Here is a 57,671-nt window from a genome sequence, read left to right as displayed (position 1 = left end):
CCCTTCTGCTTCTCCCATTTTAAGCATTTAATGATCCCAATTTCCCCGGTCTGAGCTACATGTGTACCGCCGCAAGCATTATATTCAATGCCCTCGATCTCGACAATCCGAATATTTTCAATCACTTTGGGCGTTTTCACAAGCGGAATATCCTTCAATTGCTCACGGGTTACAAAATAACTTTTTATGCTGCGGTTACTGTAGATTTGCTGATTTACTTCCTGTTCGATGGCCGATAGCTGCGCAGATGTTATATCCGAGCAGTTCACATCAATCGTGGCATATTCTTGTCCTAGATGAAAGCTTTCAGTACGCGCACCCAACAACTCCAGACAAACCGCTGACAGCAAATGCTGTCCGCTATGCTGCTGCATATGATCAAATCTGCGCTCCCAATCCAATTGGCAGGCTACTTTCCGATCCTCCGGCAAACGCTCTACCTGATGCCAAATGTCCCCATCTTCGAGAACAACATCTAATACCCGGACGCCCTGAATCGTTCCTGTATCACACGGCTGGCCTCCGCCATGCGGATAAAAGGCCGTTTCCTTGAGCATAACAAAAAATGCTCCATCTCTTTCCATGCTCTGTGTAATATGAGTGTCCCACTCCGTAAGATTTGGAGCAGTGTAGTATAATTTTGTCGTCATTCCAGGTTCCTCACTTTGGGTTTTTGTTCTCGTGCGATATCCACTTATTATCAAGCACTTCATTGTAAATATCAATGTAGGGAAAAGCTTGAACTATGGCACGAACAACCTCCATATGGTAAAAATCTGCATGACGATTAACAAAATTTAGCTTGAAATTCATTTTTGAATAGATTAAGATTAGTCGGCTAACTAATTTGTCGATTGGAACATACTGTAAGAAGAAAGGAGAACCCTATGGATTTTGATTTACGGGACTTACCCACTCGCGAGGCGCTTCAAGAATTCTCCAAGCGTATCCCTGAGATTGATGTAAGAGCGACGGAAGCTATGCTATTTTTTATGCGGGTATCTTCCAGCGTCTTTAAAGTCAGTTTTGAGGGCTTTGAGAAATTCGGTATATCTCATGGTAAATTTTCAATATTAATTCTCTTGTATCGTAATATCCATACAGGGTTGCTGGCTACAGAGCTTGCGGAGAAAGTAGGGGTTAGCAAACCAACCGTTACCGGTCTGGTTGACCGTCTGGAACGCGATGGGCTTATTATTCGATCTGTTCATCCTTCCGACCGCCGTATGAGCATTGTTAAACTGACCGATCAAGGAACAGAAATGATGGAAAGACTGCTGCCTATACATTTTACAAGCACTTCCACACTGATGAGCCACCTGTCCACCGATGAAAAAGAGCTACTCCTGACTTTACTGCAAAAAATAGAAAGCGGCATCCCTCAAGCAAAAGAGATATATAAAGCAGCAAAACCAGAATAAGTTTTAATTTTGCGTTTTAGTTAGCTGACTAACTTTTAAATAATTAAATAAAAGAATAAATAAAATGTACATATCAGGATATTTATTCGAGTCTATGTTTAACCCATTTTATGAATCTAAGGAGCGTATTACCCATGAATCGCACACAAGTCACCAGCCTCATCATCCCTCTCATTTCTATTGCCTGCCTGATCGGCGGGGGGTTCCTGCTCCAGACAAACGGACAAGATCAAGTCAATGCTTCGCGATCCGTTAAAGGCACAACACTAAATGCGGATAGCATTCATGTATCTTTTGAACAAGTAGGAGGCAAAATCCTGAACATCCCGGTAACAGAAGAAACTAAGGTAAAAAAAGGAACTGTCCTTATGACTTTGGATTCTAAAGATGTGGATTTGCAAATTGAGCAACTGCGGACACAAATAGCCCAGTTCAATACGCAAATCAGCCAACAGCAACAATCCATCCATTTAGGCTATACACGGGCAGCAACTCAGGAAAAACAGGCTCAGCTGGATATTGCGCAAGCCCAAGTGACTGAGAGTAAAAGTCAGGCAGCATTGCAGCGGGCACAAGCGGCAGAGCGTCAAGCCACTGCTGCGGAACAACAAGTCAATAATGGTGCTCGAGATGAAGATGTTCAGCAGCAACGAATTGCCGTAGCCTCCGCTACCAAAAACGTTCAGACGGCGCAAACCAACTATAAGCGTAATAAAGCACTCTACGATGCAGGAAGTGCATCCAAAGCAGCGTTGGATGATGCCGAAACCTCTTTGACTTTAGCGACAAATCAGTTGAGTCAGCAAAAAGAGTCTCTTCAAAAGCTACTCCATGGCGCCACTTCTGAAGAACGTATGCAGGCCAGTGAACAGACGACACAAGCAGCCGTTTCGGTAAAACAAGCCGAGGAAGAAATTCGCGGTGCCCAATTGTCCGTCGATCGTTCCAAAACCCAACTGGAAACCATTCAGCAGAGCCGTCAACAGTTGGCGGATCAGAAGCTGGCTATTGACCTTTTAAAGCAACAAAAAGACACACAGGAAGTTCAGCTTAAAACATTGCTGCTCAAAAAAGAGCGGCTGGTTTTAAAAGCACCACAGGATGGCAAGGTTACTTCGATTAGTACCAAAGTCGGCGAAAATGTCGCGCAAGGAGCTCCTGTGATTACCCTGGAAACCAACGATTTATATTACGATCTCTATGTGAATGAAGAACAAGCGGGGAAATTCAAGGCCAATCAAGAAATTAAAACTCATATCTCTGGTCTCAATAAGGACTTGAAAGGTACGGTACGCTATGTAACTGCTGCACCACAATTTGCTAATGTGAAGATGTCCCGTGAAAAAGGAGAAGCAGATACCGCTACATTCCAGGTACGTGTATATGTAACAAGAGAAGCAGCTTTGCTACCAGGTATGACAGTTGAGGTGAATACAAATGAAATCTCTTCGTGATGAATGGTCGTATCTGGTTCACTCCAAGTATCCGATCATAGCTATCATCTTCCCGTTGATTGCCGTATTGGGGTATTCACTGTTGCTCCCAAGCAGCCAAATTAACGACGCTAACGTGGTCGTGGTGGATCAAGATAACACTGCTTACAGTCGTGAGTTCATTCAGAAAATAGATGCTTCTCCGTATATGAACGTAGCTGAGATTGTTTCGTATACGGACAACCCTGAACAGTATTTTTATCATGAGCAATATTTGGCTGTTATTTCCTTGCCGCATGGTTTAGAGGACCATCACAATCGTTCCCTTTCTAGCCGCGTGGGTCTCATTCTCGATAATACCAATGTTCAATCTATTACTTCGATTCGTACAGCTATGCAGGAAATTAGCGTTTCCGAGAATATGGAACTGTCTGTTCCAGCTATGTTGAAAACCGGGATGAACGCAGATCAGGCCCAAGGGGCCCTCAATGGTATCGCATTGGAAGTGCGTTCCCTGTTTAATCCAACCAATGATTATCAGAATACGACGATACTTGCCTTCACTTGTATGTTCTCTTTTATGATACTGAACATAAATAGCTTACCTCTGGTCGCTAGACTCCGGGTTTCCAAGAGGCTGGCTGCTGAGCTGCAAAATCCGTTCAACATCCTGCTGCGTGTGCTTCCTTATACGCTGTTTTCGACGGCTGGCTTAATCTTCTCTCTCGGGATGCTTAAAGTGTTTGGGGGAGGCCGTTTCGAGGCCAATCCGATTCTCTTTATAATTCCGGTTGTCCTGTATGTATTCGGTACCGTTTGTATCAATGTCCTGGTTGCATGGGGCGCTGCACATCCGGGAATAGCCATCGGCAGAATGGTGATGATACTCATGCCTGCTTTTGTTTTATCAGGGGCTGTTCTTTCCAGATCACTGTTTCCACCTTTAGCGATTCAAATCGGTGATTTCTTTCCCTTCGTGTGGATGTACAAATTCCTGCGCACCATGGGTCTGCGTGGTGCACCCTTGCAGGAGATGCTTCCCGAACTCGGTTCTCTGTTACTATATGTCGGTGTACTCTCCATGCTGGTTATCGCCAGAGCCCTGTGGGAAAAACAGAAGCTGGCCAAGCAAACTGCGGGCACTGCTTCTGAAAAGGGATCGCCACATCCCGTTGTTCCAGCAAGCACAACTAGCGGCGGGTTATCTATGCAAGGGGCACCGTCAGCACCTATGCACGAGCCTATAAAAGGATAGAGTCTCGTCTATAAAATAAAAAAGGGTTAAGTGCCGTCTAACGAGCCTTAACCCTTTTTCAATAATCAGGATTTTGCAAATTCCTCAACAATATGAAATTCTCATTGTTATCAGAATAAGTTTTACTTATATGCCAGACCTAATTGATAAGCGTGCTCCAGTAAACCTTCAATGTATTCTTTCGACTCGGACAAAGTATCATAGAAGAACTCCACCTTGGACTCTCTTACTCTTGCGTAACCAGCAATGGCTTTATTCAAATAATTAGTAACCAAATCGTGATATTCATACTTGATCAGATGTTCTTTAGTCCCTCCCGCCAAGCACATCCACAGAACCTGCTTTGTCGTGAACTCCTGAAGTAAACCTATGTTCCACACTTTATCCAGGTACCCTTTTAGCATGGACGGGACACTATACCACCATAGTGGAAACACAAAGACCAGAGCATCCGCAGCCACTATTCTATCCATCTCTTTCCGTGTTTCAGGAGCATATTGTTTATGGGTCGTATTCCAATCCAGCTCATCTGCAGCGCTGTACACCGGATTGTATCCATCCCGATCCAAGTCCAAAATATCTACCTCGTGCTTATTCTCTTTCAATCCCTCTACAAAACGATTCATGACCGCAAGGGTAAGTGAATCTTCTCTAGGATGCGTGACGACCAATAGAACTTTCATGTATCCGTAACCTTCTTTCTCCTCATAATTAGTGAACCCTGTCTACAGATGCTATTATGGATGTTATACATTAAAGTGTGAAGTACGCACTTCAATGTACTGTAGGTACTTTAAGGTTCCTTAGTGCCTTTTGTATTACAGATCGGAGAGGGGGAAAGTCTATGAAAGACAAAGCCAAAACCTATATGCTCGGAATCGAGGCAACTTTGGAGGTCATCAGTGGAAAGTGGAAAGGCATTATCCTACACCATTTAACCAGCGGCAGAAAACGTACATACGAACTTCGTCAACTCATTCCGAAAATCACCCAAAAAGTGCTCACCCAACAGCTTAGAGAGCTTGAAAAGGATGGAATCATCCACCGCATCATTTATAACCAGGTTCCACCCAAAGTGGAGTACGAGCTTAGTGAATATGGCTGGAATTTTAAAGATCTGCTTGATCGTTTTTGCTTATGGGGAGAAGATCATTTGGATAGGATCTATGGAGATAAAACAAAGGTACTGGGAGAATATTCTGTGAAGGAAAAAAACGCCAAACAAGCACCACCTCATTAAGAGGCATGCTTGTTTGAAATACTATACTACATGCTGCCTCTTCCTAAGCTGTGCACCTTGTTTATTCACCAGTCTCCGAAAATTTTCGAATACGAGCCCCTACTTCATCCCGTACACGCTGGAATACGCTCCATTTCTCTTCTTCTGTTCCTTGTGCTTTAGCCGGATCGTCAAATCCCCAATGTTCACGACGAACGTGCGGAGGTGTGATAGGACATTTATCAGCAGCATCTCCGCACAAGGTCACAACGAAATCCGAACCATTCAGCAAAACAGAATCAATCATATCTGAAGTTTGACCGGAAATATCCACCCCTACTTCATTCATCGCTTGCACCGCTTTAGGGTTAAGGCCGTGTGCTTCAATGCCCGCACTGTATACATTCCAACGGTCCCCCAAGTATTTTTTGGCCCAGCCTTCTGCCATTTGACTGCGGCAAGAGTTACCAGTGCACAAAAAGTAAATTGTCTTCTTTTCCATCATTACCGTCTCCTTCAATGTTCAATTATGAAATGATTAACCACAGATATAAGCCCAGTAGAGTGATAAAAAGTGTAGGAATAGTTAAGACGATGCCCGTTTTAAAATAAGTCCCCCAAGAAATTTTTACGTTTTTCGAACGGAGCACATGCAGCCACAACAACGTGGCTAATGAACCGATCGGAGTTATTTTTGGCCCGAGATCCGACCCAATGACGTTAGCATAAATCAGCGCCTCTTTGACCATACCGGTTGTATGGGTGGCATCAATGGCAAGTGCATTAATCATGACCGTAGGCATGTTATTCATGACCGACGAGATAATCGCCGCAATAAAACCCATGCCCATGGTGGCCACAAACATACCTTGATCGGCAGCCGCTTGAATCACATGGGCCAGCAGATCCGTCAAACCGGCATTACGTAGACCATATACCACAACATACATCCCGATAGAGAAAAATACGATGGCCCATGGAGCACCCTTGATGACTTCTTTCATCGGCACTGCAGGGCTTCTACGCGCCATCAATAAGAAAAAGATAGCAATAATACCGGCCACCACCGAAACGGGAATGTTAAAAAATTCGCATGCAAAGTAGCCAACGAACAAAACCGCGAGAACGATCCAAGACATACGGAACATTTTTGGATCTTTAATCGCTTCCGCAGGCGTGATTAATTGTGCCGTATCAAATGTTTTCGGAATTCTTTTGCGAAAAAAAAGATACAGTACCCCTATACTGGCTGCTAAAGAAAATAAATTAGGTACAATCATGCGACTCGCATATTCCATAAAGGTGATCCCAAAGAAATCGGCTGACACAATGTTGACCAAGTTGCTGACCACAAGCGGAAGCGACGTCGTATCTGCAATAAATCCGCTCGCGATGATAAAAGGAAACACCATTTTCTCATTCAATTTCAGTGCCCGAACCATCGCCAGTACAATTGGCGTCAGAATTAAGGCCGCACCGTCATTTGCAAAAAAGGCAGAAACCACGGCACCCAGAAGGGTCACATAAACAAACATTCGAGTTCCGCTTCCCCGTGCAGCCCGTGCCATATGAAGCGCTGCCCATTCGAAGAAGCCGATTTTATCAAGCACCAACGAAATCAGAATAATGGCTACAAAAGCCAGTGTCGCATTCCAGACAATATGAGTAACTTCCCAAACATCATGCAAATCGACGACACCCACCAGCAAGGCGAGTATGGCACCGCCGCAGGCAGACCAGCCGATAGACAGATTTTTAGGCTGCCAGATTACCAACACTAAAGTAATCAAAAATATAATGCATGCCAACAAAACCAATATTCTAAACCTCCATTACATCACCTTATAAACATATACTTATATTGAAAACATCTTTATCCCTGCAAGGAGTTAAACGGAGCAGCCTTTAGGATAAACAGCAAGCTGTGGAATCTGGTCCACAAGATGCTATAGGTTCCTCTTTATTCAGCCATTTTAAAATCTGCTTGGAGTCTGGCATACTCTCAAGAACAGCTTGAATATGCGGCTTATCCTCTACGTTTAAGGAATAGTATACCCACTGACTTCGTCGTTCTTCTTTTACAATTCCTTGCGACTTTAATTTTCTCAAATGTTGGCTGATTGCTGGCTGTGTCATATCAAAGATATCTACAAATTCGCACACACACCATTCTCTCTCTCTTAGTAGGGAAAGCATAGCCAGCCGAGTTTTATCGCCCAATAGCTTTAAATGATCGGCTATATAACCAAGTTGATCCAATGTGTGACCTCCTTCCAATTAAATATAATAATATGCTTATATACTAATATAGCTTAACTTTAATATCAAGAACGAATAATACTTATTCGTTCACCAATTGCATAATCCAGTCTTTTATATCAACGATTCGCAGTGTTTTGGGGCGTGTATTCGTTCCAGAAATTATTAATGGGACAAGGGAATCTTTTTCATGCAGCGATCCATGAGCTCCCCCTCCGATGTGGGTAGGAGAACTTTCGCCGACGAGTTCATATCCAGGTTGGACCGTGACGACAACATATCTTCCTTCATGTGAATTCATTGCCCCGTGTAACCTCGCCAAAACGTCTGGATATCTTCCATATTTAATCCGGTGGTTATCCACCGTAATATCCACAAGGTCCTCTTCGCCCGACAATGTCCACGATTGTCCATATTCATCGATGAACTTTCCACCTGGATGATAGGAAAACAGCTTACCTGTTTTCCCCTTTGTAACATGAATATGGTTTTTACCATCTTTCATAGCGATAATGTCGAGCTTGTTCTCCTTTTTTAAAGACTTCACCACATCGGATAACTCCACATTATCGTCAATCGCATAGATATAAGCCATCCGTTCATTAGCGGCAATCACGATTTGGTCATCGTTTCTTACGGGTTGATTTAATTTTGCAATCCGGTAATGGCTCAAAAGTGGCCTTATATCAACAGTTGCTGCCTGTCGATCATCATACACAGCGCTTTGTGCACTATCACCCATGACAATCCATATCGCATTTTTTACAGCCTGTTCCCACGAACCATATGCATTTAACACAGTTTGCAGCGCTTGATCCGCTTTTTCAATTCCCTCCAGTTGAGTCGGCCCTTTTTTATGCACCGAACTATCGTTCTCTGGAAAGTATGCGATGGTTACGCTTGGAAGCTTTTTTTGTTTGATTAAAAAAGCGATATCTTTTGCAGAAAACTCGTCGTTCATCCCGAATTTTCTCCACGGAGGAGTATTCCAGCTATTCTTCGGATCCAGTTGTGCAAAAGTTGCGTAGGAAAACCATTGAGGTCCCGTTATTCTCAATTGTTCTGGCACACGGTTGCTGTTTGCAATAAAGCGAGGCACTTTTAAGTCATGTTCCGTTTTGCCTCTAAAAACAATGGCGTTGATTGATGCGGATTCTTTTCCTTTATCGGCTAACTCTTCATGGATCGTTTTCGTTTTTTTGTTCAGTTGAACTTGATTTAATTGATAAATAGCATCATTAAATACTTGCAGTTGATCTATCTTTAGAGCTTCTTTGGCACCATTTCCGTAGAGAATCATGCGTTTCTTTTTGTCGCTGTACCACACAAGTCCGGGCACATGATGTTGGTCTGCATACGTCCCCGTTAATAAAGTACTGTCAATAGTCACGGACATCGTAGGAAATGAACTTACAACCTGCGGGAAGTATTGTCCTTTTTTAAAGAGATATTGCATTGCGGGTGCACGGCCTTCCTGTATTGCATCTTGCAAAGGCTTGTTCATTAAAGAATCAATCATGATCACTATGACAGGTTTAGCCATATGATTCGCTGAATTTTGGGATTTGACGCTTTGTTGATGCAGCTGTTGACTGGAGTCCGCCCTGCACCCGGCAACCAATAAGCTTAAACTCAGCACTAGTAAAATGCTCATATTGTTCTTCATTTTCATGTGCGGCCCCCATCTTTAAAATAACAGATTCATTTAATTTCTATTATTTTTACTCACATTGCCAAAATTATTCGAAACCGGATCGTGGAGAAGAACGGCAATCTGATTCATAAAAAATAAAATTATTATTTCATGAATTTTTTTGAGCTCATGGGTCAAAATTATCTTTGTGATTCGACTAAATTAGAAAGATGGTGAATTCCATTAACATTCCGTTCTCTCCTAGACTTTATCATTGGTTTGTCCGCCCGAAATGGTTTACTAAAAAATATATTCATGATCATATACATACCCATTTTACATTTGATGGCCGTACTGTACTGGATTTTGGTTCCGGTACTGGGGCGAATTGCTCCATGTTTGATCCGTTAAATTATGTTGGAATTGATCCTGATGCCAAGCGAATTGATTATGCAAAGCGATTGTATACCCACCATACATTTCAGGTTCTGGAAAGCAAGAAATTTCTATTCGATAATGAATCGTTCGATTACATCCTTATTATCGCTGTGCTGCATCATGTTTCTACGGACGAGATTTCAAGTTATATGAAGGAGTTTCAAAGAATTCTAAAGCCTAACGGGACCCTTATCGTGATGGAACCATGTTTATGCAAGAAAAAGCCGCTATCTAATTGGTTTATGAAATGGTACGACAACGGGGAGTATATTCGTAATGAAGAAGAGTATATTCAATTGTTTAGAGAACATAATTATGATTGCAGAGTTATAAAACGATTCCGAAAATGTTTTCTATATCATGAGTTATTTTTTTCAGTAAAACCTAAATCATCAAAGGGAGAGGAAAATAACGATGACTTCCACAAGCATAAACGGATACTCGATGCATTATATTGATTCCGGAAAAGGAATCGCCATCCTATTCATTCACCCTCCAGTACTCACAAGCTTAAATTTCACATACCAAATCCAAGGATTATCACCCGATTTTCGAACTATAGCTTTTGATATCAGAGGACACGGTAAAAGTCAGCCTTCCGAACAAACGGTTACTTATCCTCTCATCGCCCAGGATATTAAACATTTGATGGACCGGATGAGCTTGGATAAAGTATTTTTGTGTGGATATTCTACCGGAGGTTCGATAGTACTTGAATTTCTCTTGACTTATCCAGATCGGGCATGGGGAGGCATTGTTATCAGTGGAATGTCGGAAGTAAACGAAGGGCGACTAAGAAACAAAATTTCTTTGGGCATTGCTCTTTCCAAAATCGGCGCAGTCGGTACGCTTGCCCTTTCTATTGCTTGGTCACAGACGAAACAGCTATTTTTGTTCCGTAAGTTATTCAACGATGCGAAGCAGGGAAATCCCAGGAATGTCGAACAATATTATCGATACAGCTTGAAGTACAACTGCACCTCACGGCTTGGGGAGATCCAGCTTCCCGTCCTGCTTGTTTATGGTGAAGAAGATAAGCACTTTCATCCCTATGCCAAAATATTGCATCAACAATTACCAAATAGTGAGCTGGTTTTCCTTAAGAAAGCTGATCATCGCCTTCCTACGAAGGCCGCCGGATTATTGAATGAACTGATCAAGCAGTTTGTAAACCGCTTTTAGCCACTGAGGCCAACCTTACAGAATAACTCCATATACACCTATACATCCAACTCTAAGAACATAGTTTTATACCATGTAAATATACATTTTATACTAAAATAATATATAGTTTAGTAAGGATAGATATGTTCTTTCTGCTACTAAATCCGAAGGGGTGTAAAAAAAGAAATGCTAAAGCGTATTCAAAATCTTTTCGTTATCTCTAACTACCCGCTATTCATGATCTGTATGTTATTACAAGGTATGGCCATATCCATCAGCGCACCTTTTTTAGCTGTATATTTTACAACTACACTTGGCGTATCTGTGGGAACCTTTGGTGTGTTTACAGCTGTGACTTTAATTTGTGGCATATGGATAAGCTCTCTGATTGCCAAACGTTCCGATACCGGATTAGATCGTAAACAAATTTTGGTGATTTGTACGTTATTTAATGCCGTAGCATTTGCAGGATATCTTTTAATCCAAAATTTTTATGTACTTTTTGTTTATATGACGATCTTTACGGCCATTGGTGCTCCTGGGATGCCGCAGTTATTTGCCAGTGCACGTGAAGCAGTAGATCGCAGTAAATCTGCGGATCACGCCTTTGCTAATTCAACGCTTCGGTCTATGTTTTCTCTTGGCTTTATTACCGGGCCGCTTTTGGGTTCCTTTTTGATTGCACATACGGGCTTTAAAGGTATTTTTATGGGAACGACCTCTATTTTTGTTCTCATTGCTGTGCTTCTATTCTTTTTTATCAAGCAGTCTCCCGCCCAGCTTAAACATAAGAATCAACTTTCCCTTCATAACATTACATTACATAAAAATATTGAAATTCTGATTCCCTTTTCCGTTCTTACTCTGCTCTATACGTCTCACTGGATGAACAGTTTAAATATTTCCTTGTTCATCATTCACAATTTAAAAGGTGACACGAGTGACGTTGCTCTAGTATCCAGTATTTGCGCAATTGTAGAAATACCCTTGATGCTCATGCTAGGCGTACTAGCAGCTAAATACTCCAACCGTTTGCTTATATTTTTAGGGGCATTAACAGGAGTTGTCTATTATCTCCTTGTCCTTATGTCTACGGAGATGTGGCAGCTATTCGTGGGGCAGCTTCTTCTAGCCTTCTTTGTTGCAGTGATCTCTGCCATTGGCATTAGTTACATGCAGGATTTGTTGCCCTCTCTTCCAGGGTACGCATCAACGCTATATTCCAATGCGACAACCATCGGAAGACTGGTAGGGAGCTTGATGGGCGGATTAACCGCTCAATGGATTGGTTACCGAAACACCTATTGGGTATGTTTGGCCCTAATCATCTGCTCCCTTGGTCTTCTTGCGATTTCAAAGAAACTAGAGTTTGAAAAATCTGCTGCTTTAAAAGAAAGGAATCACAGTATATAGACTGCGCCTTATTTTTCTATGGTGGAGAAATGACTCATAATTGTATCTGCCGCATGTCTGTACCCACCAGCCTGGCGTAATGATTCGCCGATCACATGAGCCTGCTCTTTATAGGTTGGATGATTCAATACCTCTAATAAGGCAGCTCTCAAACTAGCGGGTGTAAGCTCATTTTTATCCACAATAACACCCGCTCCCAGTTCCTGCACCCGACTGGCTACGATCGGCTGATCCGATGTTAAAGGAATCATGACCTGCGGCACATTGTAATACAGGGCTTCACTTGTACTGTTCATCCCCGCATGTGTAACAAAAGCGTCCACATGCTGAAGCATTTCCAATTGCGGAATATAAGGCTTGATTATAAAATTGTCAGGGATACACGGGGCCAATGGCTCCATGTCTGTATAATTGCCCGAAGACAACACAAACTGCACAGGCAAATCGCGAAATGCTGCAAAACAAAGCTTATAAAATTCCAAATCTTTATTCAAAATGGTACCCATTGAAATGTACACCGCCTGTGGATGCAGAACACGAAGTTGTTCGAACGGGAAGGAAGGAGCATCTTTACGCGGTACAATAGAAGGACCTGTAAAAATAAAACTGTGATCCAGTTTTTCGGCTTGCGGTTGAAAATAGCGGCTTGTATAAACTATTCTTAAGCGTCCGCCATGAGGAGCAATCTCTTCTATAGCCGGAGCGGCAACCTGAAGCTCACTAGCTAGTTGATGCGTTATTTGCATCGTAGCCGTGTACAACTTTTTCACCTCCGGATCATTGTCATTCATGCCTTGCCCCGATCCCAATGGTTCTACGAAAGCAAAAGAAGCGATAGAGCATACAGCAGGGATTCCTAGCTTCTCAGCAATAATCGTGCCTCCCCAGCCCATCAAAGAATCATAGATTAAATAATCATAGGTTCTATTTTCAATAACTCTCAAAACCTCTGGAATAATCGGAAGAATCATACCTTTAACCATCATGTATACAAATTGATAATGATGTTTGTATTCTGCTGGCTTTAAATCTGAGTCTTTGGAAAAGGCATCATCAACAAAAGGGTAGGTTATCATCTGTGCTCCTGTCTGTTGAATTCTCGTACGATATTCTTCCGTACACACATAGTCAACATCCTCCCCACTGTCTACCAACCTTTTCACTAATCCTAGTGTCGGATTAACATGGCCTTCAGCAGGAGTGATCACTACTAACACACGCGCCATACCTTACACCTCCAAAATTAATAATAAATTACAATTTGAAATAAATGTACTTTTAACATAGCAAACATTTACCATATAAACAAGTATTTTCAATGTCTGAAAATTAAGTATGTATCCTCTACTCAAACTATAAAAATAAGCGAGGCTGAACGCTAGAAGCGCTTGCCCCGCTTGCCCGGCTTAACCACTGAACATCAAATTTAAAGACGCCAATCCCAATGATCTGTCCCGCTCAGAATAGCTTCAACGCTGTACTGGCTTGCTTCATCGGCAGTAAGCTGTTTGGCCCAAGGTACACGCCCGCTACTTCCTGCACCTGGTCCAAAGTTATCAAACTCTCCAAATCTTGCGGTCTGCTCATTGGATTCCTTGCCCCAATTATTCCAGCCGCCCGGCTTGATATGGTCATCCATATAGGTCTTCAAAAAAGTAACATGAGCGTAAGGGCGCCATGGCCGCCCGAGATCCACCTTGCCTGTTAAGCCATTTTCTGTTGTCAGACGACATTGAATAAATACAAAGCCCGGCTTGTTCTCTTCTGTTGAAGCTGCTGTCACATATCCAGCACGCAGGCTGTGTATGATCGAATTATCAAACACGACGGGGGCATTGCCAAATATAAAATCTACACTGCCACTGATGTAGCTGTCCTTGAAATACTGTCTGCCACGGTTCACAAGCAACGTATCCTGTAGGCCGGTAATTTTGACATTGTGATACTTACCACGATCGCCTTCGGCATATAATGCTACAGCCTGCACCTGCCCGGTTCCTTCTGTATTGGCAACCGTGACATTCTCCAACACAAAATCGGGACTTTGCACACGCATGGTATAGCTGTTGCTTGTTCCTAATTCTTTTCCATCCACCACGGTTTTGGCTGTATCATCAAAAGAAATGATCGTTTTGTCGCGATCTTCTCCGATAATGCTCAGATTTCTTTTGGAGGAATTCACCTTTATTTTTTCACGATACGTACCGTTTTTGAGATGGATAACTGTCCTTGTGTTGCGATCGTCAGGGACTGCGTCAATAGCTGTCTGGAGAGATGTAAAGTCAGCAGGGCCATAGGTCGCTACCACCACACTAGTGGGACGAGTTCCTCCTGAGTCTGTCAGGTTGCGGATGGTGACATGGCTGAATTCCGACGTATTGTAATTCCATACATCGTTTTGTGGTTTGGATGCATCAGTAGCCAACCCGAACAATAGCGGCTGATGATCCGGCACATCTATAACCGTTTCACCAACCTTCTCCCAGTTCGTCACACCATCTGCGGATACCCAGCCGGTAACCTTTTGTCCTTGTCGTACAAGACGAACCGAATATGGCGTTGCAATAAAAGTCTCCATTGACGCACGTTTTGTCTTACCCTCCGTTTGATCACGACTGATAAGAATACCCTGTTTTCCATATTTAACAAATGCTAAAGACATAAAAGCCATTTTTGATCCAGGCTTCAGCGATTCACGAATCATTACACCCGCCTCGGCATTATCATCCACCGGGGTAATTTGTTCCACACGGGCTGTAATTTCAGTGTCACCTTCCCATTTTTGATAAGCATAATGGAAAATATCTGCCTTACCGTCAACGTCTCCCGCTGACTTCAGTCGTATACTGCTGCCGCTTGCATCTTCTTTTAAGACCTGAGTATGCCCTTTTATATAACCATCGTTGCCCTCAGAGCCAATCTCTTCGCTGAGCCAACTTCCCGATGGTGCAGTCGTATTGACGTGAATGGTAACAGGATTGGAAAATGCAGCAGTCCCCTTGCGGTCGGTCACCCGTGCAATAATGTAATGGGTGCCGTCCGTCACATGGTTCCAATCGATTCGATAAGGCGCATTCTCTGCTTTTCCAGCAAGTTTACCATCAATGATAAATTCAACGTGAGCAATGCCATCTTGGTCCTTGGCCGTTGCAGTTATGGTCGCATCACGTCCGGCTTCTAAAATATCGTTATGCTTTAGTGAACGTCCGTTTGCATCCGACACCTGAACGGCGGCCTCTGGATTATTCACCTCATTTCCATTCGACAGCTTCTCAATAAGAACATTTAGATAGACCTCCAGATTCGTATAACCCTTGGCAAAATGAGCATACGCCCCTGTGCCGGCAAGCCCCTGACTGTTACGGTCATCTGCATTATTGGGGTCCAGCCCATTGGCACGTTCCCATTCATCTGACATACCATCATGGTCACTGTCAGAAAGCTCCGTCGTCGTTACGTTATAATCGTCGTAAATCCACCCTGCTTCACGCGGGGAGTTAATAAACGCACCTGTTCCATTCTTCACATCATTCATAATCCGAGCGTCCACCGCATCTCTTCTTGGCAGCGTGGCTCCTGAGCCAGCGAGCACCTCCGTATATGCGGTCTGTGCATCTGTCGCTTGATATGGACCATACGCATCCGGTGAAATTCCGTTGTCGTATTCCCCTCTAACTTCAATCGGCTCCGCCAAACGGGTGGACGGATCAATAATGGACCCAATGGATGTTCCAAGCTGCCAGTTGTCTTTCGTAACCGAGTCATTGCCGTACATATAGTTACCACCAATAAAGATGCGTGTTTTATATTTTTTACTACCCACGTCCACAAAGATTTGACCGCGAACGTCCTGATATGTGTTGGGGCCATACTTATAATAGTTATTTAGCACATTATACGATCCTTCACCGCCACCGTATGAGGAGAAAAATCCCCAGTTATAAATGACATTATTGGTCATTTCCACAGCGTCGATTTGTTTTTTATCAGTTGGAAAACGCGGATTACGGCTTGCATTGTGAGCCAACAAGTTATGATGATAGGTGGAATTTCGTCCGCCCCATATGCCGCCATAGCCGTGGCGACCTTTCTGGTGTGTGGTCATCAGCATACTTTCGGACGCAATGGACCATTGTACCGTTGTATTGACATTGTCATACAAGCTTAGTACCTCATCCACCGACCAGCTAAAGGAACAGTGATCAATCATTATGTTTTTATGGTATCTGGCTCCTAACGCATCATCCTCACTGGGGTAACGGTCGGTCAATCGGAAACGCAAGTAACGGAGAATGACGTTATCTGCATCAATCCCTGTTGTGTAATCGCTTACAGTTATACCGTCGCCAGGAGCTGTCTGACCCGCAACTGTCAGGTTGTTTCCCAAGATTTTAAGCGGCTCCTTGAGATGAATCGTTCCACCCACCCGGAATACGACCGTCCGATTATCGGAGCTGACCGCTGCGCGAAGAGATCCGGGTATGATCTGTTCCCCTTTGCCGTAGTCTGCCAGCGTGGTAACTTCATACACTTCACCTCCGCGTCCACCGGTAACATATTTACCGCCACCCTCAGCCCCCGGAAACGCTGGAATATCCGTCGCCACTTTTGCCACCTTTGCGACCTCTGTTCCTACCGCAGTCTCCGCTTGGATTAGTGGTGGGCACAAGGTCAACAGCAATGAACCCACAACCACATTACATAGCACCTTTTTCCATGTACGCTGCTTGCTCATATTCTGTTTCCTCCCTAAGATTTTCTTCCACATCAGCGCATATTTTCATAAAAACACGATCCGAGACGTTCAGAAGCGCCTTCACCTCCTTTCATCAATCTTTTCTGCTTTTATCATTGGTAGGTTGTCATATATACTGTTGGTATATGAATGCGCTTACTTAACTTAATTTGTAAAGGAAGAAGCACATGAATGAAGTGAAAGAAGATAAATATGTCATTGGCGAACAACAATTCTCCATTCATCACATCTATCGTACCGGTTTCACAGTTATGCCCCGGCCTCATGTCCACGAGAACTATGAGCTGTACCTCTTACTGCGAGGCGAACGCATCTATTTTATGAATGGCAAGGTATACACCGCTCGCAAGGGGGATCTGATATTCATCCTTCCTCATGACTTGCACTCTACCGCCAGCACACAATTGCAGGAAACGGAGCGCATATTGATTCATTTTTCTCCGACGTTTCTCCCACAGCAGGATCATGACATTCTTGACCTGCCGCCGTATCAGCAATCCGCATTGCTTCGCTTACCTGCGAGAGAGCAAGTGGAGGTTGAACGTTTATTCCTACAGATGAATACCGAATGCAGGAATAAGCAGCCTCTTCATGACCGTTGCGTACAGCATTTATTGCTGGAAATGCTTATCCTAGTGCATCGATCGGAAGCGATCGAGCGTAGTGAACCTGTTTCCTCTCATCCCATGCATCAGAAAATCACGGAAATTTCTTCTTTTATTCAGGATCATTACAATGAACCGTTAACTCTCGAACAAGTGGCCGCCTGCTTCTTCATTAGTCCAGCTTACCTAAGCCGTATCTTTCTAAAGTTGACTGGTTTCCATTTCAGCGAATACATCCGCGTAGTGCGGGTCAGGGCGGCCCAAACCAGACTTCGAACCACCAAGGACAAAATCCAGCATATTGCAGAGGATGTCGGGTTCGGTCATGCTTCCCACTTTAATAAAATATTCAAAAAAATAACGGGGCTCTCTCCTCTTCAGTACCGCAAGCAGGTTCGGTAGATATTCAGTGTAAAGAATTAGACACCGATTTTATACCTCCGCTCTTGTCTTGTTTTTCCATTTTTATATCCACTTGCTCTTTCATGGAACTAAAGACAAGCCGCGTTGGAATAAGTAAAATGCACAAAAAAACCATATTTCGCTGCAATGCATGCAACGAAGTATGGCTATTACATAATCATTCTACATCTTTAAAATTATAAATCACTCTTTTTATGACCTTTATCGCAATGCTTTAATATCCTGAATCAGCATTTCAACATTTTCTTTCTTCGTAGCCCAACTGGTACAGAATCGAACTGCACTATGTGCATCATCAACCTTTTCCCAAAAGGAGTAAGTATATTTTTCGCTCAATGCCTTTAGTATACGATCTGGTAAAATCGGAAACTGCTGATTGGTTGTAGAACGGTATTGGAAAGGAAAACCTTGCTCAGATAATCCGTTTTGAAGCAGCATGGCCATATCTATAGCGTGTTTGGAAATTTCAACGTATAAACCGTCTTCAAACAAAGTTTCGAATTGAATGCCCAACATTCTTCCCTTAGCCAGCAGTCCTCCTTTTTGTTTGATCATATATCGGAAATCTTTTTTCAATGTATCATTTAGAATGACTACGGCTTCTCCCATCAATGCTCCAATTTTTGTCCCGCCAATATAAAACACATCGCAAAGCTGTGCTATATCTGCTAAAGATGCATCGCTATCTTCGGCCATCAAGCCATAGCCTAATCGGGCTCCATCTATAAACAGTGGTAAACCACACTCTTGACAGACTCTACTTAATGCTTCCAGCTCTGATTTGCTATAAATCGTTCCATTCTCAGTAGGTTGGGAAATATAAACCATCCCGGGCTGTACACTATGCTCAGGAGCGGCATCATTCCAGTGAGCGTCATACAACTCCTTTACCTGCTCGGCCCGGATTTTCCCATCATCACTTGGCAAAGTAAGTACTTTATGCCCAATAGCTTCAATCGCTCCGGTCTCATGTACGGCAATATGTCCAGACACTGCTGCAACGACACCTTGATGCGGACGCAGAATAGAAGAAATGACGGTGGTATTGGTCTGTGTACCTCCAACCAAAAAGTGCACATCCGCATTTGGGGAGTCACATGCTTCTTTAATATATGCTCTGGCTTTTTCACAATGATCGTCCACACCATAACCAGGGGTTTGTTCATCATTAGTCTCCAAAAGTCGCTTTAATATGCGCTCATGGGCACCTTCGGTATAGTCGCATTCAAATCGTATCATTCTGTATCCTCTCCAAATTATCCAATTTCTTCTGAATTAACAACATAGAAGCATGTAATTCTTTTATCTCTTCTTCTGAAAGTCCTTGAACTAATTTTAAAATTTGTTCATCAGACCTTTCATTCAGTTGGTTGTAGAACGCCTTTCCCTTAGGAGTCAAACGAATCAGATTTGTTCTATTATCCAACGTTGAATTTTCCTTAACAAGAAAGCCCTCTTTGCAAAATTTAGCAATGATCCTACTCATATAGCTGCGATCAATTTTAAGAGATTCGACTAGAGTGTTCGCAATACATGGCTCGATCAATCCGATCTCTATAATGACACGGGCCTCGGTAAAGGAATATCCGCTATCCAGCACATGTCTATCTAAAACACCCAGTATATTCGTATAGAACCGATTAAAACGCCTCATATCCGCTATGATATTAGCATTTATATTGATCATAACTCCCCCTATTTAGTGGACTTTTGCAACAATTATAGTAATGATTTTTGTGGACTATGTCAATGAAATAATAATCAATATCGAAAAGAAAAAATCGTACAAAGGGACAAGCACCTTATGTACGACCGGGCAAATAAATAACATATTTTCAATTATTATTTCTAAAGCTGTAAAATACCACGTTCCAACGAAACGGCAACGGCTTCAGATCTGGAATCAACACCAAGCTTGTTATAAATATTCGTTAAATGTGCCTTTACGGTACGCTCGGAAATTCCCATATCAAACGCAATTTCCTTACTTTTAAAACCATGTGCAACAGACTTTAATATGTGCTTTTCCTTATCAGTCAGAACTAAGTTTCTTTCGTGTGACTCTATCTCAGCTTCTCTCTTATTCGTGGCAGTGAATACCCTTGCTGTTATTTCTGGCTGAAGCAGCGTTTCACCCCTTAGCGCAGATTCAATAGTGCGAAATAAGTTTTCTCGGCTGGTGTCTTTTAACAAATATCCTTTTGCTCCCAAAGAGAGTCCCTTAATCATTAAATCATCTTCGTTATAGGTCGTCAGGATAATGACGGGCGTTTCATTTTGTTTTTCTCTGAGGGCTTTCATGGTTTCCAAACCACTCATTTGCGGCATATATAAATCCAACAATATGACGTGTGGCTGAAGTTCTTCGATCAATTTAAGAGCCGTTGCACCTTCTCCGGCTTCACCAATAACTTCATAACTGTCATGGGTCTCCAGCACCAGCTTTAATCCTTCTCTAACTACCCAATGATCATCGACGATTAAAATCTTGTACTTCATAATAGGTCTCCTTTAGTAAGAGGCGCCTCTATTTTTATAGTTGTACCTTCTTGAAATGTACTGCTGATATTGATTTTTCCACCCAGCATCCGTACACGTTCATGTATACCTATTATTCCGTAATGCCCTGTTTGCTTGGCAATAATATCCGTATCAAATCCTTTTCCATCATCGCGAATCTCGATTTCAATCTTGCCTTCGTTATCTAAAATATTAATCCATACGGTATTAGCATGTGAATGCTTCGCTACGTTGGTTAAACACTCGCTTATAATAAACAATCCATGTTCGAACACCAGTCTGGGAACTGAAGCTTTAATTTTGATGTTGCGTATTACATGAATGCTTGTAGCCATTGTAAATCGCTGTATTTCTTCCTCCACCGCTTCTGCAAAATCAACTTCCGAGATGGTTTTCGAACGCAGATTGTCTATAGCTCGCCTTGAATCAGACAATGTTCTTCGCACCTGTGACATCGATTTTTGGACGATCTCCTGAGCTCTTTGCGTACTTCCTTTTGTCAGATGGGCATCAATGGCTTCAAGTTGCATGATTAGCCCAGCAAGCCCCTGTCATGAAGATCGCGGGCCATCCGTTGTCGTTCGTTAGCAAGTGTAAGTTCTTCGACCTTTTGATGCGCGATTTCAAGTTCTTTAAGAACGTTTTGCGTTCGGATTCGTGCTTTGACTTGTTTGAGAAAAAGAATGGCATAAGCTACTATAACAACTGCAATTAGAAAAAACAGCGGGATGAACAGCACAAATTGCTTGCCATCATTATGCCAGACCACAGCCACACAAAAAAGTACATAGGAGATTAAAAATACAAGAATGACCTTAAGCGGCTTGTAATAAATACCTATACTCTGACCCACCAAAATTGGCATTAATCCAACCAGTACAATCGAAAAACTGTCAGGTAGAAGAAATGCACTTGAAAAGATCAATCCCCCTTGCACAACAAAATAAGCCCATGAAAAATGTTTTGCAACTCTATGAGCATGCAAGTACAAGAAGATGTGCAATATGATGATTAAAGTGAATAAGACACTTTGCAGCAGATTTAGACCCCCGAACAAATGTTGAAGAATGACAGACTCACTATAAATTATAAAAATCCATATTATAGTTAATACTTTTGAAATATCTTTATTTTCAATTTCATCGTTCATAATTCCCTCCTACGATTTTGAATTCAGTTTTTCAACTTATTAGAGACAACGCCGCTATGACGACCTGGTCCAGCTAGTTTGAACAGAAATCACTTATATATTATTTTACAAAAAAACGACAAGAAAAAAACGTACACATGGGCAACATCATTTGTACGTTCGGGCATTAGATACTTTTTGCTTTTTAAGAATCGTCTTCATTTCGGTATAAAAGTTTAATGCTTACGCTCGTCTGCACGTTACCTGCTGCTTCATTGTCTTCAGCAATCACCTGCCACTGTCTGCCGATGAGCCCTTGCAAAGTATCGATTTCGATAGGATCAAGATACAGATTTTTTAGCGTGATTCCATCCTGCTCATAATCGCGATCTATGGCTCGATCAAAACGAAAATAAAGCAGCCTTTTCAATCCATTGATGTGTAAAAACTTAAATTCATACCCACTAATGATCGCTTCTTCCCACTCGTCCCCTATGTCTTCTGCCGTTTGACAACGTTCTTTGAAATCCATTGTTTTTTCTTTAACCTTGTCGAGCAAAAGAGTGAAATCCTGTTTTTTGATACATTCAATGATGACGTCTTTCGGTTCACCACTCGTACGTAAGTTCTCGATCAGAAAGGCCACTGGGATGGACAATTTCACTTTACTCATTGGAGTCTACTCCTTTACTCAGGTAGGAATTGAACCAAGCCACCACTTGTTCAAAGTTATCCACACGAAGGGACGGCTTACCGCTCTTTAGCAATGAATGATTGGACCCGGGATAACGAATGAGGCGTGTTATTTTACCCAATCGCTTCAGCGCCGTATATAATTCATCCCCTTGTCCAACAGGGCAGCGCAGGTCTTCCTCACCGTGTAAAATCAGCAACGGAGTTTCAATGTTATTTACATGCGCCAGTGGGGATTTGGACCAGAGTAGCTCAGGATCTTCCCACGGGTTAGCCCCAACGATTCCCTCCGTGTAGGAAATACCAATATCGCTCAAACCATAGAAAGAGAGCCAGTTGGAGATGCAACGCTGCGTAACGGCAGTTCGGAATCGGTTCGTATGAGAAATGATCCAGTTGGTCATCAGGCCGCCATAACTGCCCCCAGCCACCCCAAGCCTGGTTTCATCTATACAATCAAACTGATTCAGCGCAAAGTCCAAGGCGTCCAGCAGATCACGATAATCTCCTCCCCCGAAGTCCCCCCGGCAGGCTTGGGCAAAATCCTGACCATAACCGAAGCTGCCGCGCGGATTGGTCATGAGCACGGCATATCCCTGTGCCAGAAGCGTCTGCATTTCATGGCTATACGTGCCGGTATACATCGCATGGGGTCCGCCGTGAATTTGTAAAATCAAAGGAACCCGATCCCCCGGAACCATTCCGGCTGGTTTGAAAATCCACCCTTGTACCTTGAAGCCATCCGAAGCCTCAAACCAAAACATCTCTGGTGAACTCACTTGCAAGGAGGACATATGATGGTCATTATGTTGCGTAAGTCGTTTCTCTTCCCCTGTCTCCAGATTTATTAGATACAGTTCGCCAGGCCGGTCCGCATCAAGTGCAGCAAAAACCAAATAGCGGCCGTCAGCAGATAACGTGTACTGATAGATATCTCTATCATTTCCGCCAGTCACCACTTGAACATTCCCGTCCATTGTAATGCGGTATATATGAACAGCACCCTGCAGCGTCCCGAGCACATACATTTCCGGCTTCAATCGCGCAGGTGCATATAACGGAGATGGAGACGGACCAAATGATTTCATATCGCTTAAGGCGAAGTTACCGATTTGCATATCCAATTCAGGAAACAATAGTTCCGAGGCTCCCCCCGTAACAGGCACGGTGTATAGTCGATTCTGGCTACCACTTCCATAAATGCGATCGCTGGCGATCAGAGTCAATGATTTGCCGTCTGGGGCATACGAAAATTGGCTAATCGCCAAACTGGAATCCGTAACTTTCACCAGATTACCGCCGTCGCAATCGATCGTATACACATCCGAAAATGAAAGCAGGTCCGCATCCTGCATCTCGTCTTCTACACGTTTGGACAAGAAGGAAATCCGCTTGCTGTCCGTGGACCATACAGGGTAAGATGCATTCCAAGGTCCCGACGTTATTGGCGTGATCCGGCCGTTTTCAAGCTCCAATACATATAAATGACTAAATAGACCGTTCCACCAGCCCGATCCTTCAGCTTTGGGAGTGGTACGATCCACAATACGCCCTCGCTCACCAGCTTGTTTGCTATATTCATCAAGTGTCATAGCTTCCCGTTCGGTGTTTATACTTACCATACTTGTGAATACAATATACTTCCCATCCGGTGACCAGACGAATGCACCCACTCCACGCTTCACCTCCGTCTGCCGCTGTCCCTCTCCACCTTCAGCTGGAACCGTCCATAGCTGCGTGCTTCCATTCGCCGCACGTAAAAAAGCAAGCTGCGATCCGTCGGATGACCAAGCTGGAGCCGAATCCTTATGACCATTGGTCAACGGCTTATCGTCGTTACCAAGAAGGGATACGACACGGATGTGTGTATGGTAGTCATTCTTTGGGCGGTCTATGCCTTTATTGACGTAGGCAATCGTTCCATCGGGGCTTATTGCCGGATCACTGATCCACTGATATCCGTACAAATCCTCCGGTACAATTGATCGTTTATTCATGAGTAGCCTCCTTTTTGGGTTAACGCCTACTTTCAAAAGCTCATCTTTTCGTGAGTCATCTGCTTATGCAGAGGAAAATGACAGGCAGCAACATGCCCTAGAGTATGCTCTTCGAGCAATGGACTCTGCTGTCGGCATATCTCTTGTGCATAGGGGCAACGCGTGTGAAAAGTACAGCCCGAAGGCGGATTGGCGGGATTGGGGATCTCCCCCGTCAATGTGATCCGCTCTTTACGCAGCCTCGGATCTGGAACGGGAACGGCCTCAAGCAATGCTTTTGTATACGGGTGCTGCGGTCTTGCAAACAACTCATCACGTTCTGCAAGCTCCACGATTTTGCCCAAGTACATCACCGCGATGCGATCGCTAATATGCTTGACGGAGGGCAACCCATGAGCGATGAAAATGTAGGTGAGCTGAAACTGCTGCTGAAGCTCCTTTAACAAATTCAAAATCTGAGCCTGAATGGACACATCCAGCGCGGATACAGGTTCATCACAAACAATGAGCTTTGGTTTCATAGCCAATGCTCTCGCTATGCCAATCCGCTGCCGCTGCCCGCCACTGAATTCATGGGGATGCCGATCGGCTAAATGCGCGCCTAACCCTACCGTTTCCAACAGTCGAAAAACTTCAGCTTTAAGCTCCTTGCCTCTAGCAATCCCGTGTACCTGCAACGGTTCCGCGACGATATCAAAAACCTTCATTCTTGGATTTAAAGAGGAATATGGGTCTTGAAATACAAATTGTAAATCTCGTCTGACTTTGCGGACTTCTTCATCCGTTAAATCAGACAGGTTTTGCCCTTGAAAACGAATTTCGCCTGCCGTGGGTTCTAGCAGTTGTGTAATCATTTGCCCTGTTGTTGATTTGCCGCACCCCGATTCACCTACAATACCTAAGGTTTCACCAGGCATCACCTTAAAGCTCAAATCATCAACCGCCCGTACATAACCGCTCTTTTTGGAAAACCAGCCCTTGTTCATCGGAAAATATTTCTTAAGCCCATTCACTTCGAGAAGCGGTGTTTTCCGTGCTGTCTCGTTCATACTGACATCTCCTCCATCCGTAAACATCTGACATAGTGTCCTGGATTCTTGGCCTGTATTTCAGGATGAATCCTTGTGCACTGTTCCTGGGCATAAGGACAGCGGGGATGAAATGGACAACCACTTGGCATCTGCATCATATTAGGAACGGTACCGGGAATCGAATCCAGCCATTCCCTCTGTTCTGTAAGCTTAGGGAGTGATCCTAGCAGTCCGATCGTATAGGGGTGGCCGGGCTTTTCGAACAATTCAAATACGTCCGCTTCCTCGACTACTTCCCCGGCATACATTACGACTACCCGGTCAGCCATTTCCGCGACGACACCTAAATCGTGGGTAATGAGAATGATGCCTGTATTCTCTTCCTTGCTCAGCTTGTGGATTAAATTCAAAATTTGAGCCTGTATCGTTACATCCAGTGCCGTCGTCGGCTCATCAGCAATGAGCAGTTTTGGCTGGCAGGCCAAGGCCATTGCGATCATCACCCGCTGACGCATTCCTCCAGACAACTGATGTGGGAAATAACCTACCACTTTCGACGCACCAGGAATACCTACCCTTTCCAGCATCTCTATGCTTTTCTGCCGTGCTTCGGGTTTGCTCAGCTTCTGGTGCTGCCGGATGACCTCACTGATTTGGTTACCAATCGTAAATACAGGATTCAACGAACTCATTGGCTCCTGAAAAATCATGGATACCTCGTTCCCCCGATATTTGCGCATTTCTCCCTTGGACAATTGGAGTAAGTCTCGTCCTTCAAGCAGAATCTCCCCGCCCACGACTTTACCTGGTGCAGCCACTAAACCCATAATAGACAAGGAGGTTACACTTTTACCGGAACCGGACTCTCCAACAATAGCTACTGTTTCGCCTGGATTCACAGTGAAGCTGACACCGTTGACCGAAGGAACGATGCCATCCTCCGTTTTAAAGTAGGTTTTCAAATGATTCACTTCAAGCAATCTCGTGGTCATCTTTTCCGCCCCCCCGCTTTCTGCTATTCTTTCGCCTTCATATGGGGATCTAACACGTCGCGAAGCCAGTCACCGAGAAAAATGACGCCCAGGACTGTGATGGTAATCGCCAGACCGGGAAACGTTGCCACCCACCAGCTCGTGGCTATATACTGCCTCCCATCGCTCAGCATGCCACCCCAGGACACTGCCGGCGGTGTAATCCCTAATCCGAGAAAACTAAGAGAAGCTTCCATAATAATCGTCGTTGCTACATTCATACCGGAAATGACGATAAACGAAGACAGGACATTCGGTAAAATGTGCTTCAACAGAATCCTACTATTTTTAGAGCCAATCGCCTTAGCTGCTTTGACGAAGTCTCGTTCCTTGATACTCAATACCTCGCCCCGGACAACTCTCGTATAAGAAACCCAATTCGTAACGCCAATGACGAAAATGAGCGTAGTCATGCCAGGCCCTACCACGGCCAAGACGACCAGCATCAGCAGAATAGCCGGAATAGCCAAAAAGGCGTCGGCAACTCTCATTATGGTGGCATCCACCCATTTACCATAAAACCCTGCGAGGAGGCCGAGGATTGCGCCAATGGTGCCTGAGACCAGAACTGCACCAATACCGACGATAAGCGAAACTCTCGCTCCATATACGATACGACTCCACATATCTCGTCCTAGGTTATCTGTACCCAGCCAATGTTCCGGCAATCCACCATCGAGCCACATAGGCGGCTTCAGACGGTTAAGCGGGTCAATTTCCGCAGGATTGTGACTAGCCAGCATAGGGGCAAATATTGCCGTTAAACAAACGAGCAGTAAGATTACTGCACCAACTGTTCCGGTTTTACTTCGTAACAGTTGCTTCCATATGCGTCCGATACCGGACGGTTGTGTCTGCTTTTTGCCATCCAGGTTTAGGTCTGGACCAAGGGCTTGTACATCATGAATGCCTGCCACGCTTCCCCCTCCCCTCTCTAGTTGTATTTAATCCTTGGATCAAGCAGTCGATAAACGACATCGGTTAAAATATTGCTGACTACCACAATAAAGGCAATCACAAATACGGCAGCCTGAACGATAGCCATGTCGTGCGTATTCACAGCGACGACAAGTAACTGTCCCAAACCCGGCCATGCAAATACCGTCTCTGTAATCAGAGTACCGCCGATCAAGCTCGTAAATTGCAGGCTCATAATCGTAACGACCGGAATCAATCCATTGCGGAAAGCGTGTTTCCCAATAACTATAATTTCGAGAATCCCTTTACTTCGGGCTGTTCGAATATAATCCTGATTCAAAATGTCCAGCATACTGGAGCGAATGAGTCGGGTCATCTGTGCAGAAAGACCGACACCTAGTGTAAAGGCCGGAAGTATTAAATGATCCATCCCGCCCCGACCGGACACCGGAAGCATTCCTAACATGACAGAAAATAATAAAATGAGCATAATCCCCATCCAAAAGTTAGGCATGGCCTTTCCGACTACAGATAAACTGGAAATGATTAAATCGGTAAAGGTATTCCGTTTGACTGCTGAGATGACGCCCAATGGCACAGCAATGATGACCGCAAAAATCATGGCGGCTACTGCCAATTCAAAACTGGCAGGCAGCCGTTCCAATACTAACGGCAAAGCCGATTCACCATAGCGAAACGAGGTGCCAAAATCTCCTTGTAAGGCACTACCAATAAATTTAATATATTGCGTATATAAGGGCTGATCTAGCCCGAGCGCCTGCGTTAACACTGCACGATCCTCAGCTGTAGCGGTCTCCGGCAACATAAGGGCCACAGGGTCCCCGGTTACCCTCACCAGGATGAATACAATAAGGGAGACGATCAGCAGTACAGGAATAACCTGAAGCAGTGATTTAGCAATATACGTTTTCAATCTGTCACCTCCATAACCAGCAGGCTTTTTTTAAAAGGACGGGCAGGAACCTTCATTGAGGTCCCCGCCCGTTCATTTCTCTTCTTTATTTAGCAGGTGTAATATCCTCTGCATAGAACATTTCATCGCTTCTCGGTTGGAAATTCACACCGTTACCGGTGCCATAAATCCCTTCCATTTGGAACAGATATACGGCTGGACGATCTTCAGCCAAAATCTGTTGCACTTGCTGATACTCTTTTTCACGCGAGGCTGTATCCAGATTCGTCAGCGCATGCTGCAACAGCTTCTCTACCTTCGGATTGTTATAATCCGTTTCGCCTTTTGCCTCTTCTACCAGATAGCGATTGTAGTTGTTGGAAGCATCAAATAGGGAATTACCAATGCCGATCATAAACATTTCTTTGAAGGATTTGGAGCTGTAACGCTCACTGAAAGCGCTTGGCTCCAGCACGTCCAATTTAATGTTGAATCCTTCTTTATTTAACATCGCGGCTACGACCTCAGCATACTCTTTGTATATTGAGGATACTGAAAGGGTCAATGTTGGGCCTTCACCAGCATAACCGGCCTGCTTCAGCAATTCCTTGGCTTTAGCCGGATCATATAATGTTTTCTCATATAAGGAAGGATCGGCACCAAAGTTACCTGGTGTAACGGAAGTACGGGTTACAATCCCAGCACCGCCTGCGATGCTGTCTACGATTCCCTTTTTATCAATCGCGAGATCTATCGCTTCTCTCACTTTGGAGTCAGCTGTAACACTGCCCTGACTTTGACGTAAAATCAATTGCAGCACACGCTGGATCGGAGCCTTGACAATTTTTTTGGCCTCTTCGCCTTGAATACGTTCTATATCCGTGGAAGGGATACCTGATGCAATGTCAATCGAACCTGCGAGCAGTTCAGATACACGTGTGGAGGCTTCTGGAATGGCGCGAAAAACAACTTGATCCCATTTGGGCTGACCTTCGTAATACTTATCGTTTTTAACGAGTACCACCCGGTCATCCTTGATCCATTGACTGAATTTATAAGGGCCTGTACCTATTGGTTTTTTAAGGAATGCCTCTATCCCGTTTTTCTCAATATACTTGGAAGGTAAGATGCCAGCTCCCATTTTGGATAAACGATTCAGCAGCAGCGGATCAGGTCCATCGGTAATGATGTCTGCCGTATGTTCATCTACCACTTTCACTTCTTTGATATTTTTAAAGTAGGAATTTTGTTTGAGGGTGTTATCCCTAGCTACTCTTTCTATCGTGTACTTCACATCTTCCGCTGTGAATGGATCACCGTTATGGAAGGTTACCCCTTCGCGTAGATGAAAACGCCAAGTGACATCATCTACCTTTTCCCAGGAAGTAGCGAGTCCAGGTACTTTCTTCTGCTGACTATCATTTTTCAATAAGTAGTCAAATACGTTAACCAGAACGGCTTCACTCGCCGTATTGTTATTGTTATGTGGATCAAAACTTTCAATATCCGTAGCATTAGCAATTGTCAGTACTTTACTGTCGGTCGATGTTGCGCTGTCTTTACTACCGCCTGTGGATTGGGTACCGCAACCCGCCAGGATCATCGCAGCAATCAATAACGTAATCCCGCCTCTAAACCACTTATGTCTATTCATCTTGTCCACTCCACTCCATAAAGGTTGTATATTGCCACACAGCTGCATTGAGCGTCTTAATCCCGATTTTATTTCGTTTTTAAAAAATTCAGCGCGATGGCCGACATCATGGCTACCCCATGAGGCAGTACCGATTCATCCAAATCAAACTTGGGATGATGCAATGGATAGCTGGTATCTTCATCTCCTCTCCCACATCCCAGCCGGAAAAACACACCGGGTACCTGCTCACAATAAAAAGCGAAATCCTCCCCGCCTGTTGACGGTTTGATATAATCCCACTCCTTGGAGCCAAAGAGTTGCTCACTCGTTTCCGTCATCAGATCGACCATATCCGGGTCGTTCTGTACAACCGGGTAGCCATGCTGATAATTCAGCTCATATCCAGCCCCGAACGACTCACATACCCCACGGACCACCTGTTCGATCAACCCAGGCATCCGGTCACGTAGTTCCGCAGATAGGGTGCGCACGGTACCGATCATCTCTACTTCCGGTGCAATGGCCGCTCCCATATAACCGCCACTAATTTTTCCAATCGTAATGACAATGGTTTCAAGGGGATCAACCAAACGACTTGGAATGTTTTGTAGAGCAGAAATAACCTGCGCAGACACGGCAATCGCGTCTATTCCCTCATGTGGACGGGCAGCATGCCCGCCTTTGCCTAGAATCTTAATGGTTAAGCTGTCTGCCGATGCAAAAGCGACCCCTTTGCTGACCCCAAGTGTTCCTGTCTTCAGGCCCGGGAACATATGGAGTCCTGCCATGGCATCCACTTTGGGATTCTCCAATACACCGTCATCGATCATAGCCTTGGCCCCTGCCAAACCTTCTTCAGCCGGTTGAAAAACAAATTTGATATTTCCTCTTTCAGGTCGCTCCAAATGAGCAAGTACCTGTGCAGTTCCCATCAGTATGGCGGTATGAGCATCATGACCACATAAATGGGCTTTTCCTGGATTTTGTGAACAATAGGGAACCGTTTTTTGATCCTGAATCGGTAATGCATCCATATCTGCCCTTAGACCGATGGTAGGCCCAGGGCTTTTTCCCCGTAACAGACCCACAACCCCGGTTTTCCCTATCTGGGTTGTCACCTCCAACCCGAGACTACGCAAGTGCTCAGCTACAATGCCTGATGTACGAATCTCTTCATAACCCGTTTCAGGATGGCGATGAAAATCCCTTCGCCATGTGATCAATTGCTCTTGAAGTGGTCTAGATAAAGCCAAAAGCTCGTGTATGTTCATGTTTTCACCCTCCCCACTCGAATCGTATTCTTTTTCTGTATGATATCGTTAGCCTTTCGCAACCACTCTTGCATAAATGGCATCTGCAGAATGTCCGATATGGTGCTTCATCATTTCCCGCGACTTCTCAGCATCCCGTGCTCGAAGTGCACTCAGTATTTCCGTATGGACATCGTAGTTCACCGTCCGAATCTGATCATCATAGGGCATGAGATCAAGTGCCGGGTTAATCTTGGTCCGAATCTGCCTAACAGCATCTTCACAAAATGGATTACCGGATGCTTTGGCTATGGCCAGATGGAATTTAACATCCAAGGCCCGAAACCATTCTCGGGTACAGTCCGCTTCAATGCTCTGTTCCAGGTAATGCTGAAGCAGTTCCAGTTCATCCGTAGTGATCCGCGCAGCCGCTAAAAAAGCACCCTCCGGCTCCACAATCATCCGATATTCAAACACCTTCAGCATGTGTTCCCAATCTTTTGCAATTTCTTCCCGGGTACGTTTATGAGAGTTTGCTGTCACTGGAAGAACGAAGGTCCCTCCCTTGGCACCTACTCTCTTCTCAATGAGTCCCTTGGATTCCAATTGGGATAACGCCTCACGGACTGTAATTCTACTGGCATTAAATATTTCTGCCAGTTCCCGCTCTGTCGGTAGTTGCTCCTCGCTAAGCAATTCCTTTAAAATAATAGCCTCTTCCAACTGCTCTCTAATAAAATCACTCACTTTTTTAGCTGATACTTTTTCAAAGCGCAGAGGAGTTTGGATTAACATATGAACACTCCGATCATAAATCTTTAAGGTCTAAACCTTATACCTTTGTGAAAAACAAAAAAATATAAATCTGTTGTTATCATAATACCTAGTAAACCTATATGCAATACTTTTTTTGTAATATTAATGATGATTTTGAAACAAAAAAGAAGCAGCCCCTTACAGAGCTGCTAAATCTTTGGTTACTCATTATGCATCATATAAAAAGCACGCAGCAGGTTACCCTGTGTGCGCTTGGTCATTCTCTATTTTTCCTCTAACTCATCCGGTACATCGTACTTATTGATATGTGAAGTTATTGCTGCAACGGCTTCGCTGGCATTCGTTGTGGCCGGTACTTCTCTGACCACATCATCCGTCTGATCACGAAAGTTCAAACGATCTGCCTCAATCTCTTTCTGTTGGTTCGGTTTCATTTTTCATGTCGCTCCTTTCTATTCAAGGGTCTGATCTCGTTCTGTTAACGCGTACAAAGGCACTTCTCGTTCCTCTTCCGGGTTGTTCAGTGCATAAATGCGTGCCGTCTCACTCTGCTCGTTCACATGCTGAATATAAATGGGTAACCCATCACACAACACATTCGCCATTATGGAAGAGGACGCTATTTCTTGCGCTCTTTGAACGTTCACTTAGAAAAAACCTCCCTTACTAAGTAGAGTTCCCCCCTTACTATGCACGAAGTAAATATTTGTTATACACCTTTCATGCCAATATGTGTTACACGATTATGAAAGGATATCATTTGAAAAAATAAATATTATTGTTATTATGGATTGAGAGATTCAGTGAAAACTGCAATCTTAATTGTAGAGAAAAGGAGTAATGATGAATGTTAAACATTTTAATGGTTAACTTTCCGGCAGAAGGACATGTGAACCCTACGATCGGGATGACGCAAGCCTTTGCAGCACGAGGGGACCAAGTACATTACATTACAACTGAGAAATACAAGGACAGACTCGAAGCCGTTGGAGCAACGGTTCACCTGCATCCCGATCTGATCAGGACTGCTTCTATTCATACCCATACTCCGGCCGGGTTAAACGCATTTATGAATATTCATATCCAGACTTCAATGGACATATTAGCAATCACTAAGCAACTGTCTGAAAGCACTGATTTTGACTTTGTATTCTATGATAGATTCGGAGCTGGCGAGTTAGTTAGAGACTATTTGAAAATCCCTGGTATTGCTTCATCCCCATCTTTTTTGATTTCACAGAATCGGATGGCTACCAATCTCTTTCGCTCTAATGGAAAAGAGCCATTTCAATTTGATGAACAGGCCACGACTTCACTACATCTCATGAAAGAAAGATTCGGTGTTGCTCCCAAAGATATAGTTCAATTTATGACCAATACAGGGGCTCTAAACGTTGTATACACCAGCCGATATTTCCAACCAGACGCTGACAGCTTTGGTGAAGAGAATCTCTTTATTGGTCCCAGCTTCCCTGAGCGCAAAGGGGAACATTCTTTTCCTTTGGATGCACTACAAGATAAAAAAGTTCTGTATATTTCGATGGGAACGGTTTTGGATCATGTTGAGGACTTTTTCAACACCTGTATTGAAGCTTTTTCCGATTTTGAAGGCATCGTCGTGATTGCAGCTGGCGAGAAAGCTGACTTTACGAAAATCAATCCAGCCCCAGAGCACTTTATCATCTCGCCCTATGTTCCTCAATTGGAGGTATTACGTTATTCAGATGTATTTATTACTCATGGTGGAATGAACAGTGTGAATGAAGGAATTCACTTTAATGTACCCTTGGTTGTACTGCCTCAGGACAAGGATCAGCCCATGGTCGCGCAGCGGTTAACAGAACTTCAAGCTGGCTATCGAATAACCAAAGACCAAATCAATATACAATCGTTAAGAGATGCCGTACATGAGGTAATATCGAACGCGGCGTATAAAGAGGGCGTACAAAAAATAAATGATAGCTTCCAGCAATCTGGCGGTACAGAAGAAGCCCTCGCAAAAATTGATGCCTATCTTCAAAATAAGCTTGTGTAAATCACACGATTACAATTCTACAAAAAAAACAGGAGCCCTGACCATCAATGGTCGGGTTCCTGTTTGTCATGCATTTCTATGTGGATATATCCCACTTCTGAAACGAAGCAATCGTACACTTTCCGCTCGCGAACGCTCGAATGCCTGTAGATTCCACTCCCGGATACACTCTTCCTGTGAGGACGTATTCACCGTCGCCGATGAATATTTCCACCGAGCTTTTATCAACAAAAACCCGAAGCTCCAGACGGCCCACGTTTAAGTCCAAAGGCACTCTTCTCTCTCCTCCTGGGCCTATACCAGCACGTTCACGGTTGAAACGGAACAGACCGTCATCGGGACGATACGACAGTACAGTCTCCTCTTCGCTACCCACCCGCAGTTTCAAACCGAATTCATCAGTGTTCCCAGCCTCGAACTCAAATACGACCTTCAGTTCGTAGCTATCTCCGCGCGTGTCCATAATCTGCTCGCCTGTCAGTAAGATATCCCGCTGCTCGAACAGATTGCATCGGTAATTCTTTACCTCTTCAAGCGGACGGAACAGCAGCCTGGCGCCGTCGATCACCGCTTCCCGCGGAAGACTCATCGCACCAGCCCAATGGTGCCCCTGCTGGGTCGGCATCTCCGACTCCCACATATCCATCCATCCGATAACGATACGCCGCCCTTTATCATCCAAGGTTGACTGTGGGGCATAAAAGTCGAATCCGTGATCCACCTGAGCATACCGTTCTGCTGTAAATGTACCGTTCACGGAATTGAAATCACCTATACCGTACATAGTGGAATGCAGATTGCGGTAAGCCTCTCCCTGCGCAGGCATGCGCTGCGGAGACAGCATAAATACGTGCCGATCACCGAGCGGGAACAAATCCGGGCACTCCCAATTATCGCCGAAGCGTCCGTCACTCACAGCCAGCACATTGACATACGTCCAGTTTCTCAAGTCTTTAGATCGGTAAAGCAGTACAAGCCCGTTCCCTTGGGCATCATTAGATCCAAGCACGACGTAGTATTGATCTTCGTGCCTGAACACCTTGGGATCACGGAAATCTTTGCGGCTGACCGTGTCCGGTACGGCGTCATAACCGATGACCGGGTTGCCCTCCCACTTTTCGAACGTTACTCCGTCTTCTGATACTGCAATGCCCTGCGACTGCTTGTAATCCTGATCTTTGTCAGGCCCGGTTACAACATGTCCGGTATACATCAGGACAAGCTTCCCGTCCTGCTCAATCGCGCTGCCGGAGAAGCAGCCATCCTGGTCGAACTCACCGTCCGGTGCCAAAGCGACCGGCAGATAATCCCACTTCATAAGATCGCGGCTGACTGCATGTCCCCAGTGCATCGGTCCCCATACCGATTTATACGGATAATGTTGATAGAACAAGTGATACTGCCCGTTATATTGAATGAAGCCGTTCGGATCATTCATCCAGCCAAATTCAGCCATTAAATGGTAATTCAGCCGATAATCCGGCCGAAGCATATGCTTCGATTGGGAAATAAATTGATCTGCACGCTCTCTCGTATACGTTCTAGTCTGTTTGATAAGGCATCCTACTCCTACAATTATTTAATCGAACCTTGCATAACACCCTGAATAATATACTTCTGGGCGAACAGATAGATGATAATGATCGGAAATATCGTCAGTACCAAACTTGCCATCAATGGACCATAATCCACTGTATAGGTTCCATAAAAGTTGTACGTTGACAACGGAAGTGTCCTTTGCTCTGGATCGACCAGGATGAGGGAAGGCAACAGAAAATCATTCCAGATCCACAGCACATTGAGAATAGAAATGGTGGCAGTCGTGGGCATCAGTACCGGAAACACGATCCGGAAGAATGTTTGAATCCGCGTGCAGCCGTCAATTAGCGCCGCTTCCTCCAGTTCTTTTGGAATACTCTTTACGAAACCATGATAAATGAAGACGGCCAGCGAGCTGCCAAAACCGATATACATGTAAATCAGCGACCACTTACTGTTCAGCAGATCAAGTGAGCCGTAGATTTTAACCAATGGAATCATGATAGCCTGGAATGGAATGATCATGGATGCAACCATCAGCATAAATGTATACTGGTTGAACTTGGTGTTGTTTCTGACAAAATAATGAGCTGTCATCGCCGCAAACAGTGATATAAACAGAACGCTTAACACCGTTATGACCAATGAGTTGGTGAAGGCAGCGATGTAATTCATTTTATCAAATGCATTCATATAATTGACCATACTGAAGCTCTCTGGAAGCGATAACGGATTTGAGGTGATGGCCATGTTTTCCTTGAACGAATTGATCAGCAGAAAGACGAACGGTACGATGAACAATATGAGTATGACTGTCAGCACAATGAATTTGATCACGGAGGAAGCAACTCTTTTTCTTGTCATTACGCCTCCACCTCCAACTTCTTGCTAAAATAAACCTGAAGCAGAGTGATGAGAGCAACCATCAGGAACAACACGAATGCTTCTGCTTGCCCCACACCATAATCACGGGAAAGGAATGCCTTTTCATACACATGCATCGACACCATTTGAGTACTGCTGAACGGCCCACCTTTCGTGAGCGCAAGGTTCACGTCATAGACCATAAATCCGCGCTGCAGGGACAAAAATATACATACGATGAAAGAAGGAACCATCAAGGGCAGCACCATTTTCCGTAGTCTGGTCCAACTGTTTGCCCCATCAATGCTTGCGGCCTCCATAATATCATTCGGCACACCCGTCAATCCCGCGATGTAAATGACCATCATGTAACCCGCGTTCTGCCACACGGTTACAATCACGAGTGCCCAGAACGCTTTGTCGGGATCAGCCAGCCAAGTCGTGCTGAGCGACTGTATGCTGGCATGTTGTCCCAAATAGACAAGCACGTTGTTGAATATAAACTGCCAGATAAAACCAAGTACAATGCCCCCGACAAGGTTGGGCAGGAAAAATCCCGCCCGGAAAATACTCTGTCCTTTTAACCCTTTAGTCAGCACATAAGCCAGCATAAAAGCGATCGCATTGATAAGAACAACGGTATAAAACACATACTTGAGCGTCAAGCCGAACGATTTCCAAAACTCAATATCTCTAAAAACAGACAGATAGTTTTGGATGCCAACCAGCGATAGTGTGGTGGAAATACCATCCCAGTTTGTGAACGTCAGATAGATACCATACAAAAATGGAATAATCATTACCGTTATGAAGGCAAACAAGGTTGGGCCGGTAAACAGCAGCCGCGTCCGCAGCCGGTTCCATACTCCTTTTTCCGTAATCATGATGATCCCTCCCTTTGTTCCGGGTTTCTCTCTCTATTCCAGGTAATTTGAAAACAACCTTATTTAACGGTTTTCCAGTAGTTTTCGATTTCTTTAACCAGTGTTGCGCGATCTCCCTGTTTCGCCAGATACTTCTGCATGGAAGATCCTGTCTTGGACCAGTGGTCGGCAGGCAGCATGCTCATCGACTGCTCTGACTTGCCTTTTGCGATATAATCCTGGATGGACTTGCCAAGCGGGTCGGCCGCAGGCAGTGTAATATTTTTGAACGCCGGGATAATGTTCGCTTGGTTCACGAGGAAATCCTGGCCATTCTCATCATATACGATCCAGTTCAGGAACTTCTTCGCCGCATCTTGCTGTTCTGGAGTAGTCTTCTCCTTGTCAATAACAATGCGCTTGGATACAGCTGATGAAATTTCCTGATTGCCGTAGTCATCGGCATTGTTACTGATGGGTACAGGCAAGAAACCATATTCTTTGTTAGCGGTATCAAAACTGTTGATTTGCGGCCATGCCCAGTTGCCCATGAACCAAATGCCAACTTCACCTTTGCCGAGCAGCTCCGGTCCGCGTTCATAAGCTCCTGCTAGCGGAGAAGCCTGATCGATATTGTATTTCATCATGAGGTCGAATGTATCCATAAGTCCGTTAAATACAGGATTATTAGCCAAGCTAGCCTGGCCTGCTTTCAGTGACGCCATGAATTTGTCCACTTCAGCCATGTCTTTGTTCTGGCCTGCATAAGCAAGAGGCAAATAATGAGCGCCCAGAGACCAGTCCATTGGTGAAATCACCAATGCTTTCTTACCAGATGCCTCGATTTGCTGAAACAGCTTTTCAAGGTCATTTCGGGTTTTAATTGTGGTGGGATCAAAGCTTCCACCTACCGCTTTATCTACAACGGCTTTGTTGTAAATGAATCCGTAGCCTTCAACAGCCAGTGGGAACGCGTAATTTTTGCCGTCAACCGTCGTAGCTGTGGTAGCGTTTTCAACAGTGTCCTTATTCCACTTTTCTCCGCTCAGATCGAGGATACGGTCCTTGAATTTCTCCACATCACCTGTATCTAGCATGATCATGGTCGGCGGGTTTCCTGATGCATACAATGCGGAGGCACGCTCAAAAGGAGATCCACCAGTCGGAACCGGCTGGATTTCAACAGTAATGCCCGGATTGTCTTTCTGGAACGCCTTGGCGGCTTCCTCCAGCTGTGGAAGGATTTCGCCTTTGGAGTTCAAAAGCGTAATTTTCACATTTTTCGAATCCCCTGATTCCCCTCCAGAAGCCGAATTACCTTCTCCTCCGGAGCCACCGCATGCAGACACCACCATAACTAAAAGAAGCAGCATTACCATCCATTGAACTCTTTTGAATTTCCTCATTGTTGTCATCCCCTTATTTATATAATGGCTCTGAACACTTAAATAAAACGCTTACAAACGGATTATATGTCAAAGGATTAACTTGTGTCAATCGTTTGACATACTAAACCTTTAATATGTACTAAAAAAAATCTGTTCCCCTTGTTAGAGGAACAGATTTTCATTCAGGTCGTTGCACGCTCAATTAGTTCAACAGGCAGCAGATTGACAGGTTGTACCTGCTCCCCTTCCGCCTGTCTGCGGATTAGCTCGACCGCCAGTCTGCCGATGTCTGCAATCGGCTGTCTTACCGATGTAAGTTCCGGCGTCAGCCAGGAAGCAACGCTTACATCATCGAAGCCTACAATACGTACATTCTCTGGCACATGCCTTCCAGCGCGAATATATTCTTTCAGCGCAAAAACAGCAATAATATCACTTGTTGCGAACACTCCATCCACATCCGGATGTTCATGAACGAGTTTTGAAATGATCCGCTCGTACTCCTTCTGGTCGAACACATTCAAGTCTGTTTGAACGATCACATGCTGGACATTATGCTTGCCCACCACATCCCGGAATGCTTTGGTTCGTTCATTTGACAGCATGTTCAGCTCCAGATTCCCACAGATATGTGCAATTTTCTGGCAGCCTTTGCGAATGAGCAGTTCCGTAGCCAGCTCGCCTCCGCGATAATTATCCGAAGATATATAAGGAATATCCGGGTCAATCTGCCTATCAAATGTCACAATCGGTGAATTCAAATGTCGGTAGTCTTCTACTTCTAATGTATGGCTACCCATAATGATGCCATCTACCCGGTTCCGCTTTAGCATATCGATATACACTTTTTCCTTCACGGGATCCATATGGGAATTGCACAGCAGGACCTTGCAGTCATGCTGATAGGCATAAAACTCGACCTGATTAGCAAGCTCACTGAAGAAAGGATGCGAGACATTGGGAATAATAAGGCCAATAATATTGGACTGCTTACGTAGCAGAGATCGTGCTATTTCATTCGGTTGATAATTAAGCTCCTCCATTGCGTCGAACACTTTTTTACGTGTAGTTTCGCTAATATATCCCCGGTTATTCATTACACGGGATACTGTAGTGACCGACACGCCTGCTTTTAATGCTACATCATGAATTGTCGCCATATTAACCTCTTCCCGTACAAAATAAATACATACAAACTATACTCTCTCCTCATCATTTCAACAACTTTACATAACGGAAGCCCTCAAAATGGCCGTAAATGTTAGGTGACTGAACTTTGCGAATCCCAAATTAGAGGTCACAATTGCTCTAAAAATTTCGATTTAATTTTTGTACGTAGTAATCTTAGTTGGTAGACCCAAAGTACGGAATTCAATAAGAAAGTCCCGATGACGTTTATAATCATCGGGACTGACTGAGTGGTTCACAAGTTTTTACTTGTACGCGACTTTTTTATCGGACAACAGGAACCAACTTTAATGTCACTGAACAACTGTTCAAAGAAAATAAAGTAAAACCTCAACCCCCTCAAATTAGCAATAGTTTCAAAGAAGGAAACAGTGAACTCTTAAAACAAGCTCGAATTAACGTTCCTAGAATGAAAATGCTATTCCGTAAGAGTCAACGGTTCAGCTTCAAGTTCAAGCTTATATTTCTGTCCGTTCCACCGTAGGATACTCACGCTCGCGTTTTCTATTTTCTTTCCTGACCATATACTGCTTATTGGCATCTGCTTAGCGGAGATCAGCATCATATTTACAATGACGGAATGCGTGACCAGAAGGATGGCCCCTCTTGGCTCTAGCAACTCACTCTGCAGGCGTTGGAGAAGCCTACTTGTACGCCGATCGACATCCTGAAATCGTTCCCCCTGAGTTGGTGCGTAATGTTCTGGTTCATGGTGGAATGTCTTAAAATCCAGGGGGTAACGTTCACTAATTTCCTGCCAAGTGAGACCTTCCCACAGCGGAATATCCATCTCCAAAAGCTCGTCAATCTTCTCAACCTTTACACTTCCGGCGACCTTTTCAGCCGTTGTGGTTGCACGAAGCCTCGGACTGGAAAATACCTTAAGCCAATTGTAATCTTTCAATTTTTCTGCTAGCATCATTGCCTGCTTCAAACCGTCATCGCTTAAAGGAGAATCGTTGCGGGACTCTAGGATACCTTTAATGTTTGCAAGACTCTCACCATGTCTAACGATAAATAATCTCAAGTCCCGTTCTGTTGCATTCAACGATACGTAACCTCCTCGTTCAATGGGTCGAATGTCAGCTCTTCAATGATATGTGGCTCCATCCAGGAATGCTCGTTCGGACTTATCGTCGAAGCAATGATTTCTCGCCAATTGAAGCAATCAACAATCGCTTGTCTGTACTTGCCGCCGCTTATTTGCTGGTCCGCATCGATAATGTGTTGCAGCACCTTGCCATAGGTCAGACTATCTGGTTTTGTACGTTTCCATGCCTCGGCCATAAGGTTGCCTAAATAGTCTCTGGCATCTATCAGACAAGCTTTGAAATTCGCCTCTTTACCTTCATAAGCTAACTTAAATTCATCTTGAATTGCTTTTGCTTCTCTTTTGTCAATATGGGTTCGATAAGCACGTTTTCCTAACTCAGCAGATATTAAATTCTGCTCTATCAGTTGAATTTGAAACACCTCAACAAGGATATCAAAAACACCTCCAGTGAAAGGTTCCGATAAGAGATGTTCTTCTCGTCTCCAAGGAGCATCCACGCTTCTTATTGTAATGTCTGACATTTTAAGGTTATTAAAGGCGAGCCGAATGGATCGGTTTTCACCAATTTCTCCAACTCGGGATAACTCGTTTTCGGAAAACAGATTGCCGTGTGAGTGCTCCAGTAACTTATCTAGAACGGTATGGAAGTGTAATGAGGCTACGATTGCTACCAGATCGCCAAATGCCTCATGATGGCCGTGATATTCCTCGGTGTCTTGGGCCATGCTAGACGGATACTTTATCACTTGGTTTTTGATAAAATGGCCCACTTCGTGAGAGAGAACATCGAAATTTTCGCAATATGGGAATCTTTGACCTGATACTTCAGCATAACCGAACTCCAAAAAATTCGAGCCTGCCTGTGCATTTTCCCATTCAATTTGAGGAATGAGCAACAATCGTTCCGTAAAATGAATCTTAAATTTAAAAAAGTCCTCCCAAATATCCAACGTCCGTCTGATGGTTGCATACATAGTTGCGGCTGAAAATTCACGCGTTCCGGGCTTTACATAATCAAAATGCCCCATTCTGTCCGGCTGAAGGGGCGGATTGCGTTTGCCAGTATACGGGGGACCTTCGCCATTACGGTAAGGCTGCTTGTCAATCGCATCAATAACATACATTTGATCGTCTTCAGGACCTGGTTTTATAGAGCCAGGGGCAGCGTTCAAATAAACGATTTCAGGCTTTTCAAATCCACTCACTCCTTTAAACTGAGGATAGATAAGAAACCTCGTTCCCTGCTCTCTTGCTTGCGCATCCAATTGTCTTGACACTAAACATTGCTCCTTTTCGTTCAAATGTTCCAGGGGATAACTCATCGAACCCCTGCCTTTAAAAGCATCCCTTATGTGATTTAATCTATGCTTTTCTCTCTGCTGTTAATTTTTAGATCCCTAATCGTCCTTTTCATCTCCCTCTTTAATGAAAACGGTCAGATGCTTTATCGAAAGATCGGTTACCATGAAGTCGGCGTTTTTGAAAAGCAAAGGGTTATGGACGGCCAATATATAGACGTAATGATTATGGAAAAATTGCTCTAAACCATAATGATGCAAGTCCCCTCTTAAAAAGGTCTTGCTATCTTTTCTTTAACCATCCTTCTTTGATTCAACTTCCATAGCACGATGATAAAGCGCGGCGAAATCATGGTACTGCTCTGTGCATGCATACATGATGAATGGCGCAGCGATGCGTACTTGCTCTAAGGCGGACACTCTTGCCGCCTTAGAGCAAGTACGCATGAGCCACTTCCCTTCTTCTGCCCTGGTTTGCTCCCTTGCTTACCGATCTGGAAGCCAGCCTCCTTGATACAGATACCACAGGCTGGATCAAACCAGTCTTTAGGGTCTTTCAACCCGCTCATGAAAAAAGGGTGCTCTGGATTGCTCCAGAACACCCTTACTAAATATGACCTTTCCCAAGGTTGAATACCTTCTTTTTCTAATTATGTTCATTTTATGAAACTTTTATACCGATATTGTATAATAATTGTAAATACAGTGAGAGGAGAGAACATGCTAAAGAATCCAATTTTTCTTATTTTGATAATTTTCTTGGCTACCCTAACAGTGCGAATTGTATATAATAATCCACCCCATTATATTTATGATTGGTTGATGGGTATATACGCCATCCGTTTGATTGGCCGGACGTTGTACGAAAAATACCAAAATAAGCATAGGACCAGTAATGTAACCGATACGATTGTAGAAGTGATTATGGTTATGATCTCATTGGGAATAATCCTATTTTTATTTATGTCACAAGAAACATGGATGCATAAGTTGCTTTTTCTAATCGGAGAATCCTATTTCCTCATTTACAGTGGCTATACTTTTAAAGAGATCATACTAAAAAATAAGGAAGTGAATTGATGAAGAATCGAACTATTAAGATTGCAGTTGTTATTGTCTTCGTACTAGCATGGGGCATTTATGGCACTTATTATTTTTTGAATTTAAATACCTCTATTCAAAAAGCTGTGTTGGATCAGGTCGATATGGATAATGTCTATCTTCAGATTATAAGAACGCAGACTAAAATTACTAATGAACCAGTCGATTATAACGTGCATGTGATGAAAAAAAGTGGAGTTAAAGTAATATTGGATCAATTATCTGGCATTGAGCTTAAAAAAACAAACGGAATGAATAACGGGGATAAAGTTCCTTTTTACTATACTATTATCATCCGCCCGAAAAGCAATCAGGATTCAACATCGAAGTATGAAATTACATTTAAGAATAATAAGTCAGTATCTATCTTTGATCAGGGAAAAAATCATAGGCAGGAATATATGATAACAAACGAATTCGACTACAATTCGCTCAAAAATTCAGTCGATAAACTCTTCCAGAAGGAGTAGTTAATTTGTATGAAAAAAGGTCGGTTATCAAACTCAACCGACCATTTAATTTAGGTTTTTTTTAATTATGTTTCGAGCGTTAAGTTTGCTATAGTGTACGCCTCAATTTCAAGCTACAATGAAGATACCAAATATGGAAGCGTTTTATATTTTTCCGGTAAGCCGGTCAATACTTGAAATAATGTATCATTGTCAGCCATTTCTTTCATGTTTGGTCAATCTTTTATGGAGGTGTAAAATGAAAAAGAAATCTTGGTTTACTTTACTGGCAACTGGAATTGTCTCTCTGTTTTTTTCGGTAAGCGTTTATGCGGGGAATGTTTTTTGGGAACCACTTAATGGTTTCAATTCGGGTGCATGGCAAAAGGCGGACGGATATTCCAATGGGAACATGTTTAATTGCACTTGGCGTGCCAATAATGTCAATTTTACGAACGATGGCAAAATGAAGCTTGGCTTAACGAGTTCTGCGTACAATAAATTTGACTGCGGAGAGTATCGATCGACGAACACTTACAGATACGGCTTATACGAGGTCAGCATGAAGCCTGCTAAAAATACAGGGATCGTATCTTCCTTTTTTACGTATACGGGACCTACTGATGGCACGCAATGGGATGAAATAGATATTGAATTTTTAGGCAAAGACACGACAAAAGTGCAATTCAACTATTATACAAACGGGGTCGGTGGTCATGAGAAGATTATCGATCTGGGCTTTGATGCATCAAAAGGCTTTCACACCTATGCATTCGATTGGCAGCCAGGGTACATTAAGTGGTATGTTGACGGGGTTCTAAAGCATACGGCAACTACAAACATACCAAGCACGCCAGGCAAGATTATGATGAATTTATGGAATGGCACTGGCGTTGACGACTGGCTAGGTTCGTATAATGGAGCGAATCCGCTATACGCTGAATATGATTGGGTAAAATACACGAGCAATTAGCCCATAGTACAAAAGCAACCCTTCAGGTATTTAATAAATCCCCAGTTTAACCCATATGTTTGCGAGTGGTTAGCATTTTCCTGCTTCAATTATTTTAAAGATACCAATACAGGAAAGGGTTCATGTAACTATACTCGCTCTGATTGAGCCAAAGCTGTCGCCTCTTGAATTTAATAAAAAAGCCCGATGATACTTGCTCATCGGGCCTTTGTTAAATACTTACTAGAAAATAATTACGGTTGCTAACTATAATATTTAGTGTGTTACCATCATTAATGTCTTTGAATCACAAAGGATATTTTTTGATCTATGGTTGTATTTCCCACCGACTAGTTCCATTATTCATAAAAGATATGAGCGATTTTAGCGCAATTTCTACCATATCACTCACTGCTTGATCCGTATAAAATGCGGTATGTGGCGTTACAATGACATTGGGGAATGCCTTTAAGATGGCCAGTTGGTGATTATTCAGGACATTCAAACGGTGATCCTCATGAAAGATGCCCAGTTCATCTTCAATCACATCTAGTCCTGCAGCCCCTACTTTTCCCGTCTCAATCCCATAAATCAGCGCTTCGGTATCGATTAGTGGTCCCCGCCCACAATTCACGATGCAGACGCCATCCTTCATTTTAGCGATGCTTTCCCGATTGATCATATGGTAGTTACTATCGAATAATGGTGCATGCAGGGTAATCACATCACTAGTGGAGAATAGCTTTTCCAGCGAAACATACTCTATCAAATTTCTTAGATTATCATTTTCGGAAATATCGTAACCTATAAGGTTACATCCGAATCCGGAAAGATTTCTGGCAACAGTAGCTCCAATTTGACCGGTACCTATAATCCCCACAGTTAAGTTTCTGATTTCTCTTCCTTGAATACCTGCCAAAGTGTAATCCTGTACGGTGCCTCGTGCTAAAATCTGTTGTGCTTTACGTTCACACATTAGAATTAACATCGTGGTAAAATCCGCGACACTATTGGGCGAGTAGGTAACATTGGAAAAGCGAATGCCATACTCTTTAGCCGCAGCTCTATCTACATAATTGTATCCAGCGCTTCTTAATGCGAGATACTTGACCCCAACCTTACTTAAAGCTTGCAAAGTTGCCCGGTCCGCTTTATTGCTCCCTTGTATCGTTACAGCCTCAGCGTCTTGCGCTTGAATTGCGGTCTCGGCATTTAACTCTTGAGTCACATATTTGATATCCAAATCAAACTCCTTCCCAAATTTTTCGAAGTATGCCGCTTCGTCAGGACGCGCTTGATAAACTACGATTTTATTCAAGGTTGAAAACTCCTTTCGGTGATTGGCCTCATCATGGAAAATGGAAATACGTTACCGGACAGCAAAATGTGAATATTTTCACATCTTACTGCCCGTATATCGTCCAACGTCAGCCGAATAGTGGAAACATTTTAAAGTGGTGTATTATAAAAAGTATGGCAACAGCAAGCTGATAACAATAACCATTATGGCTCCGCCGATCCGGTTGGCGATAGTTGCAAATGGCATCATCCCCATCCGCTCCGAAGTTGACAATACCCCGATAGCACCGGTTCCTCCCAGATTTCCTAAATTAAGACCTACGGCGATCATCGAATCTATAGGATGGAATTTCATAAGCTTGCCGACAATTAATGAACCTACGACAGAGCCGATAACCCCAAAGATGATAATGATAAAATTTGATACTGTAAAATAGGAGGACACTTGGCTCAAATCAAGCGATGCAATCCCAATCCCCGTGATCAGGAACGGTAAAAAGTTTCGAACCATAAACCCTTGCCAGTAGTCACTAGATTGGCACAAGCTATCATCCAAGAATCCAGTTGCTTTCACGATAATGACTAAAATTACAGCCCAGGCTATAAAGTTAAGCTGTGGTATGAGAGTCTGCAAAATGTTACCGGCAATTATAAAAACAACCGAAACAAACAAGCCTGTACCTAACTTCGTAATATCTTTTTTCAAATCACTCGAGACTTTAGCTTTTTCTTCAGCGGGTTGGTCTGCATTTTTGCGCACATTCTTAAGTAATTCGCCATTACCTGTTAGCGAAGGATAGCGCTTGCCAAGTTTATGCAGCAAGCCAGCGAAAATGACGCAAATCAGGTTCGAAATGTTCATGTATACAAGGAATTGCCCAGAAAAAGTTCCTGCCGGCTTGTGAAAAATTGGGCTGTAAATGGACGGAACAACAGCGATTGCACCAGAAGAGCCTCCGGTATAATTCGGCAATCCGATCATGAATAGACCCTCCAGCAGCGTTGAACCTGTTAGGAGCGATCCTAGAAATAAGAAGATGAACACAAAGGCCAGAGCACCAATAATGCACGGTAACAGCCGTAATGAGATGGAGACGAGTACCTTCCGATCCATACTGAGGATCGAACCGATGATGATTGCCGACAAAAATAAGTTGACAAAGCCCGATCCAATCAAACCAGAAATATTCGTCTGCACGTAATCCGGGATCAGGCCAAAATACACGAGTGCGGAGCCAGCGAATAACGGCAGGAGGATTGCCCCTCCCATCCAACTTCCAAAAATGGGGATGATGCCTCCAACATATGAGAACAAACCACCAGCCATCAAGAGAAATGCAATCGAACCGATAATATCTTTATTCAAATTCCCCGTATAGACCGCAAGCAAAATGATGATAGAAAAGGGAATATAGTATTTTAACGGCAACCCTGAAATCTTTATTTTTTTTAATTGAGTTATGAAATTTGACTTCGGCGGCATAGCGGTAACCCCAATTTGCTTATCCATAGTAAACTCCCATCTGATTATTGTTATAGCGCAAATTGTTTAGCTGGATGAGTGATGACCCCCATTAACGCGGATGCCGCGGCCACTGCCGGGGAAGACAAATAAATCAGCGACTTCTTGGTTCCCATTCTACCGATAAAGTTGCGATTGTTAGTGCCAAGTACCACCTCGTCGTCACTCATTAAACCATATGGTTGACCGCAGCATAATCCGCAGCAAGGATGCGAGACACTGGCACCAGCATCGATGAAGGTTTGAATATAACCGCGTTCCATCGCTTCTTTGTAAACGTTGATGGTTGCCGGGATCACAATCATTTTCAGGAAAGGAGCAATTTTTTTGCCTTCAAGAATTTTCGCTGCCGTCTCCATATCTTCAATGCTGCCGTTGGTGCAGGAACCGATATAAACCTGATTGAGTTTCGTTCCTTCGATTTCGGATATAGGATGGACATTATCCACCCCTTGTGGACACGACAATTGGGGTTCGAGCTTGCTGACATCGTAACGAAGAACTTGTTCATACTTGGCGTCTTCGTCCACCTTCAGCCAGGAAATATCATTATAGTCCATGTCATAATACTCGGCTGTTTTTTCATCTGCTTCGAATAATCCTACCTTTGCACCGGCTTCCAAAGCCATGTTGGCTATGGTGAATCGTGACTGCATACTCATGCTGCGCACGGCAGCTCCTGTGAATTCCATCGACTTGTACTGTCCGCCGTCCGATTTGATGTCACCAAGGATTCTTAGGATAATATCCTTTGCTCCGACACCCTCTTGAAATTCACCTTCAAGCACAATCTTGATGGCCGAGGGAACTTTGAGCCAAATCTCGCCCGTTGCCATAACTGCTGCCATTTCGGTATGTCCAATGCCAGTACAGAAACAGCCCGCCCCGCCATAGGTCGTTGTGTGGCTATCTGTCGCTACGACGATTTCACCTGGTCTTGCGTATCTCAGCTCATGCATCAGAGAATGGCAGATTCCCTCGCCCTTATGAACGTTTTTAATTTGGAATTTTTCGGCCAACTCAAGTCCATCCACAAAATGAGCAGGATCGGTATCAGCTTGGTTGGTCGGCATCAGATGGTCAAAGATAATTACTCCGCGATCCGGATAGATCGCTTGGGTCACATGCATATCCTTTAAAGCGCGCTTTAGGAACGAAGTATAAATATCATGGATCATATATCGATCAGGCCGAGCGATTACAATATCGCCTGGGGCCAGACTTTGTTCTCCCGTATTTTTCATTAATAGTTTTTCAGCCAGTGTATATCCCATTGCTTGTTATCTCCCTTCTACTTCAGCTTTTTCCATTCGTTTAATGATATTGGAGATTAGTCCTCCATCTTGAATAATTTCAAACAAGTTCTCGGGCACCTTGGGAATGCTGAAGCTCTTGCCGTTGACTGTAACTGACTGGTTCACTTCGACAGTCAGGATGTCCCCTTCTTCGCAGTGCTCAGGTATTTCTGCATTTTCAATCAGCAGCATTCCGTTATTGATCGCATTCCTAAAGAAAATGCGGGCAAAGGATTTAGCGATGATGCAGTAAACGCCATGTACATTAATCGCTTCGGCGGCCATTTCCCGTGATGATCCGCAGCCAAAATTTTTACCAGCTACAATAATGTCTCCTGGTTGTACCTGGGATGCAAATTCGGGGCGAAGTGTTTCAAGACAGTGCGAACCCATTTCCTTTTTATCGAGAATAACTCCGTGTCGGCCTGCAATAATAGTATCTGTATCAACATCGTCCGGGAGTTTCCATATCTTACCGCTAAATTTTTTTTCCATAAAAATCTTCTCATCCCTTCGTATTTAATGTAATACAGCCCTTCAACGCGGAGTTGGCCACGGACTCTGCGGAAGCCAGGTAAACCAGCGAGTCCTTTGAGCCGTTGCATCCCTTGTAATTCCAGCAACTAGCAGATAGCATCGTTTCGCCTTCAGCGATAACACCTTTTGAGGTTGTCACACAGCTGGCGCAGCCTGTGCTCAGGATTTGCGCACCGCTATCGATAAAAGTTTGAATCAACCCTTCTGAAATAGCCTGCTTGTAAACTTCATTAGTTTGTGGTCCAATCGATAACCGCATATTAATTGGAATCCGTTTTTCTTTCAGAATCGCTGCGGCTATTCTCAAATCCTCAATACTGCCTCCTGTGCATCCGCCGATGAAACAAGCCGACAGTGGAGTGCCTTCCAATTCAGCCGTAGGTTGCGATTGATGGATCGCCCCCGGCAGAGCAACCATCGACTGCACATCTCCTAGATCATAGCTTTCTTGGCCCGGTCCTTGATAATCTGTTTGAAGAAAAGCTGTCACAGCACCGCTTCTCGAAGCCAATTGGCAAAGATCTGTTGTTTCTTTCGGGGATAAGGAATTTAAGCCCTTGCCATAAAATTCGATAGCTTTGCCGGCGTATTTAAGCTCTTCTGATGCTAAAAAAGAGATTAAGAAATCTTTAATGGACGCTTCTGGTTTGAGTTGACCCTTAAGTTCAATGTACACGGTTTCCGGAACCACTAGATTCATCTTGCCGCTGGCACACACTTGAAGCAATTCGGATGGATTCACATGTAAACCAAGAGCCTGCTCTACACCGAAAATGCTGTTGTGCTTGCCTGGCGAAATAATGATGTCACCAGGTTTTACATATTGATCCAGCAGAATGTGATATCCGATGCCTTGGGCTTGGACAAATTTCAGTTCGTGCTTGCGAGCAAACTGGATGAGTTTCTTCTGTATTTCAGCCGATATGAAATTCCCAGCGGGAGTATCGAAATAGAGCATTACGATCACCCGCTCAGGTGCTTCAAGCCGCTTTATATTTTCTAATTCATTTACAATTTCTAATGGTAAACTGTCACTTAAAACAATATAGTTCGGTTCAATAACTGTGGTTGCTCCGGACTTTTCGTTCAAAATGGATTCGATCATCGTCATATCAAACCAGCTCCTTCCCTATTTCCCTTATCTTTTCGGATATGATAGACCCCATTTCGCTTGTCCCAATCCGTTTACTTCCTGGTAAGCAGATGTCCTTTGTTGCGTATTTTTCATTTAATACCTGTCTAACTGCTTTCTCAATGGTCTGGCTCTCTTTTTCCAAACCGAAAGCAAACCGCAACATCATCGCGCCAGATAAAATAGAACCGATCGGATTGGCGATATCTCCGCCTATAATGGAATAATCCTTATTGTGTATTTGGTTAGGTGTAAACAAACCTTTGCCTTGGTGATTGAGCTCTGCTGACGGAAGTACATTCGGTGTTCCTGCCAATGCCGATATTTCATCCGAAAGGATATCTCCGAACATACCAGACGTTAGAATGACGTCATAGTTATGAGGATTGGTAATGACCTGCGCAGCGGCATCATCAATATACTGATTCACCAGACTGACATCCGGATAATCTGCGCTAACCTCCTGTACAACCTCACGCCACAATTTCGAACTCTCCAAGATGACCGCCTTATCCAAACTTGTGACCTTCTTGCTGCGCCCACGAGCAATTTCAAACGCGGCGCATGCATTCGCTTTGATAATTTCTTCATTATAGTACTCTGTATCGAATGCTTCTTTGCCATGATCCCCGATTCCCCGGTATCTTTTGGACATGAGCATGCCCCCAGCCAGATCACGAAGCATAAGAATATTAAACCCCTCGCCAATGATACCGTTCTTCAGAGGGCTCAAATCCGCCAATGATTTATACACGGAGATGGGTCTAATATTTATTGTAAGCTGTAGCTTTTTCCTAAGTAGAGAAAGAACATAGCTAGGACGCTTCTCTTGCGGTAATTCCGGATAGTGGTCTAGCCAAAGGCTGCCTAATAATATCGCGTCGCTTTCTTGACATTGTCTTAGGCTCTTATCAGGAAGGGGTTCGCCGTACTTTTGAACGGCCTCGGTTCCAGCTTCACATCTTTCAAAATGAAACGTATGATGAAATACGTTGCCGACTTCATTCATCACTTTGATCGCTTGATCAACGATTTCTTGACCGATACCATCTCCATAAATAACCGAGATATTGTATGCCATCTACCTCATCTTCTCTTTTTGATATTACGGAATAATACTTTTAATCCTCCAAAGCATTCACCGTTATATTCCTTGGATTTGTTGAAGCATATAAATAATTACGTTTAGTACAACGTTGTACTAAAAAATCAACATGAATCACTATTCAATACACACAAGGTATTCACTATTCTCCTTTCTAAGGATTCGGCCGAATTTTAGAATTAAGTTTTAGTACAACGTTTTAGTATAACGTTGTACTTATTGACAGACTCATTTTATATCAATAAAATGAGCAAATCAAGGTTATGTTCTACTTTTCACAATTGTTCACATTTACTGAGAATTAGATTATGATTATATTTAAGGAAAGTATGACCAATTATTTATTAGATTGGAGACCTTTAGATGGTTACACTGAAGGATGTTGCTAAATTGGCTGAGGTATCCGTTTCGACGGTTTCCATTGTCATTAACGGCAAAACCAAGGAACGGAATATTCCCTTGAAAACCTACAATAAAGTCATGAAAGCCATAGATGAATTAGGTTATCAGCCGAATGTTAGTGCAAGACGTTTACGCAATTTAGATCGGGCCAAGCCGATCATTGCCTTATATTGGACATTAGATGCCCGGACGAACATGCTCACGGCACTGTTGGCGGGGATTCAATCCGAAATAGAAAAAAAACAATTTGATTTCGAGCTTGTTATACGTATTTATACGAATGATCAAATCGCAAAAGACGCTAAAGAGATCATGAACAATACGTATAATGGAATTATTATAGGTGCTACTTCCGAGGCGGATCTTGCGTATTTGGAGTCATTGTCGCCCCGCATGCCGATCGTTTTGATTAATCGCCAATCCAAAAAATTCTCCACAGTTTATGTTGACTCCGGCGAAGTTGCAATAGAGGCAGTTTCTTTGCTTACTAAACAGTCGGTACAACAAATCGGAGTGGTGGCAGTGGAAAGTCCTTATGTTGCTTCCAACCAGCGTATAAACGCGTTTCTTGAAGAATGCAGGAAGCAGCATATTTCGGTTGATCAACCACATATTATGATGGCACCAAATACGCTTGCCGGTGGAGTTGCAGCGGCCGGGAGATATCTCCAAATGACGGATAGGCCTAAAACTATATTCTGTGAATCGGATACCATTGTTCTAGGAATGACCCATGAATTTAACCGTTTGAATATTAGAATCCCTGAGGAAGTTGCTATTATATCGATCGGGATGACCGGACCGGATGCTACCCAATATTCTACACCGCCCATTACGGCCATCGATATACCATCCGAGAAAATAGCCGCAGCAGCTATATCTATACTTTATAAATCGTTATCCAAGAAGAACCTACATGAACGGATGTTGCCTGTTCATCAAAAAATAGCTCCAACAACTTATATTCGAGCGTCATTTCCGTTACCGCCGGATGATGTACTTTCCGCGGATATAAAAGGTTGATCATATGCCCGTTCCTGGATTTTTGCAATCTTCACTTTACTTTCATGGAAATGAAGTGCCTGCCTCTTTAAAATAGATGGAGCAGGCACTTTTTCGTGAACATCTTTCATGGTGCTCCCCTTGCCCGCTTCGCTTTCAACAGAGATTTCACAGTCCACATATCTATCACTCGCTTCACTTCCAGATTGATACCACAGCCAGTATCCGAAACCTTCACTACAGCAAATCCTTCTTCTATTTTCAGTCTAATAGTCACCTTAACGTTTGGCTCGCTAAACTTTATGGCATTAGAAAAGAGATTGTTCCACACTAAAGCCACTCGATCTTCCAGTTGGGCAATTCGGTAGTAATCGTTTAATTCTTCTAACGCCCCGTTAGTTGAATAAGAGCACAACTTGTGATTTATTAGGAGGGTAGGAATTGATGTATCAGCAGAACAACTTTCACACATAAGAATTATTGGAGGAATTTATGGATAATAAAAGGTATTTTTCAATTGGGGAAGTTTCCAGATTAAAAAATGTTACGTTAAAAGCCTTACGTTATTATCATAATATTGGTTTGTTAATACCTGCATACACTAATCCCGATAACGGTTATCGCTATTATACAGTTAATCAATTTATCTATCTGGATATTATAAAAATTTGTAAGCAAAGTAATGTAAGTGTTAAAGAAATTAAAGCCTTATTTGCTAAAGCCGATACTAATTACCTTAAACTTTACTTAGAACAGAAAAATGAAGAAATTCATAAAGAAATAAAGAAATTAGAGCAACTTAATAAACAAATAGAAATATTAAAGGCAGCTATCCATTCATCTGAAGATGAACTTATGAACAATGGATTTAATATTCAGACATTTGAAGACAGATACTTTTTAAGTTTACCTACACCAGGTGGAGAACTTAATGAGATAAAGTCATTCGATAAATTAGATGAGAAATTAGGCGAATTCGCAACTCATACGTTTCAGTATGGATTAATTTATTCATGTCAGTATGATAATTGGAAAATCAGTGATGTATTTCGTAGTTTGTATTCATAAATAAAATTTGTATTTTCGAGTTTACCGTTAGGTAGATTAAATACAGTTACTTCTTCATCAAGACGAACAAATCCATTATGGTCATAAAATCCATAGTTACTCATTGTATCTGTATACACATAAATTTTATTTGTTTTTGTATTTCTTAAATAAGAGATGAACTCATTAAATAATTTTTTCCCTACCTTTTTTCCTCTAGCTTCTTCAGAAACAGCAAAGAATTCTAAGCAACCCTGAAACTCATCTTCTTTTCCTCTAATTAACTTGCTGTATGCCTCATTAGTCATAGAGGTGAGTTCAACAAATACTTTTCGTTCTATGTCATTTAGATTTAAGAGTTGTAGCAATTCACTTGTATAATCTTCTTGTAGCAATCTATAAGATGTTATTTCACCAACTCTTGAACCAAAAATTACACCAATGACTTCTCCATCTAATGTAGCTACTCTTCCAAAAGTACTTTTATTTAATATTGGACTGATGAACATCATTGTAACTGCTGCATTTATTATGCCGTCATCCTCTATAAAATCCTTTGCGTTCCAGGTATCTGCAATAATCGCTTTAATACGTTCTATATCCTCTTTTCTAATGTCTCTAATATCTAAGTTCATTTTGACTTCCTCCTTTTAATTGATTAGCTTACAAATTGAGTTTAATGTCTCCCCTAATGGGGAGAGTCAAGTATTTATTGTAATGCTATTTTCAACTAGCCGTTTATTGAATAAAAAAGCTTTCCTTATTTCAGGAAAGCCGCCGTTAGTATAATAAAGATGTAAATCCCATATATCCGTCATCCTTCATCTCTCCCTCCAGGGCTCACTTACAAGGATAGACGGCTAATAGTCATGTCAAATTGGGAAGAACCAGAAATTGCCGGACTCTATCATAAGGAGTCCGGCAATTTCTGGTGAAACAATAAAATATCCGAGTATCAATAATTGAATACAATTCAGTCAAGAATATATTCAACTCTTCAATAGTCATAACGTATTTACATTCCAATTGAATTTGCCTTTTGAAAATAACTCCGTAGCTAACGATGTCAGTTAAAGCTTCTTCTAAAGCCTTCTATGGAATGCGGAGAAGCTCCGCTTCCTAAACCTCTTATTTCAGATATCTGTATTTCTTCCTGTAGTCTTCGTGTGCCTTTTGTTGTTCTTCTGGTGTCATAGTCAAAAATTCAAACTCGTCTGCAACGATCGGCAATTACTTCTTTTCGTTTTTCGGGTATTCGGATTTTATGGTGGAATTATCTCTGTTTAAATGGTTTGATTCTTAGTATCCCAAAGGTAAACTACGATTTCTGTTGTGTTTTGTCGATTTTCCAATAAATTGAAATAGTTACTCAGCGGCACTTGACGTCAGATTCCTGTGGTGGATTTTTCCCTATCATTTGGAAAAAAACACCCGGCAGGATGTATACCGAGAGAAATACGGCATACACCCAAGCCGGGTAAGGGATTAGAAAATAATATCAATGGCCTCTAGCACATCTTGCTCCTGTTCGGATTGCCCGTTCAGGGAAATATCCTTCAACAGCACCGAAGGCTGTTCGCAAATTTGGGTGATGATCACGAGCAGGTCCTGAGCGAAATTGTCGATCAGATTGCGCGTAAACAACTTGGTGGCATATTCAAACTGCCCGTTCATTCCCTCATCCAGCAACGAAATGACCAAGGTAAGATCAAATTGGGAAACCGTATGAGTTTCCGGATAAGATTCGATCTTGATATCCCCGAAGCTTTGAACGTTATCTTCCTTGGTTTCCAGAACAAACATGACATCGAATACAGGATTGCGGCTTTGATCTCGCGGCGCCTGCAGCTTTTTCACAAGCTCCTCGAACGGATAATCCTGGTGGTCGTAGGCCCCCAGCATCGTTTCTTTGACTTCGTTCAAGTAAGCGAGGAACGTCTTCTCCCCGGACGGATAATGGCGAATCGCCAAAGTGTTGACAAACATTCCGATGAGCGGCTCCAGGTCGGCATGTGTGCGGCCCGAAACCGGCGTGCCTACAATGAAGTCTTCTTGTCCCGAGTACTTGCTGAGCAGGATTGAATAGGCCGCCAATAACACCATATAAAGGGTGGCACCGTTCTCATCGGCGATGCGCTGCAAGCTGTCGGTCATCTGCTTGTCGATGCTGAAAGGCAACACATCTCCCTCAAAGCTGCGAGCGGCAGGTCTGACAAAGTCCGTAGGCAGTTCAAGCGTCGGCAGTTCGCCTTCCAGCACGTCCAGCCAGTAGGCTTCCTGACGTTTCAGCCGCTCTTTTACAGGTTCGGACTGCTGCCAAGCGGCGAATTCCTTGTATTGAATCCGAAGCGGTTCCAGAGTCTCGCCGTTATACAGGCGCAGCAGCTCTTCGACGAAGATGCCCATCGACATGCCATCCGTGACGATATGATGAATGTCCAGCATGAGCAGATGCCGTTCCGCTTCCCATTCGACTAAGCCCACACGCAGCAGCGGCGGCCGCTCCAAATCAAAGACGCGCACAAAGCCGTCTACGATGCTCTTCGTTTCACTTTCCGTCGCTTTCGTATACTCGACGGCAAACTTCAAGTCCGGATAAATCCGTTGTACCGGTTCGCCGTCGACCATTTCGAAGCCGGTTCGCAAAATTTCGTGACGAGCTATCAATCCTTTGAGCGCCGCCTCGAATTGATTCCGTTCCAAGCGCCCGACGAGAACCGTCATGCCGGACATGTTGTAGCTAAGCTCGGCGCCTTCCATCTGCTGCTGGATGTACAGCCGTTTTTGCACGGAGGAAAGCGGATAGTAATCCCTCTTATCCAGAACCGGAATGGAGAGGTGTTCCTGCCGCTCCAATTGGCTGATCGCTTCGGCCATCGCTTCGATGGTCGAGTGCCGGAACACATCGCGCAGCGGCAGGTCCACGCTCAGCTCCTTGTGCACCTTGCTGACCAGCGTCGTCGCCCGCATGGAGTGCCCGCCGAGGTCGAAGAAGTTGTCCGTCACGCCAATCGTGACCGGCCCGAGCACGTCCTGCCAGATGGCGACCAGTTTCGCCTCCAGTTTGGTGCGCGGCGCCACGTATTCGCGGCCTGCGCTTGCTCCCCCTTCCGGCGCCGGCAGCGCCTTCCGGTCGATCTTTCCGTTCGGCGTCAGAGGCAGGCGCTCCAGCTCCACGAAGTACGACGGGATCATGTACCCCGGCAGCTCGCTGGCAATCGCCCGCTTCAGGTCCGCCGCCGTCAAGCCTTCTTCCGCTGTATAATAAGCGCACAAAGCTTTCTGACCTTCTTGATCTTCCCTGACGACGACGACCGCTTCCTTCACGCCACCTACACTCAGCAGCTTCGCTTCGACTTCGCCCGTCTCAATCCGGTACCCCCGGATTTTCGCCTGGTTGTCGATCCGGCCGATGAAGTCCACGTTCCCGTCTTCCATCCACCGCGCCAAGTCTCCCGTGCGATACAGCCGCTCGCCCGCGGCGAACGGGCTGTCTACGAACTTCTCTTCTGTCAGCTCCGAACGGTTCAAGTACCCGCGCGCTACTCCGACTCCGCCGATGACCAGCTCGCCCAGCACCCCGACCGGCACCGGATTCAGATGCGCATCCACGATGTAGAATTTCGCATTCAGCCACGCTTTGCCGATCGGCACATGGCCTGTCTGCGGCAGCTTCGTCAGCGGC

General features: G+C 43.8%; 54 protein-coding genes and 2 pseudogenes (1 of these 56 running past the window's edge). 15 read left to right on the top strand and 41 right to left on the bottom strand.

Features of this window, described 5'->3' with window-relative positions:
• On the bottom strand, positions 1-650 hold the 5' portion of the coding sequence (locus AC5ELV_RS19730; protein ID WP_493431532.1) for an alanyl-tRNA editing protein. It extends 526 nt beyond the left edge of the window; 650 of the gene's 1,176 nt are visible here — the first part of the coding sequence; the start codon lies at positions 648-650; the stop codon falls past the left edge of the window.
• 237 nt (positions 651-887) lie between these two features.
• On the opposite strand from AC5ELV_RS19730, the gene AC5ELV_RS19725 reads away from it, so the two are divergent.
• From AC5ELV_RS19725 to AC5ELV_RS19715, 3 genes are all read left to right on the top strand, one after another.
• Positions 888-1,421, top strand: coding sequence for a MarR family winged helix-turn-helix transcriptional regulator (locus AC5ELV_RS19725; RefSeq protein ID WP_165179276.1), 534 nt, complete (start codon positions 888-890; stop codon positions 1,419-1,421).
• 134 nt (positions 1,422-1,555) lie between these two features.
• Complete coding sequence (locus AC5ELV_RS19720) at positions 1,556-2,875, top strand: HlyD family secretion protein (RefSeq protein WP_493431531.1); 1,320 nt, start codon at positions 1,556-1,558, stop codon at positions 2,873-2,875.
• Complete coding sequence (locus AC5ELV_RS19715; protein ID WP_493431530.1) at positions 2,859-4,109, top strand: ABC transporter permease; 1,251 nt, start codon at positions 2,859-2,861, stop codon at positions 4,107-4,109. Before AC5ELV_RS19720 ends, AC5ELV_RS19715 begins: the two co-directional genes overlap by 17 nt.
• 122 nt (positions 4,110-4,231) lie before the next feature.
• On the opposite strand, the gene AC5ELV_RS19710 is transcribed toward AC5ELV_RS19715, so the two are convergent.
• Positions 4,232-4,792 carry an NAD(P)H oxidoreductase gene (locus tag AC5ELV_RS19710; protein ID WP_209949881.1) on the bottom strand — a complete coding sequence of 187 codons (561 nt, stop codon included), beginning with the start codon at positions 4,790-4,792 and terminating at the stop codon, positions 4,232-4,234.
• Between the two features lie 161 nt (positions 4,793-4,953).
• Here AC5ELV_RS19710 and AC5ELV_RS19705 point away from each other — a divergent pair, with 161 nt between their 5' ends.
• Entirely contained in the window at positions 4,954-5,349 is a 396-nt protein-coding gene (locus AC5ELV_RS19705; protein WP_493431529.1) for a winged helix-turn-helix transcriptional regulator, read from the top strand.
• Positions 5,350-5,410: 61 nt separating this feature from the next.
• Here the strand turns inward: AC5ELV_RS19705 and arsC are convergent, their stop codons facing one another.
• From arsC to AC5ELV_RS19685, 4 genes are all read right to left on the bottom strand, one after another.
• Complete coding sequence (gene arsC / locus AC5ELV_RS19700) at positions 5,411-5,830, bottom strand: arsenate reductase (thioredoxin) (protein WP_493431641.1); 420 nt, start codon at positions 5,828-5,830, stop codon at positions 5,411-5,413.
• 25 nt (positions 5,831-5,855) lie between these two features.
• The gene (locus AC5ELV_RS19695) at positions 5,856-7,145 is read right to left on the bottom strand and encodes an arsenic transporter (RefSeq protein WP_493431528.1); all 1,290 of its coding nucleotides are present in this window, start codon (positions 7,143-7,145) and stop codon (positions 5,856-5,858) included.
• Between the two features lie 88 nt (positions 7,146-7,233).
• Positions 7,234-7,587, bottom strand: coding sequence for an ArsR/SmtB family transcription factor (locus AC5ELV_RS19690; RefSeq protein WP_493431527.1), 354 nt, complete (start codon positions 7,585-7,587; stop codon positions 7,234-7,236).
• Positions 7,588-7,669: 82 nt separating this feature from the next.
• Positions 7,670-9,259 carry an alkaline phosphatase family protein gene (locus tag AC5ELV_RS19685; protein ID WP_493431526.1) on the bottom strand — a complete coding sequence of 530 codons (1,590 nt, stop codon included), beginning with the start codon at positions 9,257-9,259 and terminating at the stop codon, positions 7,670-7,672.
• A gap of 191 nt (positions 9,260-9,450) precedes the next feature.
• Here AC5ELV_RS19685 and AC5ELV_RS19680 point away from each other — a divergent pair, with 191 nt between their 5' ends.
• The 3 genes from AC5ELV_RS19680 (at position 9,451) to AC5ELV_RS19670 (ending at position 12,235) form a co-directional block, all read left to right on the top strand.
• Complete coding sequence (locus tag AC5ELV_RS19680; protein ID WP_493431525.1) at positions 9,451-10,116, top strand: class I SAM-dependent methyltransferase; 666 nt, start codon at positions 9,451-9,453, stop codon at positions 10,114-10,116.
• A complete protein-coding gene (locus AC5ELV_RS19675; protein ID WP_493431524.1) occupies positions 10,073-10,840 on the top strand; it encodes an alpha/beta fold hydrolase in 768 nt (255 codons plus the stop codon). Before AC5ELV_RS19680 ends, AC5ELV_RS19675 begins: the two co-directional genes overlap by 44 nt.
• Before the next feature lie 168 nt (positions 10,841-11,008).
• Complete coding sequence (locus tag AC5ELV_RS19670; protein ID WP_493431523.1) at positions 11,009-12,235, top strand: sugar efflux transporter; 1,227 nt, start codon at positions 11,009-11,011, stop codon at positions 12,233-12,235.
• A gap of 8 nt (positions 12,236-12,243) precedes the next feature.
• Here AC5ELV_RS19670 and AC5ELV_RS19665 read toward each other — a convergent pair whose 3' ends face one another.
• Positions 12,244-13,461, bottom strand: a complete 1,218-nt coding sequence (locus AC5ELV_RS19665) for a macrolide family glycosyltransferase (RefSeq protein WP_493431522.1) — start codon at positions 13,459-13,461, stop codon at positions 12,244-12,246.
• A 200-nt stretch (positions 13,462-13,661) separates the two neighbouring features.
• On the bottom strand, positions 13,662-16,970 hold the full coding sequence (locus AC5ELV_RS19660) for a pectinesterase family protein (RefSeq protein ID WP_493431521.1): 3,309 nt from the start codon (positions 16,968-16,970) through the stop codon (positions 13,662-13,664).
• Positions 16,971-17,158: 188 nt separating this feature from the next.
• Here AC5ELV_RS19660 and AC5ELV_RS19655 point away from each other — a divergent pair, with 188 nt between their 5' ends.
• The gene (locus AC5ELV_RS19655; RefSeq protein ID WP_029519347.1) at positions 17,159-17,998 is read left to right on the top strand and encodes a helix-turn-helix transcriptional regulator; all 840 of its coding nucleotides are present in this window, start codon (positions 17,159-17,161) and stop codon (positions 17,996-17,998) included.
• A gap of 222 nt (positions 17,999-18,220) precedes the next feature.
• Here the strand turns inward: AC5ELV_RS19655 and AC5ELV_RS19650 are convergent, their stop codons facing one another.
• The 7 genes and pseudogenes from AC5ELV_RS19650 to AC5ELV_RS19620 all read right to left on the bottom strand — a co-directional run bounded on the left by AC5ELV_RS19650 (position 18,221) and on the right by AC5ELV_RS19620 (position 23,946).
• Positions 18,221-19,258 (bottom strand): threonine aldolase family protein, encoded by a 1,038-nt coding sequence (locus tag AC5ELV_RS19650; RefSeq protein ID WP_493431520.1) that lies wholly within the window; start codon positions 19,256-19,258, stop codon positions 18,221-18,223.
• The gene (locus AC5ELV_RS19645) at positions 19,245-19,706 is read right to left on the bottom strand and encodes a MarR family winged helix-turn-helix transcriptional regulator (protein ID WP_493431519.1); all 462 of its coding nucleotides are present in this window, start codon (positions 19,704-19,706) and stop codon (positions 19,245-19,247) included. Before AC5ELV_RS19645 ends, AC5ELV_RS19650 begins: the two co-directional genes overlap by 14 nt.
• A 161-nt stretch (positions 19,707-19,867) precedes the next feature.
• Positions 19,868-20,518: a response regulator gene (locus AC5ELV_RS19640; protein ID WP_493431518.1), complete on the bottom strand. Its 651-nt coding sequence runs from the start codon at positions 20,516-20,518 to the stop codon at positions 19,868-19,870.
• Positions 20,515-21,689 (bottom strand): annotated as a pseudogene (locus AC5ELV_RS19635) (sensor histidine kinase). The gene AC5ELV_RS19640 and the pseudogene AC5ELV_RS19635 overlap by 4 nt, the downstream one beginning before the upstream one ends.
• Before the next feature lie 184 nt (positions 21,690-21,873).
• Positions 21,874-22,341, bottom strand: a complete 468-nt coding sequence (locus AC5ELV_RS19630; RefSeq protein WP_493431517.1) for a hypothetical protein — start codon at positions 22,339-22,341, stop codon at positions 21,874-21,876.
• Positions 22,334-23,062: an alpha/beta hydrolase family protein gene (locus AC5ELV_RS19625; protein ID WP_493431640.1), complete on the bottom strand. Its 729-nt coding sequence runs from the start codon at positions 23,060-23,062 to the stop codon at positions 22,334-22,336. The genes AC5ELV_RS19630 and AC5ELV_RS19625 overlap by 8 nt, the downstream gene beginning before the upstream one ends.
• Before the next feature lie 740 nt (positions 23,063-23,802).
• Positions 23,803-23,946: a hypothetical protein gene (locus AC5ELV_RS19620; RefSeq protein ID WP_493431516.1), complete on the bottom strand. Its 144-nt coding sequence runs from the start codon at positions 23,944-23,946 to the stop codon at positions 23,803-23,805.
• A gap of 223 nt (positions 23,947-24,169) precedes the next feature.
• Between AC5ELV_RS19620 and AC5ELV_RS19615 the strand changes: the two genes are divergently transcribed.
• Positions 24,170-24,346 (top strand): hypothetical protein, encoded by a 177-nt coding sequence (locus AC5ELV_RS19615; RefSeq protein ID WP_493431515.1) that lies wholly within the window; start codon positions 24,170-24,172, stop codon positions 24,344-24,346.
• Between the two features lie 44 nt (positions 24,347-24,390).
• On the opposite strand, the gene AC5ELV_RS19610 is transcribed toward AC5ELV_RS19615, so the two are convergent.
• The 9 genes from AC5ELV_RS19610 to AC5ELV_RS19570 form a co-directional block, all read right to left on the bottom strand.
• Complete coding sequence (locus AC5ELV_RS19610) at positions 24,391-25,407, bottom strand: ABC transporter ATP-binding protein (RefSeq protein WP_493431514.1); 1,017 nt, start codon at positions 25,405-25,407, stop codon at positions 24,391-24,393.
• Entirely contained in the window at positions 25,404-26,381 is a 978-nt protein-coding gene (locus tag AC5ELV_RS19605; protein ID WP_493431513.1) for an ABC transporter ATP-binding protein, read from the bottom strand. Before AC5ELV_RS19605 ends, AC5ELV_RS19610 begins: the two co-directional genes overlap by 4 nt.
• Before the next feature lie 23 nt (positions 26,382-26,404).
• Positions 26,405-27,337 (bottom strand): ABC transporter permease, encoded by a 933-nt coding sequence (locus AC5ELV_RS19600; protein ID WP_493431512.1) that lies wholly within the window; start codon positions 27,335-27,337, stop codon positions 26,405-26,407.
• Positions 27,338-27,354: 17 nt separating this feature from the next.
• Positions 27,355-28,272 carry an ABC transporter permease gene (locus AC5ELV_RS19595; protein WP_493431511.1) on the bottom strand — a complete coding sequence of 306 codons (918 nt, stop codon included), beginning with the start codon at positions 28,270-28,272 and terminating at the stop codon, positions 27,355-27,357.
• 85 nt (positions 28,273-28,357) lie between these two features.
• The gene (locus AC5ELV_RS19590) at positions 28,358-29,905 is read right to left on the bottom strand and encodes an ABC transporter substrate-binding protein (protein WP_493431510.1); all 1,548 of its coding nucleotides are present in this window, start codon (positions 29,903-29,905) and stop codon (positions 28,358-28,360) included.
• Between the two features lie 68 nt (positions 29,906-29,973).
• Positions 29,974-31,158, bottom strand: coding sequence for a M20 metallopeptidase family protein (locus AC5ELV_RS19585; RefSeq protein WP_493431509.1), 1,185 nt, complete (start codon positions 31,156-31,158; stop codon positions 29,974-29,976).
• Between the two features lie 48 nt (positions 31,159-31,206).
• Positions 31,207-31,932, bottom strand: coding sequence for a FadR/GntR family transcriptional regulator (locus AC5ELV_RS19580; RefSeq protein WP_493431508.1), 726 nt, complete (start codon positions 31,930-31,932; stop codon positions 31,207-31,209).
• A gap of 245 nt (positions 31,933-32,177) precedes the next feature.
• Entirely contained in the window at positions 32,178-32,348 is a 171-nt protein-coding gene (locus AC5ELV_RS19575) for a hypothetical protein (protein WP_493431507.1), read from the bottom strand.
• 18 nt (positions 32,349-32,366) lie between these two features.
• Complete coding sequence (locus AC5ELV_RS19570) at positions 32,367-32,561, bottom strand: H-type small acid-soluble spore protein (protein ID WP_493431506.1); 195 nt, start codon at positions 32,559-32,561, stop codon at positions 32,367-32,369.
• 200 nt (positions 32,562-32,761) lie between these two features.
• Here AC5ELV_RS19570 and AC5ELV_RS19565 point away from each other — a divergent pair, with 200 nt between their 5' ends.
• Positions 32,762-33,949: a macrolide family glycosyltransferase gene (locus AC5ELV_RS19565; protein WP_493431505.1), complete on the top strand. Its 1,188-nt coding sequence runs from the start codon at positions 32,762-32,764 to the stop codon at positions 33,947-33,949.
• A gap of 76 nt (positions 33,950-34,025) precedes the next feature.
• Here AC5ELV_RS19565 and AC5ELV_RS19560 read toward each other — a convergent pair whose 3' ends face one another.
• The 7 genes from AC5ELV_RS19560 to AC5ELV_RS19530 all read right to left on the bottom strand — a co-directional run bounded on the left by AC5ELV_RS19560 (position 34,026) and on the right by AC5ELV_RS19530 (position 42,122).
• Positions 34,026-35,441: a glycoside hydrolase family 32 protein gene (locus AC5ELV_RS19560; RefSeq protein WP_493431504.1), complete on the bottom strand. Its 1,416-nt coding sequence runs from the start codon at positions 35,439-35,441 to the stop codon at positions 34,026-34,028.
• An 83-nt stretch (positions 35,442-35,524) separates the two neighbouring features.
• Entirely contained in the window at positions 35,525-36,352 is an 828-nt protein-coding gene (locus tag AC5ELV_RS19555) for a carbohydrate ABC transporter permease (RefSeq protein ID WP_493431503.1), read from the bottom strand.
• Positions 36,352-37,236, bottom strand: a complete 885-nt coding sequence (locus tag AC5ELV_RS19550) for a carbohydrate ABC transporter permease (RefSeq protein ID WP_493431502.1) — start codon at positions 37,234-37,236, stop codon at positions 36,352-36,354. Before AC5ELV_RS19550 ends, AC5ELV_RS19555 begins: the two co-directional genes overlap by 1 nt.
• Positions 37,237-37,295: 59 nt before the next feature.
• Positions 37,296-38,621 carry an ABC transporter substrate-binding protein gene (locus AC5ELV_RS19545; protein ID WP_493431501.1) on the bottom strand — a complete coding sequence of 442 codons (1,326 nt, stop codon included), beginning with the start codon at positions 38,619-38,621 and terminating at the stop codon, positions 37,296-37,298.
• Positions 38,622-38,785: 164 nt separating this feature from the next.
• Positions 38,786-39,763, bottom strand: coding sequence for a LacI family DNA-binding transcriptional regulator (locus AC5ELV_RS19540; protein WP_493431500.1), 978 nt, complete (start codon positions 39,761-39,763; stop codon positions 38,786-38,788).
• Positions 39,764-40,209: 446 nt separating this feature from the next.
• Positions 40,210-40,839 carry a histidine phosphatase family protein gene (locus tag AC5ELV_RS19535; RefSeq protein ID WP_493431499.1) on the bottom strand — a complete coding sequence of 210 codons (630 nt, stop codon included), beginning with the start codon at positions 40,837-40,839 and terminating at the stop codon, positions 40,210-40,212.
• Positions 40,836-42,122, bottom strand: a complete 1,287-nt coding sequence (locus AC5ELV_RS19530; protein WP_493431498.1) for a gluzincin family metallopeptidase — start codon at positions 42,120-42,122, stop codon at positions 40,836-40,838. Before AC5ELV_RS19530 ends, AC5ELV_RS19535 begins: the two co-directional genes overlap by 4 nt.
• A gap of 126 nt (positions 42,123-42,248) precedes the next feature.
• On the opposite strand from AC5ELV_RS19530, the pseudogene AC5ELV_RS19525 reads away from it, so the two are divergent.
• Positions 42,249-42,389 (top strand): annotated as a pseudogene (locus AC5ELV_RS19525) (GNAT family N-acetyltransferase); the annotation flags it as partial.
• Between the two features lie 48 nt (positions 42,390-42,437).
• Here the strand turns inward: AC5ELV_RS19525 and AC5ELV_RS19520 are convergent.
• Positions 42,438-42,590 (bottom strand): hypothetical protein, encoded by a 153-nt coding sequence (locus AC5ELV_RS19520; protein WP_493431497.1) that lies wholly within the window; start codon positions 42,588-42,590, stop codon positions 42,438-42,440.
• Between the two features lie 632 nt (positions 42,591-43,222).
• On the opposite strand from AC5ELV_RS19520, the gene AC5ELV_RS19515 reads away from it, so the two are divergent.
• Positions 43,223-43,714, top strand: coding sequence for a hypothetical protein (locus AC5ELV_RS19515; protein ID WP_493431496.1), 492 nt, complete (start codon positions 43,223-43,225; stop codon positions 43,712-43,714).
• 238 nt (positions 43,715-43,952) lie between these two features.
• Positions 43,953-44,666, top strand: a complete 714-nt coding sequence (bglS, locus tag AC5ELV_RS19510; protein ID WP_493431495.1) for a beta-glucanase — start codon at positions 43,953-43,955, stop codon at positions 44,664-44,666.
• 307 nt (positions 44,667-44,973) lie between these two features.
• Here the strand turns inward: bglS and AC5ELV_RS19505 are convergent, their stop codons facing one another.
• The 6 genes from AC5ELV_RS19505 to leuB form a co-directional block, all read right to left on the bottom strand.
• Positions 44,974-45,963, bottom strand: coding sequence for a D-isomer specific 2-hydroxyacid dehydrogenase family protein (locus AC5ELV_RS19505; RefSeq protein WP_493431494.1), 990 nt, complete (start codon positions 45,961-45,963; stop codon positions 44,974-44,976).
• 144 nt (positions 45,964-46,107) lie between these two features.
• Complete coding sequence (locus tag AC5ELV_RS19500) at positions 46,108-47,454, bottom strand: 2-hydroxycarboxylate transporter family protein (protein ID WP_493431493.1); 1,347 nt, start codon at positions 47,452-47,454, stop codon at positions 46,108-46,110.
• 23 nt (positions 47,455-47,477) lie between these two features.
• On the bottom strand, positions 47,478-48,740 hold the full coding sequence (locus tag AC5ELV_RS19495) for an aconitase/3-isopropylmalate dehydratase large subunit family protein (protein WP_493431492.1): 1,263 nt from the start codon (positions 48,738-48,740) through the stop codon (positions 47,478-47,480).
• A 6-nt stretch (positions 48,741-48,746) separates the two neighbouring features.
• On the bottom strand, positions 48,747-49,256 hold the full coding sequence (locus AC5ELV_RS19490; RefSeq protein ID WP_493431491.1) for a LeuD/DmdB family oxidoreductase small subunit: 510 nt from the start codon (positions 49,254-49,256) through the stop codon (positions 48,747-48,749).
• A gap of 10 nt (positions 49,257-49,266) precedes the next feature.
• The gene (locus tag AC5ELV_RS19485; protein WP_493431490.1) at positions 49,267-50,409 is read right to left on the bottom strand and encodes an aconitase family protein; all 1,143 of its coding nucleotides are present in this window, start codon (positions 50,407-50,409) and stop codon (positions 49,267-49,269) included.
• Position 50,410: 1 nt separating this feature from the next.
• A complete protein-coding gene (leuB, locus tag AC5ELV_RS19480) occupies positions 50,411-51,511 on the bottom strand; it encodes a 3-isopropylmalate dehydrogenase (protein WP_493431489.1) in 1,101 nt (366 codons plus the stop codon).
• A gap of 387 nt (positions 51,512-51,898) precedes the next feature.
• On the opposite strand from leuB, the gene AC5ELV_RS19475 reads away from it, so the two are divergent.
• Complete coding sequence (locus tag AC5ELV_RS19475) at positions 51,899-52,960, top strand: LacI family DNA-binding transcriptional regulator (RefSeq protein ID WP_493431488.1); 1,062 nt, start codon at positions 51,899-51,901, stop codon at positions 52,958-52,960.
• Between the two features lie 106 nt (positions 52,961-53,066).
• Here AC5ELV_RS19475 and AC5ELV_RS19470 read toward each other — a convergent pair whose 3' ends face one another.
• Positions 53,067-53,279, bottom strand: coding sequence for an ATP-binding protein (locus tag AC5ELV_RS19470; protein WP_493431487.1), 213 nt, complete (start codon positions 53,277-53,279; stop codon positions 53,067-53,069).
• A 152-nt stretch (positions 53,280-53,431) separates the two neighbouring features.
• On the opposite strand from AC5ELV_RS19470, the gene AC5ELV_RS19465 reads away from it, so the two are divergent.
• Positions 53,432-54,007, top strand: a complete 576-nt coding sequence (locus AC5ELV_RS19465; protein ID WP_493431486.1) for a MerR family transcriptional regulator — start codon at positions 53,432-53,434, stop codon at positions 54,005-54,007.
• Here AC5ELV_RS19465 and AC5ELV_RS19460 read toward each other — a convergent pair.
• Together AC5ELV_RS19460 and AC5ELV_RS19455 are read right to left on the bottom strand one after the other, a co-directional pair.
• Positions 53,956-54,621: a GNAT family N-acetyltransferase gene (locus AC5ELV_RS19460; RefSeq protein ID WP_493431485.1), complete on the bottom strand. Its 666-nt coding sequence runs from the start codon at positions 54,619-54,621 to the stop codon at positions 53,956-53,958. The genes AC5ELV_RS19465 and AC5ELV_RS19460 overlap by 52 nt on opposite strands.
• An 850-nt stretch (positions 54,622-55,471) precedes the next feature.
• A partial coding sequence (locus AC5ELV_RS19455; RefSeq protein ID WP_493431484.1) for a condensation domain-containing protein occupies positions 55,472-57,671 on the bottom strand: 2,200 nt, incomplete at its 5' end.

The organism is Paenibacillus sp. NMA1017, from assembly GCF_058895805.1.
This window is presented reverse-complemented; position numbering and strand designations above follow the sequence as displayed.

Bases quoted from the DNA above. Each gene is read 5' to 3' on its own strand.
- AC5ELV_RS19655 (WP_029519347.1), top strand. From the start codon at position 17,159: ATGAATGAAGTGAAAGAAGATAAATATGTCATTGGCGAACAACAATTC.
- AC5ELV_RS19585 (WP_493431509.1), bottom strand. From the start codon at position 31,158: ATGAACATACACGAGCTTTTGGCTTTATCTAGACCACTTCAAGAGCAA.
- AC5ELV_RS19640 (WP_493431518.1), bottom strand. From the start codon at position 20,518: ATGAAGTACAAGATTTTAATCGTCGATGATCATTGGGTAGTTAGAGAA.
- AC5ELV_RS19495 (WP_493431492.1), bottom strand. From the start codon at position 48,740: ATGGGATATACACTGGCTGAAAAACTATTAATGAAAAATACGGGAGAA.
- AC5ELV_RS19615 (WP_493431515.1), top strand. From the start codon at position 24,170: ATGACCATTGGTCAACGGCTTATCGTCGTTACCAAGAAGGGATACGAC.
- AC5ELV_RS19565 (WP_493431505.1), top strand. From the start codon at position 32,762: ATGTTAAACATTTTAATGGTTAACTTTCCGGCAGAAGGACATGTGAAC.
- AC5ELV_RS19725 (WP_165179276.1), top strand. From the start codon at position 888: ATGGATTTTGATTTACGGGACTTACCCACTCGCGAGGCGCTTCAAGAA.
- AC5ELV_RS19685 (WP_493431526.1), bottom strand. From the start codon at position 9,259: ATGAAAATGAAGAACAATATGAGCATTTTACTAGTGCTGAGTTTAAGC.
- AC5ELV_RS19460 (WP_493431485.1), bottom strand. From the start codon at position 54,621: ATGAACTTAGATATTAGAGACATTAGAAAAGAGGATATAGAACGTATT.
- AC5ELV_RS19575 (WP_493431507.1), bottom strand. From the start codon at position 32,348: ATGAAACCGAACCAACAGAAAGAGATTGAGGCAGATCGTTTGAACTTT.
- AC5ELV_RS19660 (WP_493431521.1), bottom strand. From the start codon at position 16,970: ATGAGCAAGCAGCGTACATGGAAAAAGGTGCTATGTAATGTGGTTGTG.
- AC5ELV_RS19555 (WP_493431503.1), bottom strand. From the start codon at position 36,352: ATGACAAGAAAAAGAGTTGCTTCCTCCGTGATCAAATTCATTGTGCTG.
- AC5ELV_RS19475 (WP_493431488.1), top strand. From the start codon at position 51,899: ATGGTTACACTGAAGGATGTTGCTAAATTGGCTGAGGTATCCGTTTCG.
- AC5ELV_RS19465 (WP_493431486.1), top strand. From the start codon at position 53,432: ATGGATAATAAAAGGTATTTTTCAATTGGGGAAGTTTCCAGATTAAAA.
- AC5ELV_RS19485 (WP_493431490.1), bottom strand. From the start codon at position 50,409: ATGACGATGATCGAATCCATTTTGAACGAAAAGTCCGGAGCAACCACA.
- AC5ELV_RS19515 (WP_493431496.1), top strand. From the start codon at position 43,223: ATGAAGAATCGAACTATTAAGATTGCAGTTGTTATTGTCTTCGTACTA.
- AC5ELV_RS19670 (WP_493431523.1), top strand. From the start codon at position 11,009: ATGCTAAAGCGTATTCAAAATCTTTTCGTTATCTCTAACTACCCGCTA.
- leuB (WP_493431489.1), bottom strand. From the start codon at position 51,511: ATGGCATACAATATCTCGGTTATTTATGGAGATGGTATCGGTCAAGAA.
- AC5ELV_RS19630 (WP_493431517.1), bottom strand. From the start codon at position 22,341: ATGAGTAAAGTGAAATTGTCCATCCCAGTGGCCTTTCTGATCGAGAAC.
- arsC (WP_493431641.1), bottom strand. From the start codon at position 5,830: ATGGAAAAGAAGACAATTTACTTTTTGTGCACTGGTAACTCTTGCCGC.
- AC5ELV_RS19610 (WP_493431514.1), bottom strand. From the start codon at position 25,407: ATGAACGAGACAGCACGGAAAACACCGCTTCTCGAAGTGAATGGGCTT.
- AC5ELV_RS19650 (WP_493431520.1), bottom strand. From the start codon at position 19,258: ATGATACGATTTGAATGCGACTATACCGAAGGTGCCCATGAGCGCATA.
- AC5ELV_RS19680 (WP_493431525.1), top strand. From the start codon at position 9,451: ATGGTGAATTCCATTAACATTCCGTTCTCTCCTAGACTTTATCATTGG.
- AC5ELV_RS19560 (WP_493431504.1), bottom strand. From the start codon at position 35,441: ATGCTTCGGCCGGATTATCGGCTGAATTACCATTTAATGGCTGAATTT.
- bglS (WP_493431495.1), top strand. From the start codon at position 43,953: ATGAAAAAGAAATCTTGGTTTACTTTACTGGCAACTGGAATTGTCTCT.
- AC5ELV_RS19710 (WP_209949881.1), bottom strand. From the start codon at position 4,792: ATGAAAGTTCTATTGGTCGTCACGCATCCTAGAGAAGATTCACTTACC.
- AC5ELV_RS19705 (WP_493431529.1), top strand. From the start codon at position 4,954: ATGAAAGACAAAGCCAAAACCTATATGCTCGGAATCGAGGCAACTTTG.
- AC5ELV_RS19520 (WP_493431497.1), bottom strand. From the start codon at position 42,590: ATGCGTACTTGCTCTAAGGCGGCAAGAGTGTCCGCCTTAGAGCAAGTA.
- AC5ELV_RS19645 (WP_493431519.1), bottom strand. From the start codon at position 19,706: ATGATCAATATAAATGCTAATATCATAGCGGATATGAGGCGTTTTAAT.
- AC5ELV_RS19625 (WP_493431640.1), bottom strand. From the start codon at position 23,062: ATGGTTCCGGGGGATCGGGTTCCTTTGATTTTACAAATTCACGGCGGA.
- AC5ELV_RS19540 (WP_493431500.1), bottom strand. From the start codon at position 39,763: ATGGCGACAATTCATGATGTAGCATTAAAAGCAGGCGTGTCGGTCACT.
- AC5ELV_RS19590 (WP_493431510.1), bottom strand. From the start codon at position 29,905: ATGAATAGACATAAGTGGTTTAGAGGCGGGATTACGTTATTGATTGCT.
- AC5ELV_RS19675 (WP_493431524.1), top strand. From the start codon at position 10,073: ATGACTTCCACAAGCATAAACGGATACTCGATGCATTATATTGATTCC.
- AC5ELV_RS19550 (WP_493431502.1), bottom strand. From the start codon at position 37,236: ATGATTACGGAAAAAGGAGTATGGAACCGGCTGCGGACGCGGCTGCTG.
- AC5ELV_RS19580 (WP_493431508.1), bottom strand. From the start codon at position 31,932: ATGTTAATCCAAACTCCTCTGCGCTTTGAAAAAGTATCAGCTAAAAAA.
- AC5ELV_RS19490 (WP_493431491.1), bottom strand. From the start codon at position 49,256: ATGGAAAAAAAATTTAGCGGTAAGATATGGAAACTCCCGGACGATGTT.
- AC5ELV_RS19720 (WP_493431531.1), top strand. From the start codon at position 1,556: ATGAATCGCACACAAGTCACCAGCCTCATCATCCCTCTCATTTCTATT.
- AC5ELV_RS19715 (WP_493431530.1), top strand. From the start codon at position 2,859: ATGAAATCTCTTCGTGATGAATGGTCGTATCTGGTTCACTCCAAGTAT.
- AC5ELV_RS19500 (WP_493431493.1), bottom strand. From the start codon at position 47,454: ATGGATAAGCAAATTGGGGTTACCGCTATGCCGCCGAAGTCAAATTTC.
- AC5ELV_RS19665 (WP_493431522.1), bottom strand. From the start codon at position 13,461: ATGGCGCGTGTGTTAGTAGTGATCACTCCTGCTGAAGGCCATGTTAAT.
- AC5ELV_RS19605 (WP_493431513.1), bottom strand. From the start codon at position 26,381: ATGACCACGAGATTGCTTGAAGTGAATCATTTGAAAACCTACTTTAAA.
- AC5ELV_RS19545 (WP_493431501.1), bottom strand. From the start codon at position 38,621: ATGAGGAAATTCAAAAGAGTTCAATGGATGGTAATGCTGCTTCTTTTA.